Genomic DNA, 57,671 nt, shown 5'->3' on the forward strand with positions numbered 1-57,671 from the left:
AAACGCTGAAGGCATCTAAGCGTGAAGCCCCCCTCAAGATGAGATATCCCATTCGAAAGAAGTAAGACCCCTTGAAGACGACGAGGTAGATAGGGCAGAGGTGGAAGTGCAGTAATGTACGGAGCTGACTGTTACTAATCGGTCGAGGGCTTATCCAGGAAGGTCTGGTTGGTTGATGAAATGGTAAAGATGGATTTCAATATGTGGTTTTGAAGGTATGTGTGCACGAGTGGCTCAGTGGTGGAGTATCGCCTTGCCAAGGCGAGGGTCGCGGGTTCGAATCCCGTCTCGTGCTTTCAAAGAGATAGAAAAAAGAGTCATCCGATGGATGGCTCTTTTTGTATGTTCAAGCCCTGCCGGGCTAGAACGGTTCGAATGTCGGCGTTCCACTCCGGTCGTAGCAACAATTTCAAATGCTTGTAAAACATAGGATTGCATGGTATGATAAAATATGTTCGGAAATGCTGGCTGAATGTATCAGCAGAAATTGCCGACAGCACGCGATAGAGTTCATGCATGAGGGTCACACGCTCAAAAAAGTTTAAACATGAATCATGAGAAAGGGGACATAGCTGTTCTAAGGCAGTTGGAAGTGTATGGGAAAACATAGAGATGGCTTTAAGAGCCGGACAGGATTTGTGCTGGCCTGCATTGGGTCGGCTGTTGGTATGGGGAATATCTGGAGATTCCCATATATGGTTTCAGAATGGGGTGGAATGACGTTCCTGCTTCCATATGTTCTGTTTGTTATTTTGATCGCTTCTACCGGAGTGATCGAGGAAATGGCGCTTGGCCGCGCGGCAAAGAGCGGACCGATCAAAGCATTCGGTAAATGTACGGAGATCCGCACCGGAAATAAGCGGACAGGAGAGGTGATCGGTGTGATTCCGGTTATCGGATCCCTGGCATTGGCGATCGGATATAGCGTGGTCGTAGGATGGATCTTTAAATATACATTTTTTGCACTTTCCGGTGGTCTCTTCCACTTAGGGCAGGACGTAGCCGCGATCGAAGGCTTGTTTGGAGGTACAGCCGCCGCATTTGGAAATAATGTATGGCAGGTGGTCGCAATGCTTGTAACCGCGGTGATTATGGCATATGGAATTTCCGGCGGAATTGAGAAAGCGAATAAGATCATGATGCCGATGCTTTTTATCCTGTTTGTTGGGCTCGGCATATATATTTTTACACTTCCAGGTTCGGAACATGGATATCGTTATATTTTTACACTGGAGCCCAAAGGGCTTTTTGATCCAAGACTCTGGATCTACGCGTTCGGCCAGGCATTCTTTTCGCTTTCCATCGCAGGAAATGGAACAGTCATTTACGGTTCTTATTTGAGCGAGGAAGAGGATGTGGTCAGCTCAGCAAGAAATGTAGCATTTTTTGATACATTAGCGGCGCTTCTTGCGGCACTCGTCATTATACCGGGCATGGCAGTGGGAGGCGCAGAACTATCGTCAGGCGGACCGGGGCTGATGTTTATTTATCTGCTGAATGTGTTTAATGGCATGCCGGGCGGATGGTGTGTAGAGATAGTCTTTTATGTCTGTGTTTTGTTTGCAGGCTTAAGCTCTCTGGTAAATCTTTATGAGGCACCGGTAGAGATGATGCAGGAGCGGTTTGGGTTCAGGCGGAAAATTGCGGTTGCAGTGATCGCGATGCTTGGCGGTATCATTTCCCTGATGATCCAGGGAATCGTTTCCGGATGGATGGATGCGGTCTCCATTTATATCTGTCCGCTTGGCGCGATGCTTGCTGCTATCATGTTTTTCTGGGTAGCCGGAAAGGATTTTGCGCTTACAGCAGTTAACAAAGGAACGAAAAAACCGATCGGCAGCTGGTTTATGCCGCTTGGAAAATATGTATTGGTTCCGGCTGCGCTTCTCGCACTTGTGGCGGGGGCGCTGCTTGGGGGAATTGGCTGATAAGAGATACTTCCGTGTTTCGTTAGGGGGAATCTGAGAACGACACGTGGAAAATTTTGTGGAGGAGGTAACTTACAAATATGAGCAGATTAAACGAATTGCTCCAACAGGCGGGCAATATTGGGCGGAACGAAGATGATTCGATCACAAGACTGGGATTTTCAGAAAAATATTTCCAGGCGCTTGAGTTTTTAAAAGGACGCATGCAGGAGTTGGGAATGCAGGTGGAGACTGACCCGGTCGGAAATCTTCATGGCGTATTGCAGGGGAGTGACCCGGAAGCAAAATCCATTGTGATCGGCTCCCACATGGATACAGTTATGCAGGGCGGTGTTTACGATGGAATGCTGGGTGTGACCGGTGCCCTGGAAGTTGCAGCCCGCTTAAAGGATGAAGGACGTACCCTGCGCCATCCATTGGAGATCTGGGGCTTTAATATGGAAGAGTCCAGTATTCTTGGCGGTACATTTGGAAGCAGATGCGTGACAGGGATGCTCGATCCGGATATTCCCGGATATGCGGAAAAATTAGCAAAGTTTGGCTGCAGTCCGGAAAAAGCAAAAGCAGCCAAGAGAGATATCAGCAAGTATGAGTGCTACCTGGAATATCATATCGAACAGGGCGATAAACTCGATCATACGGGAATCGATGTGGGAGTTGTCAGCGGAATCGTCAGCATCATCGACTATAAGGTAACGGCAAAAGGCATGAGCAACCATGCGGGCACAACGATGATGGCTAACAGAAAAGATGCGCTTGTCGGAATGGCAAAGCTGATCGTGGCAGCAGAAGAGCGGGCAAGAGAACTGAATGACACACTTGTATTTACGGTCGGAAAGATCGCTGTATCCCCCGGACAGGAAAATGTAATTCCGGGACAGGCTGTGGCGAACTTTGAGATGCGTCATATGGACAAAGCTGTAACAGATCAGTTCTATGCAGATATTCAGGCACTCGCAAAGGAGATTCCGAACTGTGAGTTTGAATTTGTAAATACCGGTGCCAAATATTCCACACCGTGTGATCCGAGATTGATCAAACTGATCGACGATGTCTGCACGGAAAAGGAAATCCGCCATGTCATCATGCCCAGCGGTGCAGGCCATGACGCAAATTCGATGGCCCACGAAGGTGTCCCGATCGGTATGATCTTTGTTCCGAGTGTCAAGGGCATCAGCCATCAGGGAGACGAATATACAAAACCGGAACATATCGATATGGGAGCGGATGTTCTGTATCAGACTGTGTTAAAACTGGATGAAAATGGATTTTAAGTTTTACAGATGCTCAAATGAAGAACTGAATTTTATCTGGCAGAACTTGAAAAACGATATAAACATAGGAGGTATTTTATCATGGCAAAGGAAGCGAATCCGATTCCACAGGGAAAGTATGTACCGGCAACGAGATTTGGCAATCTGATCTTTACAGCAGGTATGACACCGAGAAACAATGGTGTTCTGATCAAGACAGGAAAAGTAAAAGCGTCAGATGATATTGCTGATTATAAGGACGCTGTTGTACAGGCCGCGAAGAATGCGCTCACAGCTGCAAAAAATAAGCTGGAAGAGGGCGAGAAGATCGTACAGATCATGCAGATTACAGTTTATGTAAATTCTGAGCCGGATTTTACAAAGCAGCCGAAGATCGCGGATTTCGCGTCTGAGTATTTCTGCGAGGAGCTTGGGGAATCCGGAGTTGGAAGCCGCGCGGCTGTCGGTGTTGCGGTTCTTCCGGGAGAAGCTCCGGTGGAGATCGCGATCATTGCGGGGGTAGGCAAGTAAAATAAATTCATGCTATAAAAGAAGACCACTGATGGGAAAGATCCTGCTCAGTGGTCTTTTTTGTGTAACAGGAAATTCCGAGGAATTTCCTGTTACATAAAAAGGCACTGACGTGCCAATGATGCACGCTTGCGCGAAGATGTAGATTGTCGCAAGCAGCCGCGGGAGGCACGGAAATGTGCCAAGTCACATTCTTTTTTATTATTTTAAATATTAATGGCAATAAACATATGATAAACAGATGTATTATATTTGATATTGATATGTTTTATGCGGCGTTTTGAATTGACAAATAGTCTCTGGTTGAATATAATAAAAATACAAATATATGAACGCGTTCCAATATAATGAATTTAGAAGCAATTGAATCACGATTTCCGATTGACCAATTTTGGCTGTTTCTGGCCGACTCTATGTGGCCGATTCTACCCAACGCTAACAATGAGGAAGAATTATACGTAAAGAAACAAAAGAAGATTCGGAAATGAACAACAGAAGGGATGGATGGTTATGTTTGGTGTTTCTGGCAGTTGTGTATTTTTATGGTGTGTTTATTTGTTTTTAGGTATTTTTCCGCTGATTTATGTCACGGTTAATGACAAGAAGAAAGGGGGAAAATAAGATATGTCAAATAATGCTTTGTATATGATCGTTACGGTCATATTTATGGTCGGCCTGGCAGTGATCGGTATCTTAATTTCCCGCGGAATCAAGGACACGGAAGATTGGATGGTTGCCAGTAAATCATTAGGAAAACTCCCGATGGCTGGTACCTACTTTGCAACAATTATTTCTGCAACGTCAATTATGAGCTACATGGGCTATTATTACCTGAACGGTTGGTCTGGATGGTGGAATGCAGCCGGTACGCTTCTGACTTCTTTCCTCGCATGTATGTTCTTTGCAAGAAGAATGCGTCAGAGTGAATGTAATACTCTTCCGGAGCTGATTGAAAAACGTTACAGCGGAAAGTATTCCATCGTTATGAGTCTTCTGATCGTTGTAAGCTGTACTGCACTGTTAGGTGCACAGGTAACAGGTGCAACTATCATTTTACAGACTTTCTCCAATTGGAGCACATTAACATGCTGTGTTATTTTACTTGCAGTGTTTGTCGTATTCACATGTATCGGTGGTATGAAAGCGGTTGCATGGACAGATACGATCTGCTCCTTCGTAATCATCATTGGTATTTGGCTGATCGCAATCCAGTTCCTGTTAAAGGTTGGCGGATTCACAGCTATGAACGAAGGTATTGCGGCTCTGAATCCGGAATTTGTAAAAGGATTCAGTGTTAAGATCCCGCCGATCACAGCGTTAAGCTGGGTAGTTACATGGGGTATCTGTAACTTTGGTGCACCGCAGTTCGTAGCACGTTTCATGTCTGCTGAGAGCCCGGAAGTTGCTTCCAAGAGCCAGGGTATCACAGGCATCGGTTTATTACTTTTCTATGTTCCACTTGCAATCACTGGTTTATGCGGTATGCTGATCCACCCGGGTATCGAAAAGCAGGATATGGTATTTACAACATTAGTATTTAGTGAAGTAAATCCGATTATCGGAGCAATCATGCTTGCATCTGTTGTAGCAGCTATCATTTCTACAGCAGACAGCTTACTTCTTTTGATCGCTACAACATTTGCACATGACTTCTATTCCAAGGTAAAGAGCAATGTATCGGATAAAGAAGAGTTATTCGTATCTCGTGTTTCTACAATCGTATTTGGTATCGGTGCCGTTGCCCTTACATTCGTTATGAGTGACACGATCCAGATCATTCAGGCGAAAGCCGTTACTCTTATGGGTGCTGCAATGGCAGTCCCGATTATGGTCGGCGTTGCATGGAAGCGTGCAAATAAAATCAGTGCCATGATCGCAGCAGCGGCTGGTTTTGTGACAGCACTTGTTTGGTACGGCCTTGGACAGCCAGCTGGTATTATGGCAGCTCTTCCGGCGTGTCTGGTATGCTTTATCGTAATCATGGTTGGCTCTGTTATGACTCCGGAAAGTGCAAATGAATCTGCTGATAAGGAGACAATGGATCACTTATTTGGAGAGACAAAATAAAAAATAGAATTAAGAGATTTGCCTGCGCCGTCATAATGATCATTCAGACGGCGCAAGGAGATCTCAGTGAAAGAGGTGGATCATCGATATGAGCAGATTAAATGAATTGCTGCAGCAGGCTGGAAACATTGGACGGAATGAAGATGGTTCGATTACCCGGCTTGGATTCTCAGAAGGATACTTTCAGGCACTTGAGCTTTTAAAAGCACGCATGAAAGAAATAGGAATGCAGGTGGAAACTGACCCGGTTGGAAACCTTCATGGCATTTTGCCGGGCAGTGATCCGGAAGCAAAAGCAATTGTAATCGGTTCTCATCTGGATACAGTTATTAAGGGCGGTGTTTATGATGGCATGCTCGGTGTGACCGGTGCAATGGAAGTTGCAGCTCGTTTAAAGGACGAAGGCCGTACACTGCGTCATCCATTGGAAATTTGGGGATTTAATATGGAAGAGTCCAGTATCCTCGGTGGAACCTTCGGAAGCCGCTGTGTGACAGGAATGATCGATCCGGATCTTCCGGGATATCCGGAAAAATTAGCAAAGTTTGACTGTAGTCCGGAGAAAGTTAAAGCTGCAAAGAGAGATATCAGCAAGTATGAATGTTATCTGGAATATCATATCGAACAGGGCGATAAACTCGATAATGCGGATCTTGATGTCGGTGTTGTCAGCGGAATCGTCAGTGTGATCCGCTATGAAGTGACAGCTAAAGGCATGAGCAATCATGCAGGAACGACGATGATGGTAAACAGAAAAGATGCACTTGTCGGAATGGCAAAGCTGATCGTTGCAGCAGAACAGCGTGCAAGAGAACTGAGCGATACACTTGTATTTACTGTCGGAAAGATCGCCGTATCTCCGGGACAGGAAAATGTAATTCCGGGACAGGCAGTGGCAACCTTTGAGATGCGTCACATGGACAGAGCTGTTACAGATCAGTTCTATACAGATATCCAGGCACTCGCAAAAGAAATTCCGAACTGTGAATTTGAATTTGTAAATACCATCGCAAAATACTCTACACCGTGTGATCCGAGGCTGATCAAACTGATTGATGGTGTCTGCACAGAGAAAGGAATCGGTCATGTCATCATGCCGAGCGGTGCTGGCCACGACGCAAACCCGATGGCACACGAAGGAGTCCCGATTGGTATGATTTTTGTTCCAAGTGTCAAGGGCGTCAGCCATCAGGGTGATGAATACACAAAACCGGAACATGTGGATATTGGTGCTGATGTTCTGTACCAGACGGTACTGAAACTTGATGAAAACGGACTTTAAAGCCTGACAGATAAAATGGAAAAGGAGAATGAGACTATGATGGATCTTGCTGTAATCAATGGACTTGTATTTATTGAAGGCGGCTTCCGCAAAGCGGATGTCGGAATTAAAGATGGGAAATTTGCTTTGATCGCAGAGCCGGGCTGCCTGCCGGAAGCTGAGCGCACAATTGATGCAGGCGGAAAATATGTTCTCCCTGGCGGAATTGATACTCATGTACATTATCGTGATCCTGGTCACTGGGAGCGTGAGACATTTGAGGTTGGTACACGTGCAGCAGCAGCCGGTGGATGTACAACATTCTTTGAGCATCCGATTTCTATGCCGCCGCAGTGGAACGGAGAGATTTTAAAGAACCGTATCAGCATCTGCAAAGGTGAAGAAAGCGCAGCGAATGATCGTCATGAAAAAGGAAGCTGTGTAGACTTCTGCTTCTTCGGAGCAGCAGGCGGTGAGCATCCGGAAGCAATCGAGCCGCTCTCCCATGAAGGAATTATCGCATATAAGACATTCTTACATGAAGCTCCGGAAGGAAGAGATGCAGAGTTTGAAGGTCTGACAAGTGCAAACAACGATCAGTTATACCGTGTCCTTGAAGAAGTTAAAAAGACAGGTCTGGCAGTTGCGGCACATGCAGAGGATAATGAGCTTGTAACAGGTTTCATTAAACGCCTCAGAGAGCAGGGACGTCAGACAGAAAATATTGCTCACTGTGAGTCACGTCCCCCGATCGTAGAGATCGAAGCAATCTCCAAGATGCTGAAATTTGGTAAGGACGTTGGATGCCCGATCGAATTAGTACATGTTTCCACCTGGCAGGCAATGGAACTTGCAAAGAAAGCAAAAGCAGAGGGACAGCCGGTTATGGTCGAGACCTGTCCGCACTATCTGCTTCTCGATGAGAGCTATGTAGAAAAATACGGTGCATACGCAAAGTGCAACCCGGCACTTAGAAAAAAAGAGGATGTAGAGCGTCTCTGGGATTACGTAAAAGACGGTACCGTTGATTTTATCGGCAGTGATCACAGCCCGTTCTTAGTTTCCGAGAAAGAAAAGAAAGATAAAGATGGAAATAAGGATATTTTCCTTTCTCCGTCTGGATTCCCGGGAATCGACCTTCGTCTCCCATTAATGATTACAGAGGGATTAAAGCGTGGCGTCAGCCTGGAGAAAATTGTAGAACTCTTAAGCGTAAATCCGGCTAAGTTATTCCATATCTTCCCACAGAAAGGAACAATCTCAGCAGGAGCAGACGGCGATCTTGTTATCGTTGATATGAATAAGAAGGTTACCTGCCATGCTGAGGACAGCTATTCTCAGGCAAAAGGTATCATGAAGGTATACGAAGGCTGGCAGCTTGACTGTGCAGTTGACAGTACGATCGTTCGTGGACGTGTTGTATATGAGAATGGTAAAGTTGACGAGAGTGCATCTGGCTGGGGCGAATTTGTAAAACCGGTATTAAAAAAATAATTAAATCATGATTTTATGAGAAAATTCCCTGTGAATAAAAGTTTCAGCTGTTCAACAGGGAATTCTCTAACTATTATGTTTATTTCTATTTAGGGAAAAATGATCAGAACAGCCGGGGGATACAGCTGGTCTGATCTGCAAAATGTATAATGTCAAAGGGGAAATTATTATGACAAGAGAAGCAAATCCAATTCCGCAGGGAAAATATGTTCCGGCAACAAGATTCGGCAATATGATCTTTACAGCAGGTATGACACCGCGCAATAACGGAGTACTGCTGAAAACAGGAAAAATTAAAGCAACAGACGAAATTGCAGATTACAAAGAGGCTGTTGTCCAGGCAGCAAAGAATGCACTGACAGCGGCGAAAAATAAGCTGGAGAACGGTGAAAAAATTGTACAGATCATGCAGATCACCGTTTATGTAAACAGCGAGACAGATTTCACAAAACAGCCGAAGATTGCAGATTTTGCATCGGAGTATTTCTGTGAAGAACTCGGAGAATCTGGAGTCGGAAGCCGGGCTGCGGTTGGGGTTGCAGTTCTTCCGGGGGACGCACCGGTTGAAATATCTATTATTGCTGGAGTTGAAAATTAAAAATTAACAGGATGTAATAGAAAGTGACTGCTGTCAAATAGAAAATTTGTGCAGCAGTTTTTCTATTTACATATGTAGTTAATGGAAAATCAGAAAATACATGCGAGTATATATGTAGGGGGAGTATATATGTCATTATTTCCAGAAAGTGCTTATCAGTTAGAATTACCCAAAATGCATAGAGTCCTGCAAAAATTTGATACAACACAGTTAGAAAATGTAGAGGAGACTTTGCGTGCCGAAATGCATAAGAAGGAAATCAGCAGTCTTGTAAAACCGGGAATGAGGATTGCTATGGCCGTGGGAAGCCGCGGAATTCAGAATTTGGCGTTGATCGTCAAAACTATTGCGGACGAATTGCAGAACATGGGAGCAATGCCGTTTATCGTTCCGGCTATGGGATCGCATGGAGGAGGAACCGCTAAGGGACAGACAGCGGTTTTGGAAGGCTATGGAATTACGGAAGAGGCAATAGGAATCCCGGTTAAATCCAGTCTCGAGGTTGATGAAATTGGAACCGTAGAATGTGAGAGTGGAACGGTTCAGGTTGTAGTTGATCATTATGCAGCTCATGCTGATCTGATCATTCCTATTGGAAGAGTAAAACCGCATACAGATTTCAGAGGTCCTATTGAAAGCGGATTATGTAAAATGCTTACGATCGGGCTGGGAAAATTTGAGGGCTGCACGAGACTGCACCATATGGGAGCAATACATTTTCCTACGCTTCTTCCAGTTGCCGCAAAACTTGTAATTGACAAAACTCCGGTAGGTTTTGGAGTTGCAATTATTGAAAACAGCTATGATCAGACGTACCATATTGAGATGGTTCCTGCAGACAAGATCCACGACAGAGAGCCGGAATTGTTAAAAATCGCGCGTTCAAAGATGCCAAAGATCCTGGTGAAGGAAATTGATGCATTAATTGTGCAGGAAATGGGAAAAGATATTTCCGGAGCCGGTATGGATCCGAATATTATAGGACGTGCGGCCAGAGGAAGATTAAAAGACTTTGATGGTCCGGAAATACAGAGAATTTTAGTGAAGAGTCTTACAAAAGATACACATGGAAATGCAAGCGGCATTGGATTAGCGGACTATGTTTTAAAGTCGTGTGCGGAAACAATCGATTTAGGGGCAACATATACCAACTCGGTGAGCTGTGGTAATCCGGAAGGTGGCCGGATCCCGATTCAGGTGATGGATGTAAAAGAGGGAGTTTTAGCCTGTCTGCGGAGTGGTGTGGGTGTAGATCTGAATGCTCCGAAGATTGTGTATATAAAAAATACACTCCAATTAGGAGAGATATGGGTCTCAGATGCACTTATCGAGGAAGTTAGAAGAAATCCTCAGCTGATATTATGTGATGAAGAGCAGTCGATCGAGAAGTTACAAATGTCATAAAAGAGGAGAAAAATGATAAGTCTCCTGTTATTGCAAAATTTGTTTGTTTTTCCATGCAGAATGCATTATACTAAAAGGAGGTGAAAAAGAAATAAATGGAAATAATCCTTTTTGGGGGGTAAAATGAATGCAGGAAAAGGAACCTCAATATATAAATTCAATTATAAGGGCAACTGCGATATTAGAGTTATATGAAAAGCTGAATGTACAGTATCTTGGAATCGCCGAGATCAGCAAAGAATTGGGAATTCAGAAAACAACGGTATTTAATATTGTAAAAACACTGGTGCATCAGGGATGGCTGATTCAGGACAATCCGAACGGAAAATACCGGCTTGGGACCAGAATTCTCAGGGTATCCACGATGATCACGCGGAGTATCACGACGGAAGAACTCATAGAAAAGGAAATGAGGCGCCTGAGAGATGAGTACAATGAGGATGTTGTACTGACTGCTATGGTTGACGGGGTTCCAATCTGTGTAGAGAAAGTAAAATCTGCAAATTATCTCCAGATCCAGTCAAAAGTAGGACGTGTCGGAAGCTATGTAAAGGGTTCCACTGGAAAGACCGTGTTTGCATGGCAGCCGGAGAATTTTATTCAGGAGATACTGAGAAAGATATATCCGGAGACGGAAGCGGGATTGCGGGAGAAAGAGCAGGTTGAGGAACAGCTAAAAAAAATCCGGGAGCAGGGATATTGTATCAGTATTTCAGAGCAGGATAAGGGCGTTGCATCTGTTGCGGTTCCAATCTTAAATGATAAAGGATATGCAGTATACTCACTGGCTGTGGTCGGAGAGGAAAATCGAATGCGGCAGAAGGGGCTGGATGTGATCCGGCAGGAGCTTGTGAGAGTTGCACGGAGTCTTGGAAGAGAACAGCATTATATGAAAGGGTAGCAGCTTTTTACAGAAAATTTATCCCACAACAAATATAGAAAAACACTGTTTTGCATGAAGGGGGTAATCAAAAATGCGAAACAGTGTTTTTTCTATTATCAGTAAATAAGGAGGTAATCAATAGTGGTGTGGATCGTATCGGGCATGTAAGAGGGAATAATCCAATTTGGGTGCATTTGGATTAGATTATGCGCGATAGATATCGACCATCTTGCAGATTCTCTTTACAGCATCAACGGCCTTATCGTGATCCTGAGAGAAGTTCATACGGATAAAATCACCGTACTGTTTGCCGAACTCTGTACCCGGTGTTACAGTAACACTTGCCTGTGCGCGGCAGAGCTTTGTAAACTGGAAGATATCAACTTTTAATTTTGGAAGCTGCATGAAGATATAGCTTCCGCCTTCTGTTGGACGAGCCCAGCATCCAGAGCAGCTGTTGATAACGGCAAGAATATCATCGCGGATCTGTCTGTGATCAGCAATACGTTTCTCCATCCATCCATCCGGCTCAGAGAACCATCTGTAGAAAGCTGCCTGATTGTAACCTGCACAGCGTAAGGAAACGACGGCCTGAAGTTTTTCCATGCGGGTGATGATTTCAGGTGTACCATAGCCGACACCGAGACGGAAACCACTTAAGGACTCTGTTTTGGACGGACCCATAATTGTGATCAGTTTGTCCGGTTTCTCCGGGAGTGCACGCATGTGTGTGTAAGTGAAATCTTTTTCAAGGATCTGGCGGCTGTAAAGCTCATCTGCAAGGATTGCAACGTCGTATTTCTTTGCGAGGCGTGCAATCTCAGAAACTTCTTCTTTGGAGAAGACTGCACCAGTCGGGTTGTTCGGGTTTGAGTAGAGGAACAGCTTTACACCGTTTTTGAAAGCTTCTTCCAGCTCTTTTAAATCGATACCGGATGTGTGGGGAGCAGCGTCTTTCCAGTTCATGTGGATCGGAACCATCTCGCCCTCGAAGAATTCAACAAGTTTACGGTTGTCGAAGTAATCCGGTTCAACGATAGCGACCTTGTCACCTCTGCCGACTAAGGAACCCATCGCTAAGAAAAGCGCTCCCTGTGTACCAGGTGTAAGGATGATTTCTGTCTTCGGGTCTACCGGAGCGCCGCTGTACTCTGCGAGTTTTTCAGCAAGATATTCACGGATCGCGCCTTTTCCGCGGTATTCTGTGTATGCCTGATAGGTACCGTCTACACAATAGTGTTTCACAAATGTCTCAAGGCTGCCCGGGATCGGCTGGTGTGCGTTTACATCACCGTGAGAGAAATCAACAGCCGGTCCTTCAAGTTTGTCACCGATCATCGGAAGATCTTCTGCTTTCTGAAGCCCTTCCTGTCCGGGGGCGTTGTCTGTGCCGAGTCTGGCGAATTTTTCTGCTAAATAATCCATAAGTTTACCTCTCCTTTTTATCAATCAGTCTGGTGTGTGAGAATTGGAATGACTGCATTGACTGTGTGAAATGCTTTTCTCTTTGTATCTATACAATAACATGAAAAGATCATGTTGTAAAACGGATAAATCAGATATATAATATATGCAAAACAGATATTTTGGGAGGTGAAAGTTATGAATGATGAGGCACTCGAAACGTATTTAAATATTGTAAAGACACATAGCCTGACAAAGACAGCGGAGAACATGTTTATCTCACAGTCAGCAGTGAGCAACCGGCTGATCAGTCTGGAAAAGGAATTGAACGTGAAACTTATTGATCGCAGTCCGGGGCAGAAAGGGGTTGTGCTGACGCAGAAAGGTGAAGAATTTGTTGAATTTGCGAAAAGGCATCAGGAACTGAACCGTCAGATTCAGGATTGGAGCCGGGGAGATGTGACGGAGGTGTTACGGGTAGCGTCTGTTATCAGCCTCACGGACTATGTGAAAGGGTTTTACAGGGAACTTCTTGGGAAGGGAAAACTTTCGATCACATTAGCGACACACTGGACAGACCGCATTATTTCGATGTTGGAGAACAGAGAGACAGACATCGGAATTACCCCGCGTGTCTTTTATTCGAAGGCGGTGGAGGCTGTGCCGATCTTTAGGGAACCGTTATTTCTGCTTAGTTCAAAAAGCGTTTCTGATTACCCTGAGGTTGTGCAGGCACAGCAGTTAAAGCGTTCCAATGAAATCTATTTTGATTGGGGAACGGGATTTGTGGAGTGGCATGAGAAGCAGATGAACCCGTTAGACCTGCCGCTTATGGTGACAGATACAACGGAGCTGATACCGGAACTTTTACGGATTCCTAATTCTTTCAGTATTATTCCTGCATGCATTTTTAAAAACTATCATGATACAGAGCTGAGACTTTCCAGAATTGTTCCGGAACCACCTCCAAGAATCTGCTATCTCTTAAAGCTTAGGGAACTGCACTCACAGAAAAAGGAACTGATCGAGCAGTTTGAAAAGGAATTTAAAGAATATATACGGACGGTTGAGGATGTTATCAGTATTTAGCCGGAAAACATCTCCACCGCCAGCTTCGTAAATTCCTCCATAGCCTTTGATACATATCTCTTTTTCTTCCACATAACAGCGATGTCACGGCTCACATCATCGGAGTCCAGTTTGTAAAAGACGACGGGTTCATCGTGGTCGGACATGCGGACAACGGTGTCAGACAGGAGTGTGACGCCGAGACCGGCACCGCAGGAGCGGTAGGCGGTGGCGAGCTGATCCAACTGCAGGCGGATATTTGGGGCAAAGCCATTTTGGGAACAGAGCTTCACGGCGCGCTCGTAGGCAATGGTCTCCGGGCGAAGCAGCAGGAAAGGGGGCCTTTGCGAAGGAAGAGAGCTTTTGACGGATCAAAATAACAGCAAATACGAACAGCAGCACAGTGGAAACAGTTTCCTGGAGATGATGAAAGAACGCGGGCTGTGCAAAAAGGGAGAAGGAAATGAGTTACTTAAAAACATTGCTTATCATCTGCCCGATCTTCTTTATTTCGGGTATCATTGATTCCATAGGCGGAGGCGGAGGCTTGATCGCACTGCCGACATACTTAATGATCGGATTGCCGGTCCGCTCGGCTTACGGCTGCAACAAACTGCAGGCAGGTCTTGGAAATCTGGTCTCAGCGATCAAGTATTTTAAAAACAACATGGTCGATCTGAGGATTGCACTGGTCTCAGCCATCACGGCGATGACGGGGGCATGGATCGGAACAAAGATCATCTTTCTCCTTCCGGAGGAGAGCATTCAGAAGGCCATCACGGTGGCACTTCCGGTGATTGCCCTCATCATGGTTCTCAGAAAGACAGACGCGAGAAACGTGATCATGAGAAGCGAGATTTCAAAAAAAACAGTTGTTCAGGCCCTGATCGTCGGCGTGATCATGGGATTTTACAACAGTCTTTTCGGACCGGGGATCGGTACCGTAGCGATCATCGCATTTACGATGATCATGCACTATGATGCGAGATGCGCGTCCGGTAACGGTAAGGTCCTCATCGTACTTACGAACGCCATCGCCCTTGTAAGCTATGTGAAAACGGGAAATGTCGCTTACGAGATCGCGTGTCCTGCAGCGCTCTGTGCCATTGCAGGAAACCTCGTCGGCGTCAATCTGGCGATCAGGAAGGGCGAGAAGATCATCAAACCGGTGATGTTAGTCGTAGTGATCCTCACTGTGATCAAATTTGCATGGCAGAATCATCTGTGGGGTTAAAGGCATAAAATTCAATAAGGTTTACCTGTTTTGTTTACCCATACAAAAGGGCTGGTCTTACTGTGGACCGGCTCTTTTTATGTAACAGGAAATTCCGTGGAATTCCCTGTTACACAAAAGGCACGAACGTGCCAAGGATGCGCATAGGGGAAGACTGCCGGTTACTGTTTGCGCAAGGCGTGAGCAGTAACTGCTGATGGTATATTTGCAGGGGCCGGATTCCTCAGGGCTTGTTTTTAAGGCAGGAATGAGATAAGATAGTGTTAAAAGAATTTAGGAAAGAAGTGGAAAAAACCATGTATGATGAGTTAACAAAAAATGACATAAAGAAGATAGAAGAGGAGATCGAATACCGGAAACTTGTGGTCCGGAAAGAGGCGATCGAGGCGGTAAAAGAGGCGAGAGCCCAGGGCGACTTAAGTGAAAATTTTGAATATTATGCAGCGAAGAAGGACAAGAACAAGAATGAGAGCCGGATCCGATATCTGGAGAGAATGATCCGGACGGCGAAGGTGGTCTCTGATGAGTCAAAAGACGATGAGGTCGGTCTCTACAACACGGTGGACGTGTATTTTGAGGATGACGATGAGACGGAGACCTATAAGATCGTTACGACGATCCGCGGAAATTCCTTAAAGGGACTGATCAGTTCCGAGTCCCCGCTTGGAAGGGCACTTCTGGGGCATAAGGTCGGCGACCGGGTACATGTGCAGGTGAATGACAGGGCCGGATATGACGTGATCATCAAGCGTCTGGAGAAGACCGTGGATGACGGAAGTGATGCGATCCGGAGCTTTTAAAGAAGACATTTTTAAAGAAGACAGAGAGGTTGAGTATGAAGGATTTTAAAGTGGCGGGGTTTCCGCTGCCATTGTATGTCCTCATTCTGGCACTGACGGCGGCATGCATGTTTACGGGCTGTGTCCCGAAGAGTCTGGTCCCGGCGTTTTTGGTGTTGATGGTATTCGGTGAGGGCTTAAATGCGATTGGAAATAACGTACCGGTGGTGAAGACGTATCTCGGAGGATCTGTGATCTGTATTCTCGGTTCTGCGATCCTCACGGCAGGCGGACTGATTCCTGAGCAGACGCTTGAGACGCTCGATTATTTTGTCAATGACAGTGGCTTCCTGATCTTTTATATCGCGGCGCTGATCTGCGGCAGTCTCTTTAATATCGACCGGAATCTTCTGCTCAGGGCTACCGTGAAGCTTCTGCCGGTGGCGGTGATCTCTCTTTCTATGGGAATTCTGCTTTCAGGAATTATGGGGATCATCCTTGGGGAAGGTTTCTGGGGCGGGATCCTCTATATCGGAGTGCCTATGACCAGCGGCGGAATGACAGCGGGTACAGTTCCTCTTTCTGCCATGTACTCCCAGGCGCTCGGCGTGGAAGCGGCGGATGTGCTGACAAAGATGGCACCGGCCACAGTGCTTGGAAACTGTGTAGCGATTATTTTTGGCGGTCTTTTAAACAATTTCGGAAAAAAACACCCGGAGACGACCGGAAACGGTGTATTGGTGAATGATGGAAAAACGGTGAAAAAGACACCGCCATTGAAGCCGACATTTGCGTCTTTATGTACCGGGATGATCATTGCGTTCGCCTTTTATCAGCTTGGCGCGATCTTACACAGGTTTGTTCCTGTGATCCCGACGTATGCATGGATGATCATTGCGGTCGTGCTTGTGAAGGGAACCGGCATCATGTCCGAAGAGCTGGAGGATGCGGCGAGAGAGTGGGGGCAGTTTGCCATTAAGAGCTGGACGGCGGCGGCACTTGCGGGGATCGGTTTTACCCTGATCGATCTGAATACAATTTTAAAGACTCTGACACCGTTATATCTGATCACGGTGGTGCTCATCGTGGGGATCATCACGTTTACGGCGTCAGTTCTTGGAAAGCTGGTTGGCTTTTTCCCACTGGAATCAGCCATCGCAGCGGGGATGTGTACAACAAATATGGGCGGTTCCGGCAATGTGGCTGTTTTGAGCAGTGCGCATAGAATGGAGCTTCTGCCATTTGCGCAGATCGTTACAAGATCCTGCGGAGCGCTGATGCTGACGCTTGGAGGAATATTAGTGCAGATGGTGGGGTAGGATCTGGATTCTGTATTGTGAGCAGCAGGCTTTTGCACTTGCTGCGCTTGTTTTAGTAAAGTATGGGATTTTTGCCCGTAACTGTGAGGCACTGAACAGTTACATTATGCATTAAAAACGGGGGGAGTGGCAAAGATGGAAATATATCAGCTTCGATATTTTGCATATGCGGCGAAATATGAAAATATCACGATGGCGGCGCAGGAATTGAATGTATCCCAGCCTTCCATCAGTAAAGCGATCCAATCACTGGAGCGCGAATTAAAAACAGAGTTGCTACGGAAAAACGGAAGATCCTGTATGCTTACCCATGATGGGTATTTATTGCAGGAAAGGGTGGTTCCTTTGCTTGAGGAAATAGAACGGCTTCCGTTAGAATTCCGTAATAGACAGAAGAAGAAAATGATCCGTTTGAACGTTCTGACCGCAGGGTTGCTTGTTCCGGAATTGATTCGCGAATTTCGGGAGGAAAATCCGGATGTTTTTTTTCAGGTGTTAGATCGCAGAGAGGCAACCAAATGGGATGTCTGCATTCGAAGTACACTGCCGCAGTATGTGTTCAGCAATGCGGTAAAATTGATGGAAGAGCCATTGTATCTCGCGTTTCATAAAGATTCATGGTTGAGAAATATGGAAAAAGTCAGGTTGTCAGATATCAGAAATGAACAATTTGTTATGCTGAGAAGCGGAGGAAGTATCCGGACGATTTCAGAAGCAATCTTCGAAAAAGAAGGGATTATTCCGGATATTGCATTTGAATGTGATAACGTTCATGTTTTGAGACGCATGGTACAGGAAGGGGTGGGGATCACCATCTGGCCAAGGTATTCCTGGAGAGATCACTTGAAAAGCGAGACAGATTTTGCAAATGTCTGTTATCGGCCGATCGATAACAACGAATTCAAACGATCCCTGTATCTGATCCTGCAGAAAGATCTAAAAATGACAGAAGAATTGGAGAAATTCTGTAAATACACGGAAAAATATTTTAATAGTATCAAAGAAGAATAAGTAAAATTATGCCAAATTCATTCGAAATGAGAATGTAAGTCATTCATGAATAATATTTGAACAATATATATAATTATTATATAATTGACTCATAAAAGAAAGCGCATCTTTTTTAAGAATCAGCCATATCAATCTATGGTGAAGGCCCAGGAGACCTTCTTAAAAAGGAGCGCTTTTGTCGTGTTTATATCATTTTTGTTACCAGTAGTTGTTGATTACAAAAGGAGGAAATCATGAAAAAAAGGTTTTATCGTATTACGGCAGCAGCGCTCATGACAACGATGCTTGCAGCAAGTATGGTCGGATGTTCAAAATCGTCATCCGGTGGTTCGGCTACGACAGCGGGAGCCGAGACAGCTGATCCGGGAAAGCAGACAACAGGAACGGCAGATGCGTCAGGTGATCTGAATCCCTTGACTCCGCCGGAAGGTGTTCAATTAAAAGAAGATCTCGCGATGGGATTGAAATCAAAACATACAACGATCGATACTATGGAAGTAAGTAACAACCAGCATAACTATATGTTTCGAATGGTGCATGATACACTGGTTCACTTTAACAATACGACAAATGAGCTGGAACCGCAGCTTGCGACAGAGTGGAGCACCGACGATGGCGGAAAGACATATATCTTTAAATTGAGAGATGGCGTAAAATTCCACAACGGTGAAACGTTAAAAGCATCTGATGTTGTATTTACATTTAACAGAATGCAGGGAACAACATCCAGCAACAACTTATATACAAAGCTAGAATCAGTTGAGGCAGTCGATGATATGACAGTAAAGATCGTTCTTATCAATCCGAACCTTGACTGGCCATATATGATGACGATACCGACTACATCGATTCTCAGTGAAAAAGCAGTTACCGATGATCCGACAGAAGGAACAGGAATCGGAACAGGTCCATGGCAGATCGATTCCTATGAATTTGGAAACTATACGAAGCTCGTTGCATTTGAGGACAGCTGGAGAGGTGCTCCGAACGCGAAGACTTTCACATTCCGCTATATTCCGGAAGATTCTGCCCGTCTGATCGCATTACAGAACGGGGAAGTTGATATCTGTATGGAGCCGGCAACGATCGAGCTTGGAACGATCGAGGATGATCCGAATCTGGATCTGATCAGTTATGACGGCGGATCTCTTTCCTACTTTGCGTTTAATACACAGAAGTCCCCGGCAGACAATGAAGATCTTCGAAAAGCAGTTGCATACGGAATTGACGTTGACAGCATTATCGCTGTAGCAGCAGAGGGACGTGGAAAGAAAGCAACCTCTTTCTGGGGCTGGAATGAATATGGATTTTATGACTGTGGCGGTTATGAGTACAATCCGGATAAAGCAAAAGAGTATCTGGCAAAGGCATATCCGAACGGCGGCGCAACACTTGATGTTACTGTAAGCGGCGCAGAGAGAAAGACAATTGCGGAGATGGTACAGAGCCAGCTTAAGGAGATCGGAATCGCGATCAATATTGTAGAGCTCGACTCCGCAGGCCTCAGCACAAGTACAACAAAGGGTGACCATCAGTCCTGTATCTACGGTATGGGATTCAATATCTTCGGTGATGATGCAAGAAGAATCCTTCAGCCGGGTTCTGCAGTAAACAAAGCACACTACGATGATCCGGAAGTCATGGAGCTTCTTGACAAGGCTGTTGCAGAAACAGATGAGGCAAAGAGAAAAGAGTATTATAAAGAGATTCAGGAAAATGTTCATGAGCATGTTCCGTATATTCCACTTTACTATGCAGATGGTTTTATCGGTGTGAAAAAGGGAACCGGAGGAATCGATATTTATCCGACTTCCCATCACGATTACTCTAAAGTTTTTGTACCGGCAAACTAAATGTAGGAATCTTATCAGCGGACCGCTATTGCGGTCCGCAACTAATATGAGTCAGAATACGAAAGAAAGCAAAGGAGGATCCTATGCATCGTTATATTATAAAGCGATTACTCATGATGATTCCGGTTATCATCGGCGTCTCATTTCTTGTGTTTTTTATCATGGATCTGGCACCCGGAGATGCGGTAGATCTTATGGCACCAGAGGGTGCGACCACTGAGGAGCTCGCGGAGATCCGTCATGATCTTGGACTTGATAAGCCAGTGGTTCTGCGCTATGCAGATTATATGATCGGAATGCTCCATGGTGATATGGGCGTTTCTTATGTGTCAAAGACCGATGTGTTTTCCACATATGTAGAAAAACTTCCGGCAACGATTAAACTTTCTTTTGCATCTATTCTTGTTTCAATCCTTTTATCAGTTCCTCTGGGTATTTATTCTGCGACAAAGCAGGGAAGTATTCAGGATAATATTAGTATGATTCTGGCGATGCTTGGACTATCGATGCCAAACTTCTGGCTTGGCCTTCTGCTGATCATCGCATTTTCCCTCAATCTTCATTGGTTCCCATCGGGCGGTGATCAGACGCTGTCGTCGATCGTACTTCCGGCTGTCACGATCGGTACAGGTCTGATGGCAACACTGACCAGAACGACAAGATCGTCAATGTTGGATGTTCTGAAGCAGGAGTATTTAAGAACTGCCAGGGCAAAGGGAATCTCGGAAAAAACAGTCATTATGTCTCATGCGCTCCGAAATGCTTTGATCCCGATCATTACGATCATGGGAACACAGTTAGCGGGAGTACTTGGAGGAAGTGTCCTGACAGAAACTGTATTTGCATGGCCGGGAGTCGGTCGTCTGATCGTCGATTCACTAAACATGAGAGATACTCCGTTGGTAACCGGCAGCATTATTATGACGACAATTCTTGTAAGTATTGTTTTACTTATCGTTGACCTTTTATATGCAGCGGTGGATCCACGGATCAAGGCACAGTATGCAACCGTAAAAAGGAGGAAAAAGAATGGCTAAAACGGTAAAAAACGCTCCGAGAAAAGCAAGAAGCCAGATGGCTGAGGTACTGCATCAGTTCCGGAAAAATAAAGGTGCGATGCTTGGCGGTATGCTCGTCCTTGTTATTATATTTATTGCTGTTTTTGCAGATTTCCTTCTTGATTACGATACACAGGTAATTGGTCAGAATCTTGCGGAACGTCTTCAGAGCCCAAATGCGAATCACTGGTTTGGAACAGATGAACTTGGGCGTGATATTTTCTGCAGAATCCTGTACGGAACAAGATTTTCATGTTCAGTAGGACTGGTTGCCGTGACGATCGGTCTTGTTATCGGCGTAACGCTGGGAGCTATCGCAGGTTTCTTCGGAGGCTGGCTGGAAGAATTGATCATGCGCTGTACCGATATTCTCGGAGCAGTTCCGAATATGCTTATGGCGATCGTTATCGTTTCCGTACTTGGACAGAGTATCTGGAACCTGATGCTTGCGGTTGGAATTACGAGTGTTCCCCAGTTTGTCCGGATTACAAGAGCGGCTGTCCTTACTGTCCGGAACCAGGAATATGTGGAAGCATCGAAGGCAATTGGACTCAACAACAGAAAGATCATATTTAAACATATTCTTCCGAACTGCCTGTCTCCGATCATTGTTCAGGCAACGCTCCGGGTAGCATCCGCGATCATTTCTGCATCAAGCCTTAGCTTCCTGGGTCTTGGTGTTCCGGCTCCGTCTCCGGAGTGGGGAGCTCTTTTATCAGGAGGAAGAAAATATATCCGTGACTATTCTTATATGACATTGTTCCCGGGACTTGCGATCATGATTACGGTACTTGCACTGAATCTGATGGGTGATGGCCTTCGCGATGCCCTTGATCCAAAATTAAAGAAATAGGAGGGCGAATATGGCAGAGAATGTTCTTGAACTCAAAAATCTTCGTGTAAAATATGAATTGGAGGAAGATACCGTTGAGGCTGTAAACGGTGTCAATATCCAGCTAAAACAGGGAGAAACGCTTGGCCTTGTTGGAGAGACGGGTGCCGGTAAAACAACTACGGCCTTATCCCTTTTAAGATTGATCGATTCCCCTCCGGGAGTTATGGAATGCGATAAAATGGAGATCTGCGGGGAAGATGTTCTTGGGATGAATGAATCCGAACTGGAGCATATCCGGGGAACGCTCGTATCTATGATCTTCCAGGATCCGATGACTTCGCTGAACCCGGTATTTACCGTGGGACAGCAGATCGCAGAGAGTCTGCTCCGTCATGAAAAGGTGAATCATGAAGAAGCCTGGAAGAAGGCGGAAGATATGCTGGAGCTTGTTGGAATTCCGAGAGAACGTGCGATTGAATATCCGCATCAGTTTTCCGGCGGAATGAAGCAGCGAGTTATTATTGCAATCGCCCTTGCCTGCAGTCCGAAATTGCTGATTGCGGATGAACCGACAACCGCATTGGATGTAACGATTCAGGCACAGATCCTTCATCTGATGAGAGAACTGAAAGAGAAAAAGAATACATCCGTGATCATGATCACCCATGATCTGGGTATCGTAGCAGAGACGTGTGACAGGGTGGCTGTTATGTATGCCGGAAAGATCATCGAGGAAGGAACCTTGGATGAAGTTTTCAATCATACACTCCATCCATATACAGAAGGTTTATTCAACTCATTACCAAATATTAAAAATAGAACGGCAAGACTTCGACCGATCCATGGTTTGATGCCGGATCCGACGGATCTTCCGGAAGGATGCGCGTTTGCTCCGAGATGTAACTATGCAACAGAGGCATGTAAAAAGAGAAGACCGGATCTTGTAACATTCACAGGAACACATAAGGCTGCCTGCCTTGCATATGAAGACAAAGATTTCCATATCGAGAGGGGGAAAAAGAATGGCTGATACGATTCTTGAAGTCAAAAATTTGAAAAAGTATTTTAAAACAGCCAGGGGAACCCTGCATGCGGTCGATGACGTGAGTTTTACGATCGAGAGGGGAAGGACGCTTGGAATTGTAGGAGAATCCGGCTGTGGTAAATCGACAACCGGTCGTGCGATTCTGAGATTATTAGAGCCGACATCCGGAAAGGTGGTCTTTGACGGAAAAGACATCACTTCTCTGAGTGCAGCTGAAATGAGAAAGATGAGAAGTGACATGCAGATCATCTTCCAGGATCCTTTTTCTTCGTTGGACCCGAGAAAAACGGTCAGCCAGACGATCGCAGAACCGATCATAGAGAACAAGATCCTGAAGGACAAAAAAGCAATTGAGGCACGCGTGAAGGAACTGATGGAAACAGTAGGTCTTGCGCAGCGTCTCGTCAATACATACCCGCATGAGCTTGATGGTGGAAGAAGACAGAGAATCGGAATTGCCAGAGCGCTGGCGATGAACCCGAAATTTATTGTCTGCGATGAGCCGGTATCCGCACTGGATGTGTCCATTCAGGCACAGATCCTGAATCTACTTCAGGATCTGAAAGAGCAGATGGGGCTGACCTTTATTTTTATCACGCATGACCTCTCGGTTGTTAATCACTTTGCGGATGAGATTGCGGTTATGTATCTTGGTCAGTTGATCGAGAAGGCACCGACCGAGGAGCTTTTCGATCATCCGATCCATCCGTATACGCGGGCACTTCTCTCCGCGATTCCGATCCCGGAAGTTGGAATCAGCCGTCCGGAAAGAATCCTCTTAAAAGGCGAGATTAGTTCTCCGATCGATCCGCCGGATGAGTGCAGATTTGCAAAGAGATGTATTTATACCTGTGACCAGTGTCATCAGTCATGTCCGAAGCTTATGGAAGTCAGACCGGGTCATTTTGTTTCCTGTCATTTGTGGAAGGATTTTTTAAGTGAGTGAATATAGGAGGATAAAGCATGTATCAGGTATCAGAGCGGGTAAAAAAACAGTTTGCATATACAATGAGTATTCCGTGTGTAAAGGAAGCTATGAAATTTATACAGGAAGATGAGAGGAATACGATTGAAGAACAGAAAGAACTGGTTCTCATAGAGGCTCCGACGAGAGAGGAAGAAAAACGAGCTGCGGTCATGATGGAAAAATTTAAAGCTCTTGGCCTTGAAAATGTTCACATTGACCGCGGTGGAAATGTTGTTGGCCTTCGAAGAGGAAGCGGCAAAGGACCGAAGGTATTGATCGAGGGTCATCTGGATACAGTCTTTCCATTTGGAACGGTACATGGTGTAGAGGAGAGAGACGGATTCCTCTACGCACCGGGAATCGGTGATGATACGAGAGCACTGGCAATGCTGTTGGGACTTTTAAGAGCATTGAATCAGAACGAGATCAAGACATTCGGAGACATTGTATTTGTGGCAACTACCCGCGAGGAAGGTATGGGTGGCCTCGGCGGAATGAAAGATTTCCTGAATGATAATGACGACATTGATATTTCACTCACAATTGATAACAATGACATGAGCGCACTGATCTTCGAGGCGACAAGCGGAGAAACCTACGAGGTCAACTTTTATGGTATCGGCGGTCATGCGTTTGGATCGTTTGGCGAGATGGCACAGCCGATCCATGCAGCAGCCAGAGCAGTTGCGAAGATCGCTGATTTTACAGTTCCATCAGATCCGAAGACAAGCTTCTGTGTCTCAAATTTCCACGGTGGAACTGCGGCTGGAGTGCATGCGATCGCATCGCAGGCAACCATCAAATTTAATTTCAGATCAAATTCACCGGAGGAGCTTGCAAAGCTTCGCACAAAAATCTTTGATGCGATCGAAGAAGCATGTCGGGAAGAAACAGAAAAATGGGGAAAAGATGAGATCACCTGGGATAAAAACCTGATCAGTCAGGTTCCGGGCGGAACTCAGGATTCCCATACACCACTGGTAGAATCCGCGTGGCTTGGTTTGAAGTCTCTGGATATTGAACCGGTATTCCATAAAGGCGGCTGCACAAATGCGAACGTAGCGGTTTCGAAAGGAATTCCATCGATCTGTCTTGGACGCGCGTTTGCACCGGATGAAAATAGAAAAAATATAATGAATCATAGTGTTCATGAAAAGTTTCCGATCACCGACTCATATAAGGCAGTTCAGCAGGCATTTATGGTATTGATGATGGCAGCAGGAATCGACGGGGAGACTAATTCTGTTGTGGAGGGAAAATAGATTATGAAGAAAATGACACTGATCGCTACAGGAGATGCGTTTATCACAAGAAGATTTCCGGAAGGCGGTTATGAAGGATTTGAGCAGGTCAGAGACGTGATCAGTCAGTATGATGTGAAATTTTCGAATCTGGAGATGACATTCCACAATGAGGAAGGATATCCGGCAGCATTTTCCGGAGGAACCTGGGCAATGGCAGATCCAAGAACCCTTGATGATATGAGATCGTTTGGTTTTAATCTGTTTAATACGGCAAATAATCATTCCTGTGACTACAGTCATGGAGGCGTTCTTGCGACGATCCGGAATCTCGAAGAGAGAGACATGATCTTTGCCGGAACAGGAAAAAATCTTTCCGAGGCATCAAAACCATGCTATCTGGAGACGAAAAACGGACGTGTCGCAATGATTGCGGTCTCTTCAAGCTTCCATGAGTCAGGAATGGCTGGTGGACAGAGCGCGGAATTGATCGGAAGACCTGGATTAAATCCTCTTCGTTATGAAACGATTTACCATGTCACGGAAGAGAATTATAAGAAAGCAGAAGAACTGGCGGCGCTTACAAAGATCAACGCAACGATGGAGCGGTCTGTAAAAAATGGATATAAGAATCCGCCGGCTTCCGGAACACTGCCCTTTGGAACATACAAATTTGTTCTGGATGAAAAAGACTGGATCGAGAGCGTTCCATTCCCGGCTGATATGGAACGTGTCGAGAAGGAGATCATTGAGGCAAAAAAACAGGCAGATATCGTTCTTGTAAGCTTTCATGGTCATGAGACAGATGGGGAAGACACAACGGTTCCATCCATGTTCCTTGAGACATTTTCAAGAAGATGTGTGGATGCGGGAGTTGATGCGGTAATCGGACACGGACCGCATGAACTTCGTGGAATTGAGATCTATCACGGAGCGCCTATCTTCTACAGTCTGGGAAATTTCCTCTTTGAGACAGAAACTGTGGAAAAGCAGCCTTACGATGCATACATAAATAAAAAAATGCCGCTGGATACCAAGGTTGGTGCTTATATGGATGCCCGTAGTAAAAATGGCACGGCCGGATACGGAGTGCTTCCGGAGATCTGGTTATCCGTGATGGCAGGCTGGACCATGGAAGATGGACATTTAACAGAAATCAAACTGTATCCGATTTCTCTTGGAATGACAGAAAAAAGGCCGCAAAAAGGAGTTCCGGTGTTGACCGGTGATGAGAACGTACTGTCATACCTGGCAGAGCTTTCAAAACCTTATGGAACTGAGATGGAAATTAAAGACGGCGTAGGAACGATCAGCCTTTAAAGAAGATAGAAGGTGAGCGGATATGGAAGAGAGAAAGCGTAAAATTCTGAGCGAAATTGATCGGGACAGGGAAGAACTTGAATAAATCGATCAGAATCGATATAATCAATATGAAGACTGCGCGCCTGTGTGAGAATCAGATCACCAGGTGCGCGCAGCGTAAAGGAGAGGAGTACCTATGAACAAAATCACAAATGCGTCAAGATTTCTTTTTGAGGAACTTGTATCCAGAATACAGGAACGTTCCAACGCAGTGGGAATCGCGGTTGCGATCATTGACCGAAATGGAAATACACAGTATGAAAAGTTTTTTGGATACCGGGATCAGGAGAGAAAATTGCCGATCGATGAGGATACGATCTTCGGGTTAGCGTCCGTCACGAAATCCTTTGTGGCTTTATCGATCATGCAGCTAGTCGAAGCTGGAAAAGTAGATCTGGATGATCCGGTGAGCAAATATATTCCGGAATTTACAAACCGCAATCAGAAACCGATAAAGGTATGGCACTTTTTATGTCACACAGCGGGCTTTTATCCGATGCACCGCACAATCATCAATGAGATCGCGCAGAAGGCAGGACTGGATGAGAATGAGACAGGGGATTTTGCGTTCTGTGAGAAGATCGCATTGGAAGGAACAAAGGCAGTCGCTGAGCTGCTGGATGCCCAGACAAAGGAAAACGGCGGTCTGATCGGAGATCCGGGAAACTACATGAGCTATTGCAATGATGGCTTTGGACTTTTGTCAGAGATCGTACGTCGTGTCGGCGGAGAGAACAGCTTTGCGGAATATGTGAAAAAACATATTCTTGAGCCTCTTCATATGGAGCGGAGCAGCGGAGAGTATGTAAGACCGGCAGCGGATGCGAATGCGGCAGTTCTCTACAAAATGCAAAAAGGTGTCATGACCTCCGGCAGAGATTACCATGACAATGCATTTTCCCTCGGAGGAGCCGGTTCCCTGAAATCTACGCTTGCCGACATGAAAAAATACATCTGCATGTATCTGAATTACGGAAAGGGGATCGATGGAACAAGGATCCTCTCCCAGGAGGGTGTACGGACGATGTGTCGCCCAAGAATCGATTATCGCCCGGATAGCCATTATTGCTTTGGCCTTGCGCAGAAGAAGCTGGATGACCTGACGGTTATGGAGCATGGCGGAAGCCTGCCGGGAGTTTCGTCGAATTTATCCTGGTCGTATGATGCCGGAGTGGGCGTTATGGTACTGTGCAACACGTCGGGCGTGCCGGTTAGCACGATCGCGGATGCAGCAATGCGGATGTATCATGGAAGAAATCCGATCGAGGACCGATTTGTTTATCAGGAGACGGAGTGGAATGCGAAAAAGAGAAAGGCGATGTGCGGCACCTTCCGTTCAGATGAAGATAACAATATCACGATCTTTGAAAAAGATGGAAATCTGGCAGTCAAAGAGGGAGAGACGCTTCTTCGATTTGTGCCGGTGCAGGAATTTTTAGGGATTGTGCGCAACCCGGATAAGGATGGCTACGTGAGATTCTTCGAAAATGAGAATGGTGAGATCTTTGCAATCGGATACGGTGGAAGAATGCTGCCGAGAGTGAAAGACTGATTGGATCAAAGTTTGAGTATGAAAATGCCGGGTGATCAGAAGAATGATCATCCGGCATTTCGTGATTTTGATAGGAATATGTCAGCTTCGCTGACCGGAATCATGTGCAAAGTCTCACGGACGTTTCGACTTGAATTTAACCGCCATACGGAATCTATGCAGTGTGTTTTATATGACGATCAATTAGTGGATAAAGCCTTCTGCCCACTTTTTAAAGTTTGCGAAGTCCTCTTCGTTCGGATGGGAGAGGCCTTCATTGTACGTGTCGCGAAGAAGCTTTCCCTTTGCGTCCTCCGGGTCCTTTTCGAGCATTGCGGCAAATTTATCGGCGACTGCCGGCTGCATTTTCCCCTGGCAGACGAAGCCTGTCAGAACGGTGTTGTTTACGGGAATATTTGCCTCTGCCTGCTTTAAGATCGAGTGGATGTAATCAGGAGCGGCATATCCGGCTGTGCCGAAAAGAGCGATCTTTGTATTCTGAAGGTTTTTTAAGAAGATCCGTGTCCTGTCATCGCAGCTTCCTTTATCGGTCCAGAAGCCGGCGAAGATAAGGTCCGCTCCAAGATCCGGGGAGTAATGGGATGTATCACCGAAATAAACACAGTGCTCATGCGGAAGGATATCATGGAGACGATCTGCAAGTGCTGCGGTATTTCCGGTCTTACTGGAATAAACGATTGCATATTTCATTGGCATTTCCTCCACTTACTGTAATGATGCGGCAATTGCGTCTGCAAGTGCGTCAAGCTCAGCCTCCTGATTGTCTTTCAGGGCAGATTTAATGGTCACATCTGACTCGAGCACATGGATATTTTTCATTGTACCGAGGATTTCCCCCATCTGTTTTGAGGTGGTTGCCGCCCAGGTTCCGTTCTGGATCAGGGCAGCGGTACGGTTTGTAAGACCGTGGGCTGCAAGCTGGTGGAGCAGTGTGTCCATATTGCAGAAGATACCGCCATTGTAGGTGATGGATGCAAAGACAATCGCGGAGGTACGGAACGCGTCTGCAATGATGTAGGACGGATGGGTCTTGGAAACGTCAAAGACGGAAATATGGCGGATGCCGCGGTCGGCAAGCTTTCCGGCAAGGATATCGGCAGCTTTTTCCGTATGACCGTAAACAGATCCGTAGGCGATCGTTACAGATTTCTCTTCCGGCGTATAGGAGCTCCATTTGAGGTATTTATCGATGAGCCATGGGAGATCTTCTCTCCAGATCACGCTGTGGAGCGGGCAGATCATCCGGATCTCGAGCCCGGCAGCCTTCTTTAAGAGACCCTGTACGGACATGCCGAATTTTCCAACGATATTTGTATAATAACGTCTCGCCTCAGAGAGCCAGGCAACCTTATCGTCGATCTCGTCAGCAAAGATATTTCCGTCGACAGCGCCGAAGGAACCGAAGGCATCAGCGGAGAACAGGATCTTTTCTGTCTTTTCATAGGTAACCATGACCTCCGGCCAGTGCACCATCGGGGCCATCACGAAGGTAAGCTCATGGGAGCCGAGAGAGATGGTATCTCCCTCTTTTACCAGAATCGCGCGGCTGTCCACATCAAAATCAAAGAACTGTTTCATCATTCCCACAGCCTTTGCGGTGCATACGATCTTTGCCTCCGGGTAAACGGCGATCACATCGGCGATGGACGCACAGTGGTCCGGCTCCATGTGGTTTACGATCAGATAGTCCAGAGTGCGGCCCTTTAAGGCAGCGGTCACATTTTCGAGAAAATCATGGGTGAAGGACGCGTCCACGGTATCGAAGAGTGCTGTCTTCTCGTCAAGAAGAACGTAAGAGTTATAGGACATTCCTGTAGGAACCGGATAAACATTTTCAAAGAGAGCGATGCGGCGGTCATTGATGCCGACCCAGAAAAGGGAATCTGTAAGCTTTCTTATGTTATTCATGTTAGAAACCTCCTGATATTAATATTGCTGTGGCGTTTTCCGAATCTGCCAGAACGAGAACGGTGAAATACCGGAAAGGTACTGGCTTCTGAAAGAGTCACAAAAGGTCAAAAAATAAAATCATCTGGACCTATATATTCCTATTGTCGGCAAATTTTAACAATATAAAAGTAAATCCAGACAAGACAGAAATATTGACGCAGATATACTATCATTTTAAATGGAAAGTCTTTGGAAAGCAAGTAAAACCATCCGGTAAAATCTTAAAAAATTATTAAATACCAGTTGACAAGTTGGGTATGAAGTCATATAATTCACTTGAAATTGATATTCGTTATCAATACGACTGTTCCCACAAATGGTTTGGTGAGAGGTGATAGAAATGCTTACAGATGTAATTGTTTTGTTGCTGGTTGCCATGGCCGTGATCGGTGTGATAAAGAGTATCCGGAAACAGAAGAAGAGCGGTTCCTGTGGGGGCTGCTGCGGTTCCTGTTCCGGTTGCAGCGGATGCGGCAGTGTCCATTACGATACAGCTCCGAAAGCTCACAAAGCCTGAGCGGATGGGAGTGTAAAGAGGAGGAAACATGATGCCAATGACATTTTTACGTGCCGGTGAGACCGGTATGATCCAGCGTGTCGGCGGAGCGGAGGATACAAAGAGATTCCTCGCGAATCTTGGCTTCGTGGACGGAGCGGCAGTGACAGTGATCTCTGAACTCAACGGAAACCTGATCGTAAACATCAAGGATTCCAGAGTCGCGATCAACAAGGAGATGGCAAAGCACGTTATGGTGCAGTAGCTGTGAAAAAAGACGGTGACTGTTCAGCAGTTTGCCTTATCCCGCAGGGAAGTGCAGACTGGGAAGAATGGGCAGTTATGGATGATGAAAGTTCAAGTGGGAGATTTCCCACTTTGCTTTTTCCCCAATGGTTAGTATGTGCTAATTAGCATCAACTAATCGAATACTTTTGGAAAAAATTCACAAAAGGCAGGGGAATGGATCCGGACCGCAGGAGCGATCCACAGGGATAGAAAGGAGAAGACATGACATTACGTGAAGTTCCGGTACATACAACGGTTAAAGTTGTGAAGATCAACGGAGAGGGCGCATTCCGCCGCAGAATCATGGATATGGGCATTACCAAAAACAGCGAGATCTACGTTCGTAAAGTGGCACCGCTCGGTGATCCGGTCGAGATCACGGTCCGTGGATATGAACTGTCGTTGAGAAGAGACGATGCGGAAAGTGTCGAAGTCGTTACAGTCTGATGACGGATAAATGTTTTGCCTGATGTGTATGCAAAGCATTGGCAAAACCTGGTTGCTGTCCGCCCGGAATGTGGACAGCAGCAACACAAGTGCAGGAAAATAGGAGGATGAAAAATGGCTATCAAAATCGCATTAGCCGGAAACCCGAACTGTGGTAAGACGACCATGTTCAATGCCCTCACAGGCGCGAATCAGTACGTCGGAAACTGGCCGGGTGTAACTGTAGAGAAAAAAGAAGGTAAATTAAAATCTGCCAAGAGCGGTGAAGAGATCATCATCACAGACCTTCCGGGTGTTTACTCCCTTTCCCCGTACACACTGGAGGAAGTCGTCAGCCGTGATTACCTCGTTCACGAGAAACCGCAGGCGATCATCAATCTGGTAGACGCAACAAACATTGAGAGAAACTTATATTTGACGACTCAGATCCTCGAGATCGGTATTCCGGTTGTAATCGCGTTAAACATGGCTGATCTGCTTGCAAAGAGCGGGGATAAGATCGATGTGAAGAAGCTTTCCGAGATTTTCGGCTGTGAAGTCGTTGAAACCTCCGCATTAAAGGGCACAGGTCTTAAGGAGGTTGTCGAGAAGGCAATCGAGGCAGCGAAGAAGAATGAGTGGAAGAATCCGGCCGGAATCTTCTCCGGAAGCGTAGAAAACGCGATTGAGAAGGTTGAGGAGGCTGTCGGTGACGCTGTGGATGCAGACCAGAAGAGATGGTTCGCGATCAAGCTTCTTGAGAAGGACAGCAAGGTCATCGAGCAGTTACATCTTCCGGCATCCGCTATGGCAGCGGTCAACACGGAGGTTACCCGTCTTGAGAAAGAGACTGATGACGATACAGAGAGCATCATCACAGACGAGCGTTATACATACATCGGAAGCGTGATCGACAAGGCCGTTAAGAAATCCGGCAAGAAGCTCTCCACATCCGATAAGATCGATAAGATCGTTACAAACCGTATTTTAGGTATCCCGATCTTCGCGGCAGTGATGTGGTTTGTTTACTACATCTGCGTAAGCACACTCGGAACCATGGGTACAGACTGGGCGAATGATACATTCGGCGGCGGCATTCAGGAATGGGCAGGCGCAGCACTCGCGGCAGCAGGCGCAAGCGACTTTATCCAGAGCCTTGTTGTAGACGGTATTCTCGGCGGACTCTTCGCTGTATTCGGGTTCCTGCCGCAGATGGCACTCTTATTCTTAATGCTCTCCATCCTTGAGGACTGCGGATACATGGTACGTATCGCATTCGTCATGGACCGTGTGTTCCGTCACTTCGGACTTTCCGGTAAGAGCTTCATTCCGCTCCTTATCGCATCCGGCTGCGGTATCCCGGGTATCATGGCCTCCAAGACCATTGAAAACGATAACGACAGACGTCTTACCATTATGACAGCTACATTTATTCCGTGCGGTGCGAAGCTTCCGGTTATCGCTCTTTTAGGCGGCATCATGGTCGGCTGGACATCCGGAGATTACTCCGATGCGGGAAATACAGCATTCTTAATGTATGCGTTGGGTATCGCCTGCGTCCTTGTAGCAGCGATCATGTTAAAGAAGACAAAACCGTTCTCCGGCGAGGCAGCTCCGTTCGTTATGGAGTTACCGGCATACCACATCCCGTCCGCTAAGACCGTTCTTATGCACACCTGGGAGCGTCTGTGGGGCTTCATTAAGAAAGCCGGAACGATCCTGTTCCTTGCCTGCGTGATCATGTGGATCCTCTCCACATTTGGTTTCGAGAATGGTGCGTTCGGTATGGTAGAAGATACAGAAAACTGCTTGATGGCGATCCTCGGAAGCGCTCTTGCATGGATCTTCGCTCCTCTCGGATGGGGCAAATGGCAGTGCGTTGCAGCGGCGATCTCCGGATTCTCCGCAAAAGAGGGTATCGTTTCCACAATGGGTGTCCTTGCAAATGTCAGCGAGGATCTCTCCGAGGAGACAGACGTTGTCGCAGCCGCGATCAGAGACTGGTTCCCGACAATGGCAGCAGCCTTCTCCTTCCTTGTATTCAACCTGTTAAACTCCCCGTGTCTGGCGGCTATTTCCACAATGGCCCAGCAGATGCAGTCCAGAAAGTGGTTCTGGTTTGCAATCATCTTCCAGAACGTGTTCGCTTACTGTGTAGCACTGATGTTCTACCAGTTCGGACTTCTTATGGAAGGTGGTTCCTTCGGAATCGGCACAGCAGCAGCTGTTGTTGTTCTTCTCGGATTCCTCTATATGCTGTTCCGTCCGGATCCATATAAGAACCAGAAGAAGGCATCCCGCCGCTCTGTGGCAGCATAATTTTGGCAGTATCACTTCATTATTCCATAGAAACTCTATAAAAGATCCAGGTCAGAGGCGGACGTCGCTTCGTGGCCTGGATCTTTTCAGTTGGAAACCGCATAGCTTATAGAAGGAAGATTGCGAGAGCCGCGCCGGGGTCCGGACGGCCTTCGCGGATCAAAGGAGACAAAAACGATGGAAAATATCGGAAATATTATTCTTGGGATCATGATCCCGTTTGCGGGGACGACACTTGGAGCTGCGTGCGTATATTTTATGAAGAAGGGAATCCGTCAGAATGTGGAAAAAGGCCTTCTGGGCTTTGCGTCCGGTGTCATGGTGGCGGCATCCGTGTGGTCGCTTCTGATCCCGTCCATGAATCTTTCCGCGGATCTGGGACGCCTGGCGTTTCTGCCTGCGGTGACCGGATTCTTCTGCGGCATCCTGTTCCTGCTGTTCCTTGATGGACATGTGCCTCATCTTCACATCGGGTGCGACGAACCGGAAGGTCCGTCCTGTACGTTAAAAAAAAATACGATGCTTGTCCTTGCGGTGACCCTTCATAATATTCCGGAAGGAATGGCGGTCGGTGTCATGTTCGCGGGACTTCTTACGGCAAACAGCGGGATCACGTTAGCCGGTGCGTTTGCCCTGTCCGTCGGGATCGCGATCCAGAACTTCCCGGAGGGGGCGATCATTTCCCTGCCGCTCAAGGGTGAGGGGATGAGCAGCAACCGTGCATTTCTATATGGAACACTTTCAGGCGTTGTAGAGCCAGTGGCAGCAATTCTCACCGTTTTGATGTACAGGATCCTCGCTCCGGTCCTGCCGTATCTTCTCGCCTTCGCTGCAGGTGCCATGATGTACGTGGTCGTGGAGGAACTGATCCCGGAGACTGCGGAGGGAGAGCACTCGAATATAGGAACCATCGGGTTCGCGGTCGGGTTTGCATTGATGATGATGCTGGATGTGGCACTTGGGTGATACAATATGGACGACTGTGCATTATCGCGGAGCGTTTATCTCAGTCGGACCTGATTCCCACTGAGACGAGTTTGTTGTTACTCACTACCTGAAAGAGGTGAGAGTCTTCCCGGCTAAGATAATATTATATGGAAGGGCGACGCCCCCTTGTCCTCTGTCAGGTGGAAAAAGGTCAGAAGAATAAAAAGAAAAGTGGATATCCAGAGTCCATGATGTGACTCTGGGATATCCACTTTTTATTTCCGACAATCAGATTTTTCAACACGGATCAGTCAAATTGTCAAAATTACATCTATTATCGGGAATGTTTGCTTAATTAGAATCTCTTCCAGGTACCCCGATAGAAAAGCAGCAGCAGCGGGAAGAGCTCCAGACGTCCGGCAAGCATATCAAAGGTCAGAACCAGCTTGGAGAAGTTGGAGAAGAGCCCGAAGTTCTGGGCCGGGCCTACAAGTTCCAATCCCGGTCCGATGTTGTTTAAGGTCGCCGCGACGGCGGTAAAGTTTGTCACAAGATCGAAGTTGTCGATGCCGATGAGCAGCACGGAAATAGCGAAGATCAGGATGTATGCCGCCATGAAGACATTTACGGAGCGGAGGACCACATGATCCACCGCGCGTCCCTCAAAATGGATCTTGCGGATCTGATTCGGATGGAGACTCTGGGAGAGCTCCTTTGTCAGGGACCGGAATAACAGCACGACACGGGACACCTTAATGCCGCCGCCGGTACTTCCCGCGCAGGCACCGATAAACATTAAGAGCACCAGGATCGTTTTCGGGATCGTTGGCCAGAGGTTAAAATCCACGGTGGCGAAGCCGGTGGTCGTGATGATGGAAGCAACCTGAAACGCGACATGGTGGAACGCGAGGAACAGGCTGTCGAAGAAATCCCGGACAAAAAACGTGATGACGAGGATCGACGTGGCAATGATCCCGAGGTACCATCGCGCCTCCTCGCAGCGCAGTGCTTCCTTCGGCTTTTTCATATAGAAGAGGAAGTACACGTTAAAGTTGATGCCAAAGAGGATCATAAACACGGTAACTACGCCCTGAAGGTAGGTGGAATAGCTTCCGAAGCTGTCGTTCTTGATGCCGAAGCCTCCGGTTCCCGCGGTACCGAAAACGGTACACAGGGAATCAAACACCGGCATCCGTCCCACAAGCAGGAGAATAAACTCCAGAACCGTGAGGAAGAGATAGAGCCCATAGAGGATCTTTGCGGTGGACTGCACCTTCGGGACCAGCTTTGTGACAGAGGGGCCCGGGCTCTCTGCCTTCATGAGGTTCATATGATAGCCGCTTCCGGTAAGCGGAAGCAGGCAGAGAAGGAACACGAGAACTCCCATACCACCGATCCAGTGTGTAAAGCTCCTCCAGAACAGGATGCCGTGCTGAAGCGGTTCCACGGCGGGAAGAATACTGGCACCGGTCGTCGTAAATCCAGACACAGTCTCAAACAGGGCATCCACCGGATTTGTGATGGATCCGCTTAAGAGGAACGGGATGGAACCCATGATACTCATGACGATCCAGCTTAAGGCAACCGTCACGGAACCTTCCCTTGCGTAGAATACCTTGTTTTTCGGCTGCTTGCGGACAAGGATCACACCTGGGATCAGGCAGAGGACGATCGTGATGAAGAATGCCAGTGCGCAGCTTTCATGGTAGATCAGGGAGACTGCCAGGGACGGCACGAGAAGCGCCGCCTCCACGTCCAGAATCCAGCCGATAATATAAAAGATCATCGAATAATTCATGGAATCTCTCCTTTATGATTTTAAGATATCCCGGATATCACCGAGACCGCGGTTTGTGGTCACGAGAATCACGGTGTCCCCGACCATGATCATATTCTGACCGCGGGGGGTGAGGATCTGACCGTTGCGGTTGATGCAGCAGATCAGAAGGTTGTCCTTTAAGTTTAAGTCCATGAGCGGCACATTCGTGACAGCGGACTCCTCTTTGATGGAGAACTCCAGTGCCTCGGCACGGCCGTCGAGGATCTTATACAGCGTTTCCACGTTGCAGCCGATAGTGTTCTGGCGGGCACGGACGTACTGTAGGATATAATCTGCCGTCAGGTACTTCGGGTAGATGATACTGTCGATACCGAAGCTGTCGATCACGTCGTCAAAGGCGATCTTGTTGACCTTTGCGATGAGCTTTGCGTTGGAGTGGAGCTTTCCGTAGAGGGTGAGGAAGATATTCTCCTCGTCAAGTCCGGTGAGGGCCACAAGGGAATCGGCGTAGGTCAGGCCTTCTTCCAGAAGAAGATCCCGATCACTTCCGTCCCCGTTTATGATATCAGCACCGGGAATCACCTCGCTTAAGTAATCGCAGCGCTCTTTCCGCTGCTCGATGATCCGGACGCGGAACCCGATCTTTAAGAGGTCCTGGGCCAGATAGTGGGCGATGGTGCCGCCGCCGATGATCAGGGAATTTTTTACGGATTTTGAGCGGAGACCGATCTTTTCAAAAAACTGAGCCGTATTTTCCAGAGATCCCACGATAGAGAGGATATCCGTATCCTGAAGGACAAAGCTTCCGTTCGGGATCACGACCTCGGATCCGCGCTCAACGGCACAGATCAGGACATCGCATTTTAACTGCCGCATGATATCCATGACAGTTTTTCCGCCGAACCCGATCTCCGGCTTTAAGCGGAAGCGGAGAAGCTCGACACGTCCCTTTGCGAAGGTGTCGATCTTGATGGCGGACGGGAATTTTAAGAGTTTTAAGATTTCTCTGGCCGCCGTCAGCTCCGGGTTGATGATCATGGAGAGTCCGAGTTTTTCCTGAATGAAGCGGATCTCCTTATTATAGAGCGGGTTTCTTACGCGGGCGATGGTGTCACAGTGTCCGGTCTTCTTCGCCATCAGGCAGCAGAGGAGGTTTAATTCGTCCTCGCCGGTGACAGCGATAAAGAGGTCCGCGCTTTCCACTCCAGCCTCCTGCTGGATATTGAAGCTGGCGCCGTTTCCAACGATTCCCAGGGCGTCAAACTGGTTGGAAAGATGTTCCACTTTCTGCGGATTCATATCGACCATAACGAGATCGTGGCCCTCGGCGCTTAAGCGCTCCGCAAGGCTCACGCCGACTTTTCCGCAGCCGACAATGATGATCTTCATATGTTTACCGGTCCTTTCAATTAATTACGCTTCCCAGCGTCCGGAAGCGCCGCACGGGAGTACAAGTTTGGAACTTGTAACCGGAAGTCCGATCTCCTCGGAGCTTACAGTTCCGCCGAACTGCGGAACAACGGCTGTTCCGAGCATATAAGTCAGCACCGCCGGGGCGAGACCGGTGGTGTAGGAGTTGATCAGGTAGAATAACGGCTTGTCGGAGAGGAGCTTTGCGCACAGCTTTACGAGCGGGTAGATCGCGTCCTCGATCTTCCAGATCTCGCCCTTCGGGCCCCTTCCGTAGGAGGGCGGGTCCATGATGATCGCGTCATAGTGGTTTCCACGGCGGATCTCACGCTCTACGAATTTTACGCAGTCATCCACGATCCAGCGGATCGGCGCGTCCTCAAGGCCGCTGGACTTCGCGTTCTCCTTTGCCCAGGCAACCATTCCCTTGGAGGCGTCAACATGGGTCACGGAAGCTCCGGCTTTCGCGGCTGCCAGTGTTGCTCCTCCGGTGTAGGCGAAGAGGTTTAAGACTTTGACCGGGCGTCCCGCATTTTTGATCTTTTCGCCAAACCAGTCCCAGTTTGCCGCCTGTTCCGGGAAAAGACCGGTATGCTTAAAGCTGAAGGGCTTTAACTGGAAGGTCAGGCCTTTGTAGTTGATGCTCCACTGCTCCGGGAGACTGAAGAATTCCCACTCGCCGCCGCCTTTTGAGCTTCTGTGGTAGTGACCGTTCATCTTTCTCCACTGTGGTGCCTTTTTATCGGTATCCCAGATAACCTGGGGATCCGGACGGACCAGAATATATTTTCCCCAACGCTCCAGCTTTTCACCGCCGGAACAGTCGATGACTTCATAGTCCTTCCATCCATCTGCTATCCACATAATTGTATTCCATCTCTTTCTTTAGACTTTTTTGCGTAAAAACGGATCAGGGGCATAAAATGCCTATGATATACCAGTATAATAGATTCGGGGGATACTGTCAAATAGGAGTGGGGATGGAATGCGGGATGTTGGCGGAAATATGGGGAACATGAACGGAAAATGTGTCTTTCTGTGGCGGGAATGCGGCAGAACTGTGGTGGGGACTTAAGAGAATTGACAGGTATTTTCTGTTGAATAATCAGGGAGTTACTGGTAAAATAAAATCAGATGTATTATATAGTTAGAAAATTTTAGTGTGTGACTGCCGCATGTGGAACAAGAGCGGCTGCATGCCTGACGGGATACAGGAAGGAGACGAGACGAGTGAAGAGAAAAGGGTTAAGAATACTGGCAGCAGCGGCGGTCCTGACTTTCGGATGTCTGACGATGAACGCCTACGCAGCGGAAGGCTGGGCGCTTTCCAATAATATATGGACGTATCTTGATAAAAACGGAAACCGCGTGACGAATGAGTGGAAAAAGGGCGCGGACAACCTCTGGAGATATTTAAACAGCAGCGGTGAGATGGCGGTCAACAGCTGGGCAGACAATGATTACTATGTGGATTCCAACGGAATCATGGTGTCAAATAAATGGATGCAGCTGGCTTCCCCGTACAGCAGGGATAATGGGACGACATACTGGTTCTATTTCGGTTCCAGCGGAAAAGTCACGAAGGACAGCTGGAAGAAGATCGACGGAAAGAGTTATCTCTTTGATTCCGACGGAATTATGCAGACCGGATGGTCCGAGGATGGGGATTACTATTTAAGCTCCAGCGGCGCTATGGTCACCGGCTGGAAGTATCTGGAGCCGAAGGATGAGGATAAGGATCTCTACGGACCGGAGAGCGACGACGGAAAATACTGGTTCTACTTCTCTGCGAGCGGAAAGAAGAACAGCCCGTCGACGAGCAGTAACGGCGGCGATTATAAGGTGATGAAGATCGATGGCAAATATTACTGCTTCGACGAGGACGGACGGATGCAGACCGGATGGGTGTATTTAGAAGGTGACCCGGAGAATGCAAGTAAGGACACGATCGAGAACTGGAGATATTTTGCGGAGAGTGGGATCCAGAACGCGACTCTCGGTGCGTCGATCACCGGATGGCTCTCCTTAAATCCGCCGGAACAGCTCCAGGACAATGTGGATGAGCCGGTTGTCTGGTACTATTTCGAGAAAGATGGAACACCGAAGACAGGTCCGGAGGACGGAAAAGCGTCCACAAGTGACTTTGTCAAGATCAACGGAAAGACATATCTCTTTGACCAGAAGGGAAATCCGGTGAAGGGATTAAAGAAGATACAGATCGGATCGACAGGAGAGTACACCTCCTATTACTTTGATGCATCCTCCAGAATTTCCGTAAAGGGAAAGATGACAGTGGAGGAAGGCGATGGAAATAAGACGACCTTCTACTTTAATGAGGGAACCTACGCGGGACGCGGTGTCAGCGGTGTGAAGAATGGCTATCTCTATTATATGGGTAAGCTTCAGGAAGCGGACAGCTCCAGCCGTTACGCATTGATCAGTATCCCGAATGGAAGCAACGGATACCAGACTTACGTTGTAAACTCCTCCGGACGTATCTCAAAGAATACGACGGTGAAGGACCGCGACGGAAACAAGTTTAAGGTAAATTCCAGCGGAATTTTGACTCAGATCAACGATGAGACGGCGAGCACGAAAGAAGAATACGGTGAGCCGACAGAACCAGTATTTGAGAATGATTGATGTGGATCTTGGATAAATGATAAAGGAGTTTTTGAAGGACCAGGGGCAGAGATGTTCCTGGTCTTTTATGTTAGCTGCCATGTATCCAGGAAACTTCCGGCAGCAGGATCTGCGCAGAGAACTTTTACATATGATGGTTAAATAAAAAGAGGATTCCGACTGCAAATATAGGCAGTCAGAAATCCTCAGTTTTTTAATGATTTAAACTTCCTCGCCGTTGATCAGCACATGCTTGATCACGCCTGTCACATCAAACGGACAGCCGTCGACGATGACAACATCGGCGTCTTTTCCTTCTTCCAAAGAACCGACACGGTCAGCGATGCCAATGTGCTCGGCCGGATTGATGGTTACGGCGCGGAGTGCGTCATACTCGTCCATACCGGCTTTGATGGCGAGACCTGCGCAGAGCGGCAGGTAGTGGAGCGGGGTTACCGGCGCGTCTGTGATGATGGAGACATGACATCCGGCTTTCGCGAGGATGCCCGGTGTCTCCCAGGTCTTATTCTGAAGCTCAAATTTGGAGGCATGTCCGAAGGTCGGACCTACCGCGAGCGGGAGATTCTCCTTCGCGAGTTCATCTACGATCATATGCCCCTCTGTCACATGCTCCAGAGTCAGGCCGACACCGAACTCTTTCGCAATGCGGATCGCAGTGAAGATATCGTTTGCCTGATGGGCATGGGCTTTTAACGGGATCTCATGGTTTAATACCGGGATCAGAGCTTCGGACTTCTGGTCGTAAGCCGGAAGCTTGGAAGCGTCATCACCGGCCGCCTCGATCTTTGCCTTGTAAACCTTCGCTTTATTTAAAGCCTCGCGGATCTTTGCGGCATTTGTCATACGGCTGGAGATTCCCTGTTTCTGGTAGCAGCGTTTCGGGTTTTCACCGAAAGCGCATTTCATAGCGATCGGGAATTTTACGATCATATTGTCAACACGGGTTCCAACCGGTTTGATAGCAGCGAAGGTTCCGCCAATGGAGTTGGAGCTGCCTGGACCGGTTGCGAAGCAGGTAACACCGGCTTTCGCGGCCATCTTCATACACGGGTCAAACGGGTTGATTCCGTCGATCGCCTGTACCTGTGGAGTTACCGGGTCATTCAGTTCATTGTAGTCATGTCCCTCGTAGCCGATCCCGTAGCCGTCAAGACCGATATGGCAGTGGGCCTCAACAAATCCCGGATAAACCTGGAGTCCGGTAGCGTCAATAACCTCAGCGCCGTCAGCAGAGAGACCTTTTCCGATCTTTACGATCTTTCCGCCGTCGATCAGGATGTCAGCGATAAAAGTTTCCTTTGATACCGCTGTGTGAAGTGTTCCGTTCTTGATACAAATCATTGGAATTCCTCCTCTTTTCAAATCATAACTCCATCATACATGAATTGCGAGAATATTTCAAGGATTCTTTCTGTACAGTAGTTAAAAATAAGTTGCGATTCACGCTTTGCGCAAACAGTAATAAAAAAAAGGAACTATTTCATCTTAAAAGATGAAAAGTTCCTTATAGTTGAGTTATGAAACTACATTCACCGGTGTTCCCTCAAGGAATCCCTTTACATTTCCGGCAAGGATGGAAACGAGGCGCTGTCTTGTCTCAAGTCCTTTCCAGCCCATATGCGGGGTGAGGATCACGTTGTCGAGGGTGTAGAGCGGGTTGTCGGCTTTCGGCGGCTCAGTTTCCTGGACGTCGAGGCCTGCGCCTGCGATCTGGTGCTTTTCAAGCGCTTCGATCAGAGCCGGTTCATCGATGAGAGCACCGCGGGAGGTGTTGATCAGGAAGGCGGTCGGCTTCATCAGCGCAAGAGTCTCTTTATTGATCATATGCTTTGTCTGCGGAGTTAACGGGCAGTGCAGGGAAACATAGTCACTGTTCTTTAAGACTGTCTCAAGATCCACATAGCGGATGCCGTCTTCGTCGGCTCTCGGTGTTCTTGTATACACGAGAATGTTCATATCAAGAGCTTTTGCAATCTTCATTACAGTCTTTCCGATATGTCCGGCACCGATGATTCCTAAAGTCTTTCCGTTTACCTCAACGTGCGGAACCTGGAGATTTTTCGTAAAGTTATCATGGTTTCCGTTTGCCAGCATTTTCATCTGGACCTGCATGGTGGAGCTTAAATTTAAGATCATCATGACCGCCGTGTGGGCTACGCGCTCGGAGCTGTATGCCGGGATATTGCAGACGGTGATCCCCTTCTCCCTTGCGGCATCAAGATCCAGATTGTTGTATCCGGTACCGGCCTCACAGATCAGCTTTACGGAAGCCGGAAATTTGCGGATCAGGTCACCGTTTACCGGCATCTCCTTTGTGACGATAATATCAGCTCCCTCAATGCGCTCTAAGAGCTGTTCCGGTGTGGTATCATCGTAGACGGTCACGTCGGAAGAGAGAACAGAAAAGTCGAGATTTCCGTCAAAGTTCATTTTTTTTGCGTTTAATACAACGGTCTTGTCGCTCATGGGTAAATCCTCCTGAGAAATTGATAATAAGAAAATTGTACATACCTTGGTGATGTATTGTAACTGTTCAGCAGGTCTGCGCATTTACTGCGCTGACCGTAAAAAAACTTATATTATAATAGAAAGCAAAAATCCTATCGGCACCGCCGCTTTGGAATGGATTTTGCGCGTAACTGTGAGGTGCTGAACAGTTACGCTGTATTCATTATATAACGGTTTTTGAAATGTGACAATGAAGAGTTTGTGGTTATAGGTTATGATACATAGATGTATAAATAAAAAATGGAAAGAAATTTTCTATGCGTTTCCGTGATAGAGCAAGTTGAAGAGGTAAATGTTCAGACGAAAGGAAAGATCAACAAGGAATCGTTTGTCCTGCTCTAAATGAGTTTCCTTGAGAGATGCTTATTTTAACATAATAGTATGTTTGAACAAGTATTGGAAAAATAATAGCATATTATCGTATAATATGTACATCAAAAGACAATAAATGACATAAAAATAGTCATTTTAACGAAAACGCGTTTCGTAAGTGCTTATTAACAAAAAGACAATATGACAGATAGGAGAGTTGATTATGCAGAACGAACATGCAAAAGAATTAAGAAAAATTTTAAGTGAGACATCTTTTTTGACACTTCCGGGTGTATATGATTGCCTTTCTGCTAAGATTGCAGAGGAAGCAGGATTTCAGGCATTATTTCTTTCCGGTGGAGCACTTGCCTACAGCGTATTAGGACGCCCGGATTTTGGATTTTTGAGTCTGGCAGAATTTGGAACAGCGATCCAACATATTGTGTCATCTGTTCATGCTCCACTGATTGCAGATGCGGACAATGGATTTGGAAATGCAATTCAGGCGGCAAACACCGGAGCTATGTATGAGCAGTTTGGAGCGGCAGGACTTCAGATTGATGATAAAGTTCTTCCAGCCAATCATCCGGCTAAAAATGAGATCATCGATTGGGAGTTAATGGGACCAAAGATCAAAGCTGTGAGAACTGCAGTTTCTGATGACTTTGTGATTATCTACCGTACGTGCGCAGAGTTGTATGATTTTGGTGTCGATGAAGCAATCAGAAGAATCAATCTTGCGAAGGAGTGCGGCGCCGATTATGCATATGTGGATGGAATCAAGTCCGTGGAGAATCTGGAAAAGATTTCCAGAGAAGCCAAAATTCCGCTTATGGTAAATCTGAATGAGAAAGGATTTGTCGGCGGACTTCCTACAGAGCAGGTCAAGGCATTAAATTACCGTATTGGTTTATTTCCAATCTCCGCCATGCTGGCAGCAGCGCAGGGAATGATTGATGTTCTTGGGGCATTGGCAGAACAGGGAACAACGCTTGCAGTGAGAGACAAAATGACAAATCCGCCAACGAAGATTCATCGCATGATGGGACAGTTTTCACTGGTAGAAAAGTATACACCATATTATAACGAATGAGGAGATATACAGGAGAAAAGCTGATTGCTCAGAAAGGAGTGTCTGAATGACATACCGAAACATCCAATACGCCCAAATGACAATCCAAAAAGATTGATGTAGTATTTGTGCATTATAGAGAAAAAATTTCCACTGTTTCACCGATGAAAAAGCGTTCGTTTCGTTTTACTGCATTTATCCACAGCATCCGATCCTCAAAAATCGAACCACACGATTTTTCGAAAAAATATACACTGGATTTGTGGATAGCAGTACAGAGCATCTGGAATTTCATGGAAATATCCCAGATGTTCTGTATTGTTATCCACCGTCATAATGACGAAAGGGAAACAGCCGCCAGGTGGCAGAAACTGTAAAAATCTGGTACAATGAACTCATGAAGAAAAGGAGTTCCTGCCATGGCGATCAAGTACACAGAAGAACAACTAAATAGCGTTGACAAGTCTATGCTGATCCAGATGTTTTTGAACCAGCAGGAGCAATTGGAAAAAGTCAGTGCCGATTCGTTCCTGATCATAAAGCAGATCCAGGCGATCTACCGGGAGGAAGGAAAACTCAAAGAACTTTCATCAAAAGAAAGACTTGTTCAGCGTCAGGTGGTTGTAAAACCACTGGTAGATGCTTTATTTGTGTACCTGAAACAACACGAAAATGAAGTCGGTACGGAAAAACTGAGGGAAGCTTTCATTTATGTATTAAATCAGGAAAAATACCTCCGGGTTTTCCTGACCGATGGGGATGTTCCAATGGACAATAATGCATCCGAGCGTGCGATCCGCGGATTCTGTGTCGGTAAGAAAAACTGGCAGATGATCGATACCATCAATGGTGCAAAATCATCCGATATCATTTACAGCATTGCAGAAACAGCAAAAGCGAATAATTTAAAGCCATATGAGTACTTTGAATATCTTCTGACAGAGATTCCGAAACATATGGATGATACAGACCGATCTTTCTTAGATGATCTGATCCCGTGGTCAAAAAATTTGCCGGAGAGTATTCGAAAACCAAAGAAGATCAATTAAGCCAAGCCGCAAAAGCGGCTTTTGACTGGTTCAGTACTTGCTATGGAGCGTTTAATTTTCGATATCATTTTGACATAAAGCAGGGCTGCCGTATTAGCAAATATTGCTAGGCGACAGCCCTCTTTTGGATGAAACTTATTTTCTATATATAATATGGAACAGGAGCAGCTTTGGGGGTGTTATTACCAAAACCAATTACACACCATAGCAAAAAAGTAAAAAATAGTAAGCAAATGATAACATATGTATACATTAGATATCGAAAGAATGATGTCCCTTTTCTTGTCATTAATAAAACACAACAAATGAAAAAGAAGAGACTTACAAGTCCAATAAAAATTGAATTAAAAAGGAGTGGTACTATTATGCTAATTAACCCTGTAATCATTTGAAAGGATATTGGTATCTGATTCAACAACATTTTTCATCAGTACTGATGAATCGCTATCGTTTTGTGACGTCGCCATAGCTACAAATGTTGACATTACAGACAAAGAAATAATACTTAGTGCGGCAATAGAAGATTTAAAACACTTGTTTTTTATCATAGAATCACCTCATTTAGAATTTTTATTTAATATGTTACAATGATTTATGTATTCAATGGCATCATCTCCTCTTGTTAAATATAATTATCTAAAAACAATGGCGTTATTTTTAAATTATTCGTTTTATGTCTTGATATTATCATTGGGCGAGTGAATACACAATGCATTTTATCGATATGTAAGAAATCGTAAGAAAATATAAAACATATAAGCTACAAGATTTATAATTGAACCGGGTTATTTTTGATAGTCTGTTTATTTTTTTCTTTAAAGTATAGTAATAAACGTAATCTCGATTTCTTTTGTCCAAACTGGGCTTAAATAATTTTCTAATCAATGCGGAACAGCTTCTAGCAGACTTAGAGAAAGATGTCATTTCTACCTGTTGAATCCTCCACTGATTTTGGCAAATCGGACGGAAAATAGCACCGTCATTTTGACGATAAGTCACAATGCTGAAGTTGAAGCGAAAATAGAAAAATCAGAGCTATTTGCGATTACTTATCCACATCCACGTAAACATCAAACCAGAATTACACGAATAAGTTTTTGCATCCACGAAAGCTTGTGGATAATTGCAAAAAGCCTCATTTTTTCTAGTAAAAAAGTTTTTTAATTTCGGCTTTTTAGACAAAAATCAGAAATCCTTCTTTTCTTTAGAAGGACGGATGACTTTTGGCTGGTCGATTGCAAGGCCTTCCATCAGCCAGCGGAATTCCTGCCTGGTTAAAAGCCTTGCTTCCGAAGCATTGCGTGGCCATTGGAAACGACCATTCTCATCCAGACGTTTCTGGTAGAGAACAAATCCATCTTTGTCATAATGGAGTGCTTTTAACTTCCGACTGTCCCTGCCGCAAAACAGATAGAGCGCGTTGGCATAAGGATCCAGCTTATAAGTATCGCGAATAATGGCCATCAATCCATCAAAGCTTTTTCGCATATCTGTCCGGCCGGTAATGATAAAAATCTTTGCTACGCCGGACAGTTCGCCTAACACAGTTGCTGCAGCGCTGCGATTGTGTTTCGAATCGTTTCGCAGGCTGCCGAATTCTGGATTTCCACAGAAAAACCAGAAAAGACCAAACGAATGGCCGGGGCGGAAACAGTGGTACGATCAGGAAGTTGCTCACCTACTGCAACCGTATCAGCACCAGAAAAATCAATTGCCACAACTTCATGCTGTTCCGGGCAGGAAGACATCGGATTATCTGGTATTTCACAAGCCATGCTTCGAAATCTCCGGATATGATAGTAAAAGTTGCTGCGTTGTATGTGATGTTGCTCACACCATGCTTTATCTGTAAGACCACTGGTGCGGCATTCCTGAATCAGCGCCATCCATTCCTGATCCGTACGTCTTGGGTGTCTTTGAACCATTCTTGCCCAACTCCATTCCTGTGTATTATGAGTGTGTTAGACAGGATGTGTCCAGATTTGAACCAAACTTGTCCACTGTCCAAACTCATTAGAATGATTGTTACACAGATCTTGGCTGATGAAAAGACGGCAGGTTATTCATCGCTTACAATCCAGGTAAAGATTTTATCCGCAAACGCAAACTTGATTTTAAGAAAATGATGCGTCTGATTATTTCCATGGAAAGCGGAAGTCTAAATCATGAACTTCTTAAATTTTTTGAGTATGATTCCTCGGTTCCTACCGGATCTGCTTTTTATCAACAACGTTCCAAACTTTCCGTTTCTGCATTCCGTCATCTTCTCAAGGAATTTAACCTTAAATTCCCCTTAGAAAAATTTCGCGATAATTACTATGATATCTGGGCTGCTGTCCAGTCATGATCCTCCGACCAGATTCTGTAAACAGATCGCACGGACACGGCTGTGAGGACGATAACGGCACCGACGATAGCCATTTTTTCCGGAATTTCCAAGCACGAAGCGGATCCCAATAAGCGCGGACAGGAGAGCTGAGGCAGAAGGATCTCCGAAAGGCCGTAAGCAGGTCGGCGAAGCGGTGAATCGGAAAACTACGAAAAAATATCCTGGCGGGGAATTGCGACCACAAGAAAAAGCTGCCCGCGAGGGACAGCTTTTTCTTGTGTGATGGGTTTTCTATTTTCAGGTTTGTTGATGGGCTGTTTTACTGCGCTTTCTGCTGCATTTTCGCAACGAGGGCGCTGGTCCTCTGACGGTAGTCGTCGAGTTCGGTGACGATTCCCATGAAAGAGGAGATAAGATCTAAGGAGGCGCGCAGAGAACTCTGCTCACCCTGTACGACTGCGCGTTTTGTGAGGCGCATAGCCTGCTGCGGCGCTGCCAGAAGCTTCTCCATATACTGCTCCACAAATGCGTCAAGCTCCGCATCCGGGACGCAGTGGGTAACGAGACCCATATCCGCGGCTTCTTTTCCCTTTAAGGTCCGGGCTGTCCAGAACAGGTCTAAAGCTTTGTCCCGGCCGACGAGACGGGGCAGGAAATATGCTCCGCCGTCACCAGGTACAATTCCGGCATTAAAATAGCTTTCCGACATGGAAGCACTCTCCCCGGCGATCCGCACATCGCACATGAGAGCCATGTCAAGACCGGCACCGACTGCGGCACCATGGATCTTGGCAACCACCGGTTTATCGATTTCTTCTAAAAGAAGCGGAATTCTTTGGATTCCCTTCCAGAGTGAATTCTTTCTTGCGAGGGCTGTGGAGGAGATATCTTCATGACTTTCGAAGAATCCGTCACCGGCTGCCATTGCCTTGACGTCACCGCCTGCGCAGAACGCTTTTCCGTTTCCGGAAAGCAGAAGTGCATATACATCATCGTTGTCACGGACATCTTCCAACGCTTCTGTCCAGAGACGGATCATCTCCTCGCTGAAACAGTTGAGCTGCTTCGGACGATTCAGTGTGATGCGTGCAAGGTGGTTGTGTACTTCGTAGATCAAGTCTGCCATAGAATATCTCCTCCCTATTTACTCTCTCAATATACCATATTGTGGAACTGATTTCATTATATGGAATTTTACGCAGAATGTCAAGCCCTTGAAACTGGTTTTAACGTAAAATTTGCAAAAAAATATTGTCCAGAATCGAAAAATCCTGAACAATATCACAAAGCGAAAAAGTATTGCATTCTATATCACAATATGAAATTCTGTTACAGACGTAATGATTGAACCATCCGCACACTTGATTTACAGAGAGAGCAGCATCCACCCCGCCGCGCACATAATTATGAGAAATATGAGATTGTAAAGGGTGAATACCATCATGTACGTTCCGGACTTTGCTTCCGGAATCCCAGCGTAGGCCCGGTAGGAGATCACGCTTGCCATGGATGCGATCAGGGTCCCAAGACCGCCGACATTCACACCAAAAAGCAGAGGACGCACCGCACCGGTAAAGCCGGAGAGCAGGATTGCCGCGGGGACATTGCTGATGCACTGGCTTAAGAGAACACCTGCCGGAAATTCATGACCGGAGATCAGCTTCGTGAGGAGTCCGGAGATCGCAGGGATCCGTTCCATATTGCCGATAAAGATAAAAAAGCAGACGAATGTCAGGAGCAGAAAGTAGTCGACCCGGATAAACAACGAGCGGTCCCTTATGAGAACAGCGGCCAGGATGATGAAAAACATGACCGGCCAGGAATAGATCCGAACGACGCAGCCCAGACAGACGAGAAAAAGCGCCAGATAGAAGATCAGAGAAGTCTTCGTGGGACAGCCGTCCTGGTGAAGGGAGGTCCGGCTGAGGGTGATGGCTTTATTTTTCAGCAGAAAAACGGCAGCTACAAGCAGCAGGGCTGAGAGTACCGTTAACGGCAGCATGTATCCCACAAGCTCACCGGCAGAGAGACCAAAGGAAGAGTAGAGATACAGGTTCTGTGGATTCCCGATGGGTGTTGCCATACTGCCGAGGTTCGCGGCGATGGTCTGAAGGACGATCACAGGGATCATGAGTTCCGGAAGTCCAGCCATATTGAGGATCAGGATGGAAAACGGGACAAATGTGATCAGGGACACGTCGTTCGTGATCAGCATGCTGGAGAAAAAGCAGAGTGCTGTCAGGGTGAAGGCAAGCCGGCGTGTGGAATGCATTCCGGCGAGCAGGGATGATCCGAGATAACGGAACAGACCGATCTCCTTCAGCCCGGCGACCACCGTCATCAGGGAGAAGAGGAGTGCCAGAGTGCGGAAGTCAATGTAAGTCAGATACTCCGGTGACGGAGCGACAAAAAACATGGAGAGGACCGCCAGAACCGCTGCCGCGGAAAGGACTGGTTCTTTTTTTATGAATGACATGGATCGATTTCCTTCCTTATATAAATATCATGCATGCGGCAGAAGACAGAAAAACTGTATACAAAGTGCCGCCCTGCAATTCAAGTCGAACATCCGAGAGACCTGGCGCGTGATTCTGGTCAGCGAAGCTGACAAATCCTATCAGAGTCACTGCGTATCCTCGCGGGATAGGAACAACCGTGTTACTGTACACGGGTAGGAATTTTCTGAACTGAAAATTCCGTACAATACAGTGGTGGTAGTGGATTTTGCCGATTTGGAATGCGAAGCATCGGCAAAATCAGTTACTGTTTGCGCAAGGCGTGAACAGTAACCAACCGCAAAACTTCTGTAATTATTATAAACAGTGGCTTTACGAATGTAAAGAAGAAGAGTATACTGTACATGTTTGGTCATTGCACACAGGTAGGAATTTTCTGACCTGAAAATTCCGTACAATACAGTGGTGGCAGTGGATTTTGCCGATTTGGAATGCGAAGCATCGGCAAAATCAGTTACTGTTTGGGCTTCTTTCATGCCCGTATCGACAATGATGTCAGAATAATGGAAAGCGGCAGCTCTGGATGAAAATTCCTGGGTGCCGCTAATTTACGCGGAATGGCAGCGCATAAACAGGACAGGATGTCTGCTGTTTCTGTTTGAGGGAGGAATATTATGGGGAACAACAAGTTTTCAATCGCCAGTGTTGGAAACCGGCGGGCATTCCGGGATGGAGCCCGGGATGGGGTGCCGATCGCGCTCGGGTATTTTGCGGTATCTTTTTCACTGGGAATCGTGGCGCGGAATGTCGGGATGACACCGATTCAGGGAATGATCACAAGCGCACTCTGCAACGCGTCCGCAGGGGAATACGCGGGCTTTACGATGATCGCCGCGGGGGCAGCGTATATTGAGATGGCGATCGTGACACTGATCGCGAACGCGAGATATTTACTGATGAGCTGTGCCATGAGCCAGAGAATGGATCCGGATATGCCGTTTTTCCACAGGCTTCTCATGGCATTTGATATTACCGATGAGCTGTTCGGAATTACGATTGCAAGACCGGGCTGCTTAAATCCCTGGTATATGTACGGGGCAATCGCATTAGCACTTCCCGGCTGGGCTGTCGGAACAGCCCTCGGTGCGCTGGCAGGTAATCTGATGCCGTGGCGTCTTGTGAGCGCCTTCAGCGTGGCACTCTACGGAATGTTCCTTGCGATCATAATTCCACCGGCGAGAAAGAGCCGCATCCTTGCAGGGCTCATCGCCATCAGCTTCGCGGCAAGCTACCTTGCGGAGCATCTGCCGGGGATCTCATCGATCTCCAGCGGCACGAGAACGATCATTCTGACTGTTGTGCTCTCATCCGCAGCAGCGATTCTCTTCCCGCATCCGGCAGAGGACAGCGCGGCTGATACTTCCAAGGAAACAACGGAAGAAACTCATGTCCATTCTGCAGACGCGGCAAAACAGGGCGCTTAAAAGAAAAAGAAGTTTTTGAAAATTGTCTTGTTAAATTAAGAAGGAACACAGAAAAAACATGGAAAAGAATATTTATCTCTATATTGCGGTGATGGCGGGTGTCTCTTACATGATCCGTGTCCTGCCGCTCACATTGATCCGGAAACCGATCAAAAATCAGTTTATCCAGTCATTCTTATATTACGTCCCATATGTGACGTTAGCTGTTATGACGTTTCCGGCGATCCTCTCCGCCACAAACAGTACGGTGTCGGCGGCGCTGGCGCTGGTCATCGGAATCATCGCGGCATGGTGCGGAAGAAGTCTCCTGTCCGTTGCGGTGATCTGCTGCGCGATGGTATTCATTACGGAATTTTTCTTAGTGTAGTAAAAATACATAAAACACATATATTAAATAAAACAAAAGCAGTTTCGGTATCTGATCATCCATCAATCAAATGACCGTGCTGCTTTTTTACTTTATAGAAGACCGATTACGGCATTCTCGCAGGGCGTGAAAAACCAAGAAAAAAAAGCAGTACATGGCGTAGAAAAACGGAATGCGGCGGTATCCCAGACCAATGCTTTAACGTTGTAAAATAAATGAGATAAAATCCCATTGTCTGAAATTTCACAATACGAAATATATTCCATTTTGGCAAAAATGCTGATTTTCTACGCGGAAATTTGGCAATTATTTGGAAGAATCGTACTTGTATTTGTGCGGGAAAGTTGTTATAATCAGTAGCCGTGTTGAGCGAAAAAAAAGAGTAATGGCTCATAAAAGCTGATTACATGGAGGTTTACCCATGAAGAAATTATTTGCATTCTGCGCAGGACTTCTGGCGGTCTTAAACCAGACTGCAGTTACAGCGCTTGCGGCAGAACCAGAGGCTGCCGGGGCGGCAGCACAGACGCCGTTATGGCTTTGTATTCCATTTGCAGGACTCCTGCTCTGCATCGCGGTCCTTCCGCTTGTGAAAGCAGAGTGGTGGGAGGCGCACCAGCCGCATGCGGTCGTGTTCTGGTCCCTGCTGTTCCTGATCCCGTTCGCCGTGAAGTACGGTGTGCCGAAGGCAGCGGAGACGACACTGGAATGTATCATAAACGACTACCTGACATTCATCGTCCTTCTTTTTGGATTGTTCTGTGTGTCCGGTAATATTACCCTGTCAGGTGATCTCGCTGGTTCCCCGAGGATCAATGTGGGACTTCTGGCACTCGGAACCCTGTTATCCAGCTGGATCGGAACCACCGGTGCCAGTATGCTGATGATCCGTCCGATCATCAAGATGAACGCGTGGAGAAAGAGAAGACGCCACATCGTGATCTTCTTTATCTTTATGGTGTCCAACATGGGCGGCTGCCTGACTCCGATCGGAGATCCGCCTCTGCTCATGGGATTCATGCGGGGCGTCCCGTTCTTCTGGAGCTTAAAGCTTTTACCGATCCTGATCTTCAATATGATCATCCTGCTGTTCATCTTCTATCATTTTGATATGAAGGCATATAGAAAAGATATCGCGGCAGGCTTAAAGCCGGATATCAGCAAACCTGGTACTGAGGTGAAGATCCGCGGCAGCCACAACCTGATCTTTATCATTATGATCGTGATCGCCGTTATCTTAAGCGGTACCCTGCCGTCCATGCCGATGTTTCAGGATGCCGCAGGAAATGTCCTCGGGATTCATGTATTCGGAGAAGTTACATTATCCTATCCGGCGATCATTGAGTGTGTGATCATCCTTGTATCCGCATTTCTGTCCTTTAAGACGACGGATGGATCGATCCGCCGAGAGAACCACTTTACCTGGGGCGCGATCCACGAGGTCGCAGTTCTCTTCGTCGGTATCTTTATTACGATGCAGCCGGCGCTTATGATCTTAAAGGCAAACGGAGCGGAGCTTGGGATCACAGAACCGTTTGAGATGTTCTGGGCGACCGGTCTGTTATCCAGCTTCCTCGACAATACGCCGACCTATCTGGTATTCCTGACAACAGCAGGCGCCTTAGGATTGTCACAGGGCATGGTGACGGCCCTCGGAACCGTTCCGGTCAAGATGCTGGAAGCGATCTCCTGTGGTGCTGTATTTATGGGTGCGAATACATATATCGGTAACGCGCCGAACTTCATGGTCAAATCCATTGCGGATGAGAACGGTATCCGGATGCCTTCATTCTTCGGATATCTGATCTGGTCCTTTGGAATTCTTGTTCCGGTATTCATTGTGGATACTCTGGTATTCTTTTTATAGGAAGGGGGAGGAAATATGGCTGCAACGAAAGAAGAAATCAAAGAACTGGCAGAACATATCTACGATCTGGACGCGGAGGTCTATGTCCACCTGGGTTCCTCCCTGGGACGTGTTTTCAACCGTGACAGAGAGCGCTGTGTGAATGAGCTCACAGAGCTTCTGACCACAAGACCGCAGGGACATTTAGTCCGCAGCGAGCTTGGATTGATCGCGAACATGGCCCGTACCATCGAGGATAAAGAAGAACGCGCGATGTGTATGACCGAGTACAACCGCATCCTCAATGAGGTCATGAGCCTTCCGACAAGCTTCGCCAGCGGCGATGTGATCGACCCGATCCTCGCGAAGTTAAACAGCTTCAACGTAGCGAACCGTTTCTCCAACGACGACCATCTGATTATCTGCATCAGCTGGACATACGGAAGCGGCGGAATCGATGTCGGCTTCAAGCTTGCGGATAAGCTTCATATTAACTACTACGATGCCGATATTTTCGCGGCAGTATTAAAACGCCTCGACGCGGAGAAAGATAAGACGATCCGTGACGCGGCGGGATATGCCCACGTCTCTGAGGAACTGCAGCAGAGTCCGGCGAGCGAGTTTGAGGCAGTGACCCATATGTCCCTGAAGGATCATATCAAATATTTCAGCCGTTACCACGGCCTGAACCGTCAGGATGCCGTCTTCTTCAACCAGAGCGACCTGATCTGTGATATGGCGAAAAAGGAAGACTTTATTATCATGGGCCGCTGTGCCGATGCGATCTTAACGAACAACGGTATTCCGCATATCAGTATCTATATCACTGCACCGATCGAGCAGAGGATCCAGCGCGCGATCGAGGTAAACTCCGGATTAGACCGGAAAAAAGCGCGCCATTTCCTGAAAAAACTTGACAAAAAACATGCGCATTATTACAATTTTTATACCGGAAGAAGCTGGGGAAACGCGAATAACTACGATCTATGCATCAACAGCGCAAGCTACGGAATTGACGGTACTGTCGATTTTATTCTGAGAATGATCGGTCGCGATAAGGATAAGAAAAAATCGGAATGATCCCCAAATGAAATGTGCTGCCGGCCTGTTTGCCGGACATGACAAATTATGATTTTGATGCCTGGCTGATATCAGTCAGGCATTTTTATGTAAAAAGAAAGGATCAACAGCATGCAGCTCGATATGACAAAAGGAAAACCGCTGCCGGTGATTTTGCAATTTACGATTCCATTGGTGATCGGAAATATCTTTCAGCAGCTTTATAATATGGCGGACACGATCATCGTCGGCCGCTGCGTCGGTGCCGGGGCGCTGGCGGCGGTCGGCTCCACCGGAACGATCATGTTTCTGGCGACCGGCTTTGCTCAGGGAATCACTGCCGGTTTTTCGATCCTTACCGCCCAACGGTATGGGGCAGGGGATGAAAAAGGTGTGAAACGCAGCGTGGCAAACGGAATGATCCTGGCGGTGATCGCAGCGGTCATCCTGACACTGGTCTGTGTGGCGATCATGAACCCGCTTTTGCACCTGATGAATACGCCGTCAGATATCTTTCAGGACGCCTACACGTATATCATGGGAATCAGCGTCGGACTCACGGCAAATATCTTCTACAACCTGTTTTCCTCCTATCTGCGGGCGGTGGGAAACAGTCAGATCCCACTCTTTTTCCTGATATTTTCCGCCTGCCTGAACGTGGGTCTGGATCTGCTTTTTATCATCCGCGGCGGCATGGGTGTGGCAGGAGCAGCCTGGGCGACAAATCTGTCCCAGGCGATCTCGGCGGTGCTCTGCGCGGGATATATCTGGGTGAAGGTTCCATCCTTAAAGCCGGAGAGGGAACACTGGAAGATCCACGGAAGCGACACGAGAAACCAGCTTGCGGCCGGGATTCCCATGGCGTTTCAGTTCGCGATCACAGCGTCGGGAACCATGATCATGCAGTCCGCTATCAACCTCTTCGGTTCCGTGGCAGTTGCGGCTTACACGGCTGCGGCGAAGCTCCAGAGTCTTGTGATCCAGGGCATGATCGCCATGGGACAGACGATGGCGACCTACGGCGGACAGAACTACGGATGCGGGGATGTAAAGCGGATCAAGGCAGGGGTAAAGGCAGCGCTTCTTGCGGAGTTTGTGTATTCCGTCACAGTAGCATTACTCATGTGTGCGCTGCTCAGACCATGTCTCGGACTTTTCTTTACCGGGGACGTGGATATTTCAGCGATGATGCCATGGGCGGAGACTTACTGCTATATGACTGCGATGTTTTTCCTGCCGCTCTGCACGATCTTTATTTTCCGCAATATCATGCAGGGCTGCGGATATGGCTTTCTGCCGATGATGGGAGGTGTATCGGAGCTCATCGCGAGACTGATTGTCTCCATGGCGGCGATGAAGCTTTTGAGCTATCCGCTCGCCTGTTTCGCCGATCCGGCGGCATGGATCGCTGCGGCGGTATTTACGGGCGTCTCGTATCTCTTTGTGATAAAAAAGATCGGGAGAGAGCTTAAGGAAAAGACAACTTAGGTTCCTGAGACTGGTGATGTGACACATGGCTATCTGTGGTTTTTACTTGCGGGAATTTCCCTCACTGGTCTTCTGGCACGGATACTCGGAAAGGAGCACTCTGACAGAAGGAGAAAGAGCTGATGGCAGAAGGAAAGAAGAAACAGAAAAAAAGCCCATGGTGGTACAAATTAGGAATCCTGGTGTTCGGCGCGGTGTTCTGCGTCTCCGCCTTTATGGCGGGCCGGGATTACCTGGCGGCAAAAAAGGAGGCGGACGCGTTCGACAGCCTGAGTAAGCTGGCGGCGGAGTACGCGGAGGAAAAAGCTCCGGCAGATCTGACGGAGAGTGCCGGGGAGACAACGGATCAGGAGAAAGCGGCGGAGTGGGCAGAACTCTTAAAGGAGGCTGCCGGATACGCGGCGCTTAAGAATGAGAATCCCGATTACGTCGGTTGGATCAGGATCCCGGATACAAGGATCGATTACCCGGTGGTGGACCGGGAGTCTGATCCGGAATATTACCTCCACAGGGTCTTTGATGGTTCCAAGTCATTTGGCGGAACCCCGTTTCTCGGCGAGGCATCCGGCGTGGACACGAAGTGTCTGATCATCTATGGGCACAACATGAAAAACGGGTCCATATTCGGAACCCTTGATTCCTACAAAAAGGCTGATTACTGGAAAGAACATCCGCTCGTCCGTTTTTACGTCGACGGAGAACCGCGGACTTATGAGGTCTTTGCGGCGGTGGAGACGCAGGTGCTCTATGAAGATGAGGATGGATTCCGGTATTACCGCTACGACGGGGATATTCCGGAGGAGGAATACGATGAGCTGGTGAACTGGCTCAGAGGACATTCCGACTACGACACGGAGATCGTCCCGGAGTATGAGGATCAGATCCTGATGCTGTCCACATGCAGCTACCATACGAAAAATGGACGGTTTGTGGTGGCGGCGAGACGGGTTGCGGAGCCGTAAATATAAGCTGCTATCGCGCAGGTCCGCGATCAATGGGATGCGGGCCGTGCAGGGAAAAGAAAAATGCCTTCTGGGTGGAAACTCAGGGGCATTTTGCTGCTGATCCGGAAAAACGCTTGACAGGGCAGGTGGCCTGGGGTATCCTCGACCTAAGACAGATCCGGATTCGGAGAAAGGAAGATGAGCTATGGCAGAGAAGATTTTGATCGTTGTGGATATGCAGAAGGATTTTGTGAACGGAAGTCTCGGCAGCAAGGACGCGGAGGCGATCGTCCCGGCTGTTGTAAAGAAGGCAAAAGAGTTTGATGGGGACCTGATCTTTACGAAGGACACACATTTCGAGAATTATATGG

Annotated in this window: 51 protein-coding genes, 1 tRNA gene, 1 rRNA gene and 1 pseudogene (1 of these 54 running past the window's edge); 39 read left to right on the forward strand and 15 right to left on the reverse strand. The window is 47.1% G+C overall.

Features of this window, described 5'->3' with window-relative positions:
* From ABCW45_RS11810 to ABCW45_RS11860, 11 genes are all read left to right on the forward strand, one after another.
* Window positions 1-158 (forward strand): 23S ribosomal RNA (locus tag ABCW45_RS11810); the annotation flags it as partial.
* 65 nt (window positions 159-223) lie between these two features.
* Window positions 224-295, forward strand: a tRNA-Gly gene (locus ABCW45_RS11815).
* Between the two features lie 301 nt (window positions 296-596).
* Window positions 597-1,928: a sodium-dependent transporter gene (locus ABCW45_RS11820; RefSeq protein WP_117470126.1), complete on the forward strand. Its 1,332-nt coding sequence runs from the start codon at window positions 597-599 to the stop codon at window positions 1,926-1,928.
* 80 nt (window positions 1,929-2,008) lie between these two features.
* Window positions 2,009-3,202, forward strand: a complete 1,194-nt coding sequence (locus ABCW45_RS11825) for a Zn-dependent hydrolase (RefSeq protein WP_343220908.1) — start codon at window positions 2,009-2,011, stop codon at window positions 3,200-3,202.
* An 81-nt stretch (window positions 3,203-3,283) separates the two neighbouring features.
* A complete protein-coding gene (locus ABCW45_RS11830; protein WP_117472192.1) occupies window positions 3,284-3,712 on the forward strand; it encodes a RidA family protein in 429 nt (142 codons plus the stop codon).
* A gap of 624 nt (window positions 3,713-4,336) precedes the next feature.
* On the forward strand, window positions 4,337-5,779 hold the full coding sequence (locus ABCW45_RS11835) for a sodium:solute symporter family protein (protein ID WP_117470123.1): 1,443 nt from the start codon (window positions 4,337-4,339) through the stop codon (window positions 5,777-5,779).
* Window positions 5,780-5,867: 88 nt separating this feature from the next.
* A complete protein-coding gene (locus ABCW45_RS11840) occupies window positions 5,868-7,061 on the forward strand; it encodes a Zn-dependent hydrolase (protein WP_117472194.1) in 1,194 nt (397 codons plus the stop codon).
* A gap of 36 nt (window positions 7,062-7,097) precedes the next feature.
* On the forward strand, window positions 7,098-8,534 hold the full coding sequence (locus ABCW45_RS11845; RefSeq protein WP_117472196.1) for a dihydroorotase: 1,437 nt from the start codon (window positions 7,098-7,100) through the stop codon (window positions 8,532-8,534).
* 169 nt (window positions 8,535-8,703) lie between these two features.
* On the forward strand, window positions 8,704-9,132 hold the full coding sequence (locus ABCW45_RS11850) for a RidA family protein (protein WP_117472198.1): 429 nt from the start codon (window positions 8,704-8,706) through the stop codon (window positions 9,130-9,132).
* 129 nt (window positions 9,133-9,261) lie between these two features.
* The gene (locus ABCW45_RS11855; RefSeq protein ID WP_343220909.1) at window positions 9,262-10,536 is read left to right on the forward strand and encodes a nickel pincer cofactor-dependent isomerase, group 22; all 1,275 of its coding nucleotides are present in this window, start codon (window positions 9,262-9,264) and stop codon (window positions 10,534-10,536) included.
* A 127-nt stretch (window positions 10,537-10,663) separates the two neighbouring features.
* Window positions 10,664-11,437 (forward strand): IclR family transcriptional regulator, encoded by a 774-nt coding sequence (locus tag ABCW45_RS11860; protein ID WP_015552733.1) that lies wholly within the window; start codon window positions 10,664-10,666, stop codon window positions 11,435-11,437.
* A 186-nt stretch (window positions 11,438-11,623) separates the two neighbouring features.
* Here the strand turns inward: ABCW45_RS11860 and ABCW45_RS11865 are convergent, their stop codons facing one another.
* A complete protein-coding gene (locus tag ABCW45_RS11865; protein WP_343220910.1) occupies window positions 11,624-12,844 on the reverse strand; it encodes a pyridoxal phosphate-dependent aminotransferase in 1,221 nt (406 codons plus the stop codon).
* 177 nt (window positions 12,845-13,021) lie between these two features.
* On the opposite strand from ABCW45_RS11865, the gene ABCW45_RS11870 reads away from it, so the two are divergent.
* Window positions 13,022-13,912, forward strand: a complete 891-nt coding sequence (locus ABCW45_RS11870) for a LysR family transcriptional regulator (RefSeq protein ID WP_181968332.1) — start codon at window positions 13,022-13,024, stop codon at window positions 13,910-13,912.
* On the opposite strand, the gene ABCW45_RS11875 is transcribed toward ABCW45_RS11870, so the two are convergent.
* Window positions 13,909-14,223: a LysR family transcriptional regulator substrate-binding protein gene (locus ABCW45_RS11875; RefSeq protein ID WP_343220936.1), complete on the reverse strand. Its 315-nt coding sequence runs from the start codon at window positions 14,221-14,223 to the stop codon at window positions 13,909-13,911. The genes ABCW45_RS11870 and ABCW45_RS11875 overlap by 4 nt on opposite strands.
* Window positions 14,224-14,354: 131 nt before the next feature.
* Here ABCW45_RS11875 and ABCW45_RS11880 point away from each other — a divergent pair, with 131 nt between their 5' ends.
* The 12 genes from ABCW45_RS11880 to ABCW45_RS11935 all read left to right on the forward strand — a co-directional run bounded on the left by ABCW45_RS11880 (window position 14,355) and on the right by ABCW45_RS11935 (window position 28,147).
* Window positions 14,355-15,125, forward strand: a complete 771-nt coding sequence (locus ABCW45_RS11880; RefSeq protein WP_021905198.1) for a sulfite exporter TauE/SafE family protein — start codon at window positions 14,355-14,357, stop codon at window positions 15,123-15,125.
* Between the two features lie 296 nt (window positions 15,126-15,421).
* Window positions 15,422-15,925, forward strand: a complete 504-nt coding sequence (gene greA, locus ABCW45_RS11885) for a transcription elongation factor GreA (protein WP_343220937.1) — start codon at window positions 15,422-15,424, stop codon at window positions 15,923-15,925.
* Between the two features lie 35 nt (window positions 15,926-15,960).
* A complete protein-coding gene (locus tag ABCW45_RS11890; protein WP_177968147.1) occupies window positions 15,961-17,223 on the forward strand; it encodes a 2-hydroxycarboxylate transporter family protein in 1,263 nt (420 codons plus the stop codon).
* Between the two features lie 135 nt (window positions 17,224-17,358).
* Complete coding sequence (locus ABCW45_RS11895) at window positions 17,359-18,234, forward strand: LysR family transcriptional regulator (RefSeq protein WP_117485134.1); 876 nt, start codon at window positions 17,359-17,361, stop codon at window positions 18,232-18,234.
* Window positions 18,235-18,467: 233 nt separating this feature from the next.
* Window positions 18,468-20,087: an ABC transporter substrate-binding protein gene (locus ABCW45_RS11900; protein WP_117485132.1), complete on the forward strand. Its 1,620-nt coding sequence runs from the start codon at window positions 18,468-18,470 to the stop codon at window positions 20,085-20,087.
* A gap of 83 nt (window positions 20,088-20,170) precedes the next feature.
* Window positions 20,171-21,124: an ABC transporter permease gene (locus tag ABCW45_RS11905; RefSeq protein WP_117470108.1), complete on the forward strand. Its 954-nt coding sequence runs from the start codon at window positions 20,171-20,173 to the stop codon at window positions 21,122-21,124.
* Complete coding sequence (locus ABCW45_RS11910) at window positions 21,117-21,998, forward strand: ABC transporter permease (protein ID WP_117470107.1); 882 nt, start codon at window positions 21,117-21,119, stop codon at window positions 21,996-21,998. The genes ABCW45_RS11905 and ABCW45_RS11910 overlap by 8 nt, the downstream gene beginning before the upstream one ends.
* Window positions 21,999-22,008: 10 nt before the next feature.
* Window positions 22,009-23,010, forward strand: coding sequence for an ABC transporter ATP-binding protein (locus ABCW45_RS11915; protein ID WP_117470106.1), 1,002 nt, complete (start codon window positions 22,009-22,011; stop codon window positions 23,008-23,010).
* Complete coding sequence (locus ABCW45_RS11920) at window positions 23,003-23,971, forward strand: ABC transporter ATP-binding protein (RefSeq protein ID WP_117470105.1); 969 nt, start codon at window positions 23,003-23,005, stop codon at window positions 23,969-23,971. The genes ABCW45_RS11915 and ABCW45_RS11920 overlap by 8 nt, the downstream gene beginning before the upstream one ends.
* A 17-nt stretch (window positions 23,972-23,988) precedes the next feature.
* Window positions 23,989-25,254, forward strand: coding sequence for a M20/M25/M40 family metallo-hydrolase (locus ABCW45_RS11925; protein ID WP_117552800.1), 1,266 nt, complete (start codon window positions 23,989-23,991; stop codon window positions 25,252-25,254).
* Between the two features lie 3 nt (window positions 25,255-25,257).
* The gene (locus ABCW45_RS11930; RefSeq protein WP_343220911.1) at window positions 25,258-26,553 is read left to right on the forward strand and encodes a CapA family protein; all 1,296 of its coding nucleotides are present in this window, start codon (window positions 25,258-25,260) and stop codon (window positions 26,551-26,553) included.
* Window positions 26,554-26,731: 178 nt separating this feature from the next.
* Window positions 26,732-28,147: a serine hydrolase domain-containing protein gene (locus ABCW45_RS11935; RefSeq protein ID WP_343220912.1), complete on the forward strand. Its 1,416-nt coding sequence runs from the start codon at window positions 26,732-26,734 to the stop codon at window positions 28,145-28,147.
* A gap of 183 nt (window positions 28,148-28,330) precedes the next feature.
* Here ABCW45_RS11935 and bilS read toward each other — a convergent pair whose 3' ends face one another.
* Window positions 28,331-28,837, reverse strand: coding sequence for a flavodoxin family protein BilS (gene bilS, locus ABCW45_RS11940; protein ID WP_343220913.1), 507 nt, complete (start codon window positions 28,835-28,837; stop codon window positions 28,331-28,333).
* Window positions 28,838-28,852: 15 nt separating this feature from the next.
* A complete protein-coding gene (locus ABCW45_RS11945; RefSeq protein WP_117470099.1) occupies window positions 28,853-30,055 on the reverse strand; it encodes an FprA family A-type flavoprotein in 1,203 nt (400 codons plus the stop codon).
* Between the two features lie 382 nt (window positions 30,056-30,437).
* Here ABCW45_RS11945 and ABCW45_RS11950 point away from each other — a divergent pair, with 382 nt between their 5' ends.
* The 5 genes from ABCW45_RS11950 (at window position 30,438) to ABCW45_RS11970 (ending at window position 34,592) form a co-directional block, all read left to right on the forward strand.
* Window positions 30,438-30,614: a FeoB-associated Cys-rich membrane protein gene (locus tag ABCW45_RS11950; protein WP_015552721.1), complete on the forward strand. Its 177-nt coding sequence runs from the start codon at window positions 30,438-30,440 to the stop codon at window positions 30,612-30,614.
* 28 nt (window positions 30,615-30,642) lie between these two features.
* The gene (locus ABCW45_RS11955; protein ID WP_117470097.1) at window positions 30,643-30,858 is read left to right on the forward strand and encodes a FeoA family protein; all 216 of its coding nucleotides are present in this window, start codon (window positions 30,643-30,645) and stop codon (window positions 30,856-30,858) included.
* Window positions 30,859-31,103: 245 nt separating this feature from the next.
* The gene (locus ABCW45_RS11960) at window positions 31,104-31,328 is read left to right on the forward strand and encodes a FeoA family protein (RefSeq protein WP_015552719.1); all 225 of its coding nucleotides are present in this window, start codon (window positions 31,104-31,106) and stop codon (window positions 31,326-31,328) included.
* 114 nt (window positions 31,329-31,442) lie between these two features.
* Window positions 31,443-33,626 (forward strand): ferrous iron transport protein B, encoded by a 2,184-nt coding sequence (gene feoB, locus ABCW45_RS11965; protein WP_343220914.1) that lies wholly within the window; start codon window positions 31,443-31,445, stop codon window positions 33,624-33,626.
* A gap of 177 nt (window positions 33,627-33,803) precedes the next feature.
* The gene (locus tag ABCW45_RS11970; protein WP_117470095.1) at window positions 33,804-34,592 is read left to right on the forward strand and encodes a ZIP family metal transporter; all 789 of its coding nucleotides are present in this window, start codon (window positions 33,804-33,806) and stop codon (window positions 34,590-34,592) included.
* Window positions 34,593-34,908: 316 nt separating this feature from the next.
* On the opposite strand, the gene ABCW45_RS11975 is transcribed toward ABCW45_RS11970, so the two are convergent.
* The 3 genes from ABCW45_RS11975 to ABCW45_RS11985 are packed head-to-tail and all read right to left on the reverse strand — an operon-like array spanning window position 34,909 to window position 38,607.
* Window positions 34,909-36,351, reverse strand: a complete 1,443-nt coding sequence (locus ABCW45_RS11975; RefSeq protein ID WP_117485118.1) for a TrkH family potassium uptake protein — start codon at window positions 36,349-36,351, stop codon at window positions 34,909-34,911.
* A gap of 12 nt (window positions 36,352-36,363) precedes the next feature.
* Entirely contained in the window at window positions 36,364-37,722 is a 1,359-nt protein-coding gene (gene trkA, locus ABCW45_RS11980) for a Trk system potassium transporter TrkA (RefSeq protein ID WP_343220915.1), read from the reverse strand.
* Between the two features lie 24 nt (window positions 37,723-37,746).
* Window positions 37,747-38,607: a class I SAM-dependent methyltransferase gene (locus tag ABCW45_RS11985; RefSeq protein WP_015552713.1), complete on the reverse strand. Its 861-nt coding sequence runs from the start codon at window positions 38,605-38,607 to the stop codon at window positions 37,747-37,749.
* Between the two features lie 366 nt (window positions 38,608-38,973).
* Here ABCW45_RS11985 and ABCW45_RS11990 point away from each other — a divergent pair, with 366 nt between their 5' ends.
* Window positions 38,974-40,386, forward strand: coding sequence for a cell wall-binding protein (locus ABCW45_RS11990; RefSeq protein WP_117515058.1), 1,413 nt, complete (start codon window positions 38,974-38,976; stop codon window positions 40,384-40,386).
* Between the two features lie 201 nt (window positions 40,387-40,587).
* Here ABCW45_RS11990 and ABCW45_RS11995 read toward each other — a convergent pair whose 3' ends face one another.
* Window positions 40,588-41,727, reverse strand: a complete 1,140-nt coding sequence (locus tag ABCW45_RS11995) for an amidohydrolase (RefSeq protein WP_015552711.1) — start codon at window positions 41,725-41,727, stop codon at window positions 40,588-40,590.
* 174 nt (window positions 41,728-41,901) lie between these two features.
* Entirely contained in the window at window positions 41,902-42,852 is a 951-nt protein-coding gene (locus ABCW45_RS12000; RefSeq protein WP_015552710.1) for a 2-hydroxyacid dehydrogenase, read from the reverse strand.
* A gap of 577 nt (window positions 42,853-43,429) precedes the next feature.
* Here ABCW45_RS12000 and ABCW45_RS12005 point away from each other — a divergent pair.
* Together ABCW45_RS12005 and ABCW45_RS12010 are read left to right on the forward strand one after the other, a co-directional pair.
* Window positions 43,430-44,299: an isocitrate lyase/PEP mutase family protein gene (locus ABCW45_RS12005; protein WP_343220916.1), complete on the forward strand. Its 870-nt coding sequence runs from the start codon at window positions 43,430-43,432 to the stop codon at window positions 44,297-44,299.
* 398 nt (window positions 44,300-44,697) lie between these two features.
* On the forward strand, window positions 44,698-45,327 hold the full coding sequence (locus ABCW45_RS12010; protein WP_015552708.1) for an IS66 family transposase: 630 nt from the start codon (window positions 44,698-44,700) through the stop codon (window positions 45,325-45,327).
* 368 nt (window positions 45,328-45,695) lie between these two features.
* Here ABCW45_RS12010 and ABCW45_RS12015 read toward each other — a convergent pair whose 3' ends face one another.
* From ABCW45_RS12015 to ABCW45_RS12035, 6 genes and pseudogenes are all read right to left on the reverse strand, one after another.
* The gene (locus ABCW45_RS12015) at window positions 45,696-45,875 is read right to left on the reverse strand and encodes a hypothetical protein (protein WP_343220917.1); all 180 of its coding nucleotides are present in this window, start codon (window positions 45,873-45,875) and stop codon (window positions 45,696-45,698) included.
* Window positions 45,876-46,512: 637 nt separating this feature from the next.
* Window positions 46,513-46,872, reverse strand: a complete 360-nt coding sequence (gene tnpB, locus ABCW45_RS12020) for an IS66 family insertion sequence element accessory protein TnpB (protein ID WP_147324196.1) — start codon at window positions 46,870-46,872, stop codon at window positions 46,513-46,515.
* Window positions 46,866-47,102 carry a hypothetical protein gene (locus tag ABCW45_RS12025; protein WP_015552662.1) on the reverse strand — a complete coding sequence of 79 codons (237 nt, stop codon included), beginning with the start codon at window positions 47,100-47,102 and terminating at the stop codon, window positions 46,866-46,868. The genes tnpB and ABCW45_RS12025 overlap by 7 nt, the downstream gene beginning before the upstream one ends.
* 6 nt (window positions 47,103-47,108) lie before the next feature.
* A pseudogene (tnpA, locus tag ABCW45_RS17945) lies at window positions 47,109-47,252 on the reverse strand (IS66 family insertion sequence element accessory protein TnpA); the annotation flags it as partial.
* Window positions 47,253-47,975: 723 nt separating this feature from the next.
* Complete coding sequence (locus ABCW45_RS12030) at window positions 47,976-48,782, reverse strand: enoyl-CoA hydratase/isomerase family protein (RefSeq protein ID WP_117470086.1); 807 nt, start codon at window positions 48,780-48,782, stop codon at window positions 47,976-47,978.
* A 240-nt stretch (window positions 48,783-49,022) separates the two neighbouring features.
* Window positions 49,023-50,132, reverse strand: a complete 1,110-nt coding sequence (locus tag ABCW45_RS12035) for an SLC13 family permease (RefSeq protein WP_343220918.1) — start codon at window positions 50,130-50,132, stop codon at window positions 49,023-49,025.
* Between the two features lie 654 nt (window positions 50,133-50,786).
* Between ABCW45_RS12035 and ABCW45_RS12040 the strand changes: the two genes are divergently transcribed.
* The 7 genes from ABCW45_RS12040 to ABCW45_RS12070 all read left to right on the forward strand — a co-directional run.
* On the forward strand, window positions 50,787-51,596 hold the full coding sequence (locus tag ABCW45_RS12040; RefSeq protein ID WP_117470084.1) for an AzlC family ABC transporter permease: 810 nt from the start codon (window positions 50,787-50,789) through the stop codon (window positions 51,594-51,596).
* Window positions 51,597-51,654: 58 nt separating this feature from the next.
* Window positions 51,655-51,963, forward strand: coding sequence for an AzlD domain-containing protein (locus ABCW45_RS12045; protein WP_117470083.1), 309 nt, complete (start codon window positions 51,655-51,657; stop codon window positions 51,961-51,963).
* A 421-nt stretch (window positions 51,964-52,384) separates the two neighbouring features.
* The gene (locus ABCW45_RS12050) at window positions 52,385-53,830 is read left to right on the forward strand and encodes a sodium:proton antiporter (RefSeq protein WP_117470082.1); all 1,446 of its coding nucleotides are present in this window, start codon (window positions 52,385-52,387) and stop codon (window positions 53,828-53,830) included.
* 15 nt (window positions 53,831-53,845) lie between these two features.
* Window positions 53,846-54,889 (forward strand): cytidylate kinase-like family protein, encoded by a 1,044-nt coding sequence (locus ABCW45_RS12055; RefSeq protein ID WP_117470081.1) that lies wholly within the window; start codon window positions 53,846-53,848, stop codon window positions 54,887-54,889.
* Window positions 54,890-55,000: 111 nt separating this feature from the next.
* Window positions 55,001-56,356 carry an MATE family efflux transporter gene (locus ABCW45_RS12060; protein WP_117472236.1) on the forward strand — a complete coding sequence of 452 codons (1,356 nt, stop codon included), beginning with the start codon at window positions 55,001-55,003 and terminating at the stop codon, window positions 56,354-56,356.
* Window positions 56,357-56,478: 122 nt separating this feature from the next.
* Window positions 56,479-57,318: a class B sortase gene (locus ABCW45_RS12065; protein WP_343220919.1), complete on the forward strand. Its 840-nt coding sequence runs from the start codon at window positions 56,479-56,481 to the stop codon at window positions 57,316-57,318.
* A 187-nt stretch (window positions 57,319-57,505) separates the two neighbouring features.
* On the forward strand, window positions 57,506-57,671 hold the 5' end (the start) of the coding sequence (locus ABCW45_RS12070) for a cysteine hydrolase family protein (protein ID WP_015552652.1). Its footprint extends 365 nt past the window's final position; only the first 166 of its 531 coding nucleotides appear in the window; its start codon is at window positions 57,506-57,508; its stop codon lies beyond the right edge, outside the window.

It is taken from the genome of Pilosibacter fragilis (genome assembly GCF_032490495.1).
Lineage (GTDB): Bacteria > Bacillota > Clostridia > Lachnospirales > Lachnospiraceae > Pilosibacter > Pilosibacter fragilis.

What these genes read in the sequence shown, in the direction of transcription:
- ABCW45_RS11820 (WP_117470126.1), top strand. Translation starts at nt 597, where the DNA reads ATGGGAAAACATAGAGATGGCTTTAAGAGCCGGACAGGATTTGTGCTG.
- ABCW45_RS11825 (WP_343220908.1), top strand. Translation starts at nt 2,009, where the DNA reads ATGAGCAGATTAAACGAATTGCTCCAACAGGCGGGCAATATTGGGCGG.
- ABCW45_RS11830 (WP_117472192.1), top strand. Translation starts at nt 3,284, where the DNA reads ATGGCAAAGGAAGCGAATCCGATTCCACAGGGAAAGTATGTACCGGCA.
- ABCW45_RS11835 (WP_117470123.1), top strand. Translation starts at nt 4,337, where the DNA reads ATGTCAAATAATGCTTTGTATATGATCGTTACGGTCATATTTATGGTC.
- ABCW45_RS11840 (WP_117472194.1), top strand. Translation starts at nt 5,868, where the DNA reads ATGAGCAGATTAAATGAATTGCTGCAGCAGGCTGGAAACATTGGACGG.
- ABCW45_RS11845 (WP_117472196.1), top strand. Translation starts at nt 7,098, where the DNA reads ATGATGGATCTTGCTGTAATCAATGGACTTGTATTTATTGAAGGCGGC.
- ABCW45_RS11850 (WP_117472198.1), top strand. Translation starts at nt 8,704, where the DNA reads ATGACAAGAGAAGCAAATCCAATTCCGCAGGGAAAATATGTTCCGGCA.
- ABCW45_RS11855 (WP_343220909.1), top strand. Translation starts at nt 9,262, where the DNA reads ATGTCATTATTTCCAGAAAGTGCTTATCAGTTAGAATTACCCAAAATG.
- ABCW45_RS11860 (WP_015552733.1), top strand. Translation starts at nt 10,664, where the DNA reads ATGCAGGAAAAGGAACCTCAATATATAAATTCAATTATAAGGGCAACT.
- ABCW45_RS11865 (WP_343220910.1), bottom strand. Translation starts at nt 12,844, where the DNA reads ATGGATTATTTAGCAGAAAAATTCGCCAGACTCGGCACAGACAACGCC.
- ABCW45_RS11870 (WP_181968332.1), top strand. Translation starts at nt 13,022, where the DNA reads ATGAATGATGAGGCACTCGAAACGTATTTAAATATTGTAAAGACACAT.
- ABCW45_RS11880 (WP_021905198.1), top strand. Translation starts at nt 14,355, where the DNA reads ATGAGTTACTTAAAAACATTGCTTATCATCTGCCCGATCTTCTTTATT.
- greA (WP_343220937.1), top strand. Translation starts at nt 15,422, where the DNA reads ATGTATGATGAGTTAACAAAAAATGACATAAAGAAGATAGAAGAGGAG.
- ABCW45_RS11890 (WP_177968147.1), top strand. Translation starts at nt 15,961, where the DNA reads ATGAAGGATTTTAAAGTGGCGGGGTTTCCGCTGCCATTGTATGTCCTC.
- ABCW45_RS11895 (WP_117485134.1), top strand. Translation starts at nt 17,359, where the DNA reads ATGGAAATATATCAGCTTCGATATTTTGCATATGCGGCGAAATATGAA.
- ABCW45_RS11900 (WP_117485132.1), top strand. Translation starts at nt 18,468, where the DNA reads ATGAAAAAAAGGTTTTATCGTATTACGGCAGCAGCGCTCATGACAACG.
- ABCW45_RS11905 (WP_117470108.1), top strand. Translation starts at nt 20,171, where the DNA reads ATGCATCGTTATATTATAAAGCGATTACTCATGATGATTCCGGTTATC.
- ABCW45_RS11910 (WP_117470107.1), top strand. Translation starts at nt 21,117, where the DNA reads ATGGCTAAAACGGTAAAAAACGCTCCGAGAAAAGCAAGAAGCCAGATG.
- ABCW45_RS11915 (WP_117470106.1), top strand. Translation starts at nt 22,009, where the DNA reads ATGGCAGAGAATGTTCTTGAACTCAAAAATCTTCGTGTAAAATATGAA.
- ABCW45_RS11920 (WP_117470105.1), top strand. Translation starts at nt 23,003, where the DNA reads ATGGCTGATACGATTCTTGAAGTCAAAAATTTGAAAAAGTATTTTAAA.
- ABCW45_RS11925 (WP_117552800.1), top strand. Translation starts at nt 23,989, where the DNA reads ATGTATCAGGTATCAGAGCGGGTAAAAAAACAGTTTGCATATACAATG.
- ABCW45_RS11930 (WP_343220911.1), top strand. Translation starts at nt 25,258, where the DNA reads ATGAAGAAAATGACACTGATCGCTACAGGAGATGCGTTTATCACAAGA.
- ABCW45_RS11935 (WP_343220912.1), top strand. Translation starts at nt 26,732, where the DNA reads ATGAACAAAATCACAAATGCGTCAAGATTTCTTTTTGAGGAACTTGTA.
- bilS (WP_343220913.1), bottom strand. Translation starts at nt 28,837, where the DNA reads ATGAAATATGCAATCGTTTATTCCAGTAAGACCGGAAATACCGCAGCA.
- ABCW45_RS11945 (WP_117470099.1), bottom strand. Translation starts at nt 30,055, where the DNA reads ATGAATAACATAAGAAAGCTTACAGATTCCCTTTTCTGGGTCGGCATC.
- ABCW45_RS11950 (WP_015552721.1), top strand. Translation starts at nt 30,438, where the DNA reads ATGCTTACAGATGTAATTGTTTTGTTGCTGGTTGCCATGGCCGTGATC.
- ABCW45_RS11955 (WP_117470097.1), top strand. Translation starts at nt 30,643, where the DNA reads ATGATGCCAATGACATTTTTACGTGCCGGTGAGACCGGTATGATCCAG.
- ABCW45_RS11960 (WP_015552719.1), top strand. Translation starts at nt 31,104, where the DNA reads ATGACATTACGTGAAGTTCCGGTACATACAACGGTTAAAGTTGTGAAG.
- feoB (WP_343220914.1), top strand. Translation starts at nt 31,443, where the DNA reads ATGGCTATCAAAATCGCATTAGCCGGAAACCCGAACTGTGGTAAGACG.
- ABCW45_RS11970 (WP_117470095.1), top strand. Translation starts at nt 33,804, where the DNA reads ATGGAAAATATCGGAAATATTATTCTTGGGATCATGATCCCGTTTGCG.
- ABCW45_RS11975 (WP_117485118.1), bottom strand. Translation starts at nt 36,351, where the DNA reads ATGAATTATTCGATGATCTTTTATATTATCGGCTGGATTCTGGACGTG.
- trkA (WP_343220915.1), bottom strand. Translation starts at nt 37,722, where the DNA reads ATGAAGATCATCATTGTCGGCTGCGGAAAAGTCGGCGTGAGCCTTGCG.
- ABCW45_RS11985 (WP_015552713.1), bottom strand. Translation starts at nt 38,607, where the DNA reads ATGTGGATAGCAGATGGATGGAAGGACTATGAAGTCATCGACTGTTCC.
- ABCW45_RS11995 (WP_015552711.1), bottom strand. Translation starts at nt 41,727, where the DNA reads ATGATTTGTATCAAGAACGGAACACTTCACACAGCGGTATCAAAGGAA.
- ABCW45_RS12000 (WP_015552710.1), bottom strand. Translation starts at nt 42,852, where the DNA reads ATGAGCGACAAGACCGTTGTATTAAACGCAAAAAAAATGAACTTTGAC.
- ABCW45_RS12005 (WP_343220916.1), top strand. Translation starts at nt 43,430, where the DNA reads ATGCAGAACGAACATGCAAAAGAATTAAGAAAAATTTTAAGTGAGACA.
- ABCW45_RS12010 (WP_015552708.1), top strand. Translation starts at nt 44,698, where the DNA reads ATGGCGATCAAGTACACAGAAGAACAACTAAATAGCGTTGACAAGTCT.
- ABCW45_RS12015 (WP_343220917.1), bottom strand. Translation starts at nt 45,875, where the DNA reads ATGATAAAAAACAAGTGTTTTAAATCTTCTATTGCCGCACTAAGTATT.
- ABCW45_RS12025 (WP_015552662.1), bottom strand. Translation starts at nt 47,102, where the DNA reads ATGGCTTGTGAAATACCAGATAATCCGATGTCTTCCTGCCCGGAACAG.
- ABCW45_RS12030 (WP_117470086.1), bottom strand. Translation starts at nt 48,782, where the DNA reads ATGGCAGACTTGATCTACGAAGTACACAACCACCTTGCACGCATCACA.
- ABCW45_RS12035 (WP_343220918.1), bottom strand. Translation starts at nt 50,132, where the DNA reads ATGTCATTCATAAAAAAAGAACCAGTCCTTTCCGCGGCAGCGGTTCTG.
- ABCW45_RS12040 (WP_117470084.1), top strand. Translation starts at nt 50,787, where the DNA reads ATGGGGAACAACAAGTTTTCAATCGCCAGTGTTGGAAACCGGCGGGCA.
- ABCW45_RS12045 (WP_117470083.1), top strand. Translation starts at nt 51,655, where the DNA reads ATGGAAAAGAATATTTATCTCTATATTGCGGTGATGGCGGGTGTCTCT.
- ABCW45_RS12050 (WP_117470082.1), top strand. Translation starts at nt 52,385, where the DNA reads ATGAAGAAATTATTTGCATTCTGCGCAGGACTTCTGGCGGTCTTAAAC.
- ABCW45_RS12055 (WP_117470081.1), top strand. Translation starts at nt 53,846, where the DNA reads ATGGCTGCAACGAAAGAAGAAATCAAAGAACTGGCAGAACATATCTAC.
- ABCW45_RS12060 (WP_117472236.1), top strand. Translation starts at nt 55,001, where the DNA reads ATGCAGCTCGATATGACAAAAGGAAAACCGCTGCCGGTGATTTTGCAA.
- ABCW45_RS12065 (WP_343220919.1), top strand. Translation starts at nt 56,479, where the DNA reads ATGGCAGAAGGAAAGAAGAAACAGAAAAAAAGCCCATGGTGGTACAAA.